Here is a 57,671-nt window from a genome sequence, read left to right on the forward strand (position 1 = left end):
CGTCGAGCTTGTCCTTGGGGCAGTGGTCGGTGTGCAGAGCGATCGTGACGTCGTACTTCTCAGCGACGACATGCGCGAACTCGGCAAGCGCGACCGCACCGGTCACCATGTCCTTGACACCGAGGCCCGAGCCGAACTCTGCGCCACCGGTCGAGAACTGGATGATGCCATCGCTACCGGCGTCCGCGAAGCCCTTGATAGCGGCATTGATGGTTTCGGACGAGGTGCAGTTGATGGCCGGGAACGCGAAGGAGTGTTCCTTGGCGCGGGCAATCATCTCGGCGTAGACCTCGGGAGTCGCGATAGGCACAGCGGCTGTCCTCCAGATGAGAGTGGATCGGCTACCCGCTCGGGTGTGGCAGGTGCTCTTTCGTCCCTGCAGTATGTCAATAGCCACGGCGTTTAGATACTCGGGCCGCTCTCCCGAGGCCGCTGCGATTCGAGCGCCCTCTGATGCGCCGGTACTCTGGGCATCGTGAATTTGCTTGAAGCCTCGGAATCCGCGACCAATTTGGCCCTGCTGCCGGGCTTCCTCGACCCGGTGAATCTGCTGAACTCGTTCGGCACCTGGATGCTCCTCGGGCTCCTGCTGGTGGTGTTCATCGAGTCCGGTCTGCTGTTTCCGCTGCTTCCCGGCGATTCGCTGCTGTTCACCGCGGGCCTGATCGCCGCATCGAAATCGACGGAGGTCGAGCCTTTCGCACCATTGTGGGTGCTGATGGTGACGATCCCGATCGCGGCGATCCTCGGTGATCAGGTGGGCTACTTCATCGGTACCAAGGGCGGCGCAAAGCTGTTCAAGAACGACGACGCGAAGCTGTTCAAGAAGAAGTACCTCGACGAATCCCACCGGTTCTTCCTGCGCCACGGTCCCGCAATGATCTTCCTCGCCCGATTCGTTCCTATCGTCCGCACCTACGCGCCGCTCGTCGCGGGTGCGGCGAAGATGCCGTATCGCGTATTCATCACCTACAACGTCATCGGCGGCATCGTGTGGGGCGCGGGCGTGACACTGCTGGGCTACCTTCTCGGACAGATCTCGTTCATCGCCGACAACGTCGACATCATCTTCCTGCTGATCGTGTTCGTCTCGGTGCTCCCGATCATCAGCGAGGTCGGCAAGCGTCTCCTCGCGTCACGCAAGAACGCCGGAGGCGAGGGCACCACTGCAGCAGAAACCGCGTCTGCAGATGAAACCGCGCCGGGGCAGGACAACTCTGCCGCTGCACTGCCCGGCACCGACCACACGCCGACCGCCCCGATCCCGACCCGGTCTGCGGCACAGACCTCGGCACCGACCACGCCGATCCCGTCGCTCGGTTCGGACCCGAACACTCGGCGATGACGTCGTAGTTCAGGGAGATGCGACAACCGCGTTTGCGGCTTCCATCAGCATCCAGCCACCGAGTTGCACCGACAGGTCGCGTTCTGCGATCGACGATGAGCGCACGGTGCCTCCGGCGAACTGCGCGACTGTGCCCGACGAGCCCGGCAGTTTCGCGGGCTGAGCCCAGTCACTGCCGAACAGCGGCAGGCCTTCGATCTGCAGGCGGTTCTCCCACGCCGCATCTGCCGAGGCGAGCACGATGCGACGTGCCGTAGCTCGCGCTCGCACGTCGTCGGAGTCCTGCACCGGCAAGGTGGTCGCGACCACCGCGAGATAGCGCGCGAGGATACCGTTGAACAAGCCGCCGTCGCCTCCCCCACCACCTGTGACGATGCTGCGTTCGGTGAGTTCCTCGTCGACCGCGTCGACGAGTGCATGGACCCGTGCGCGATGACGCGGATCGTCGCATCGGGTCGCGAGTTCGGTTTCGACTCCGAGCACTACGCCCTGGCAGTACGAGTAGACGGCGCGTTCGAGCACACCGTGGCGGATTCCGTCGAGAACGAGTCCGCTGTCCGGATCGACAAGACGCTCGTGGATCCAATCGGCCATCTCTTGCGCGCGCTCCAGCTTGCCCGAGCGCGCGAGTAGCAGCGCTGCCGGACCGTTCGCGGGGGCGTTGAAGAAGTCGTCTCCGCGGCGCCACGGGATACCACCGCCGTGCTCGGGTTGCCACGCGTCGTGCAGTTCACCGACGAGGGTCGTGATCGCAGCGCCATGGTCGACGCGCAGGTGCCGCCCGGCGCGGTCGAGGGCCAGACCGAGCCAGGCCATGTCGTCGAAATAGTTGTTGGTCCAGCCTGTGATGTTGCGAATGCGGTGGCTGCGGGTCAGCTGCACGACGCGGCGCCGGCCGCGCTGGGTACCGTCGCCGGCCTTCGCGTGCCGCTCTGCTGCATCGACAGCGAGATCGATCAGGTGCGCCTGCCACCAGTAATGCCACGATCCGAAGATGCGCTCGCGCCGCGTCGCCGGCCAGCCGACGACACCGAGTTCGGTGCCGGGTAGTCCCCAAAGTCGACGCACGTGCCTGGCCACGACGGCAGCTTCGGCTGCATCCGCCCGGCCCGTCCACATTTCTGGCATGCAGTAATCATCCTCGTCCCACGACAGCGGCGTGGCCACACGGCCCGCGCTCATACATCCGCGCAGCCCGAGTTGGTGTTACTACCAGGCCGGACGACTACCAGGCACGGTCGAGGTCGGCGTGTTGGCCGATCCAGGCGTGCATGGCGATTCCTGCCGCGACACCTGCATTGATGGAGCGGGTCGAACCGAACTGTGCGATCGACACCGTCATGGTCGCCACCTCGCGCGCCCGCTCGGTCACGCCCGGCCCTTCCTGCCCGAACAACAGCAGGCAGTTGCGGGGCAACTCTGCCGTCTCCAGTGGCACGGAACCGGGGGTGTTGTCGACTGCGACGATGGTCAGATCGTGCTCGGCCGCCCAGTCGATGAGCGCATCGACGTCGGAGTGATGGTGCAGATGCTGATAGCGATCGGTGACCATCGCCCCCCGGCGGTTCCACCGCCGTCGCCCCACGATATGGACAGCAGCGGCCGCGAACGCGTTGGCGGTGCGCACGACGGTGCCGATGTTGGCGTCGTGCGCGAAATTCTCGATCGCCACATGCAACGGATGCCTGCGGGTGTCGATGTCGGCGACGATTGCGTCGCGCGTCCAGTACCGGTAGGCGTCGACGACGTTGCGCCGGTCTCCGTGTTCGAGCAGTTCCGGGTCGTACTTCGGGTCGGTGGGCGGGGGCGTGTCGAACTCGTCGGTCCACGGCCCCATACCGTGCGGGTGCTCCCCCCACTCGGTGGGTCCGGCAACAGTGAGCGGGTCCTGCTCCTGATCCGGTCTTTCCTGAGCCGCCACCGTCAGAACGTCTCGTTCGAGTCGGATGCCACGGTGAATCCGTGCCCGGTGCTGTCGTTGGTGCAGGTCACGTCGGCCTCGGTGGTCTCGCACGTGTAACCGAGCTGCGAGAGCGGCGATCCCGCGGGCAGTACCTCCGCAGATCCCTCGACGGGCAGGTAGACAGGCCCGCCCGAGCACAGGAATTCACCGGGACCGCTGTCGACGACGCGCATCCCGTGGCCCCAGTTGACGACGCAGCTCTCGGGCTGCGGCGGCACCGGATCCGTGACGCCTTCACAACCGGCTTCGGTACGTCCGGGGAGCTGCACGATGCCGCATGCGAATGCGCCGTCGGGGGTCGTGAAGTAGTAGGACTCGCCCTGCTCGAACGCAACGGCCTCCAACGTAGGCGGCACTTCGGGAGCCGGCTCGGTCGTCGTCTCCGCAGGCGCGAGCTCGGGGGCCGGCGCTTCCGTGACGGCCTCCGTCGTGGGAGCTTCGGTCGCGGTCGGAGCAGCAGTCACGCTCGAGGTTGCGGGCGTGGTGGAGGTTTCCCGAGCTGCGGCATCCGGTTCGTCTCCGGATCCCCCGCACCCGCTCAGCACAAGTACAGCACCCAACACAACCGCAGCGGACGACACACGCACCTTCACACCGTTCCCTCCGACGAACACAGAAAGTGCCACTCTATCGATCGGCGGTCGGAGCGCAGGCACGCGCTAGTCTGGGAGACGGAGGAGCCATGAAGCACACGCGCATCCTGCGCACGGTCGCATTCATCACGACCGGATACTTGATTCTGCTCTCGCTCTGGCTGAACCTCTTCTACCCGAACTCCGCCGAAGGCACCGAAGGATTCCAGGTGATGTTCCTGGTCTGCTTGTACGGTGCGGTGCTCGGCGCGGGCATGTTGATCGCCGATCGCACCACCCGCGAAGACCGGAAGATCGAACGCGACGGCCTCGAAGGCTGGGCCACGATCCGCTCCGCCACCCCACTCGGCTCTGTGGTCGGTCATGTGCAGCGAACCGAGCTGGATTTGGATCTGATGGTGCCCGGATCCGAGCCGTACAGCGGCAAGGTGGTGTTCGAGGCCGAACACCGCGACCTGCCGCGACTGACGGCCGGCCAGGTGGTCTCGGTGCTCGTCGACCCCGACGACCGCACCAGGATCCTGATCTTCCCCTGACGGGTCACCTGCGTCGGGCGAGCGCGAGCATCCCCTCGATCAGAAGCAACTGCGCACCCGCGTAGGTGGCGAGTACGAAACCTTCCGCCGCCGCCCGTGCGGACTTGCCTCTCAGCAGGGTCCGCCGCTCGACGATGGTGCCGTCGGACAGGGTGAAGACCAGCCCGCCGAGCCCGAGCCAACTGCGCCGGTCCGCGCTCGGAAACACGAGCCCGCCGGAGATCTTCGCACCGGGCGCGAGGGACGGGTCGGCAGCAAGTGTCGCGGTGGTCGCAAGCACCGTGCCGTACGCGGTGAGCGGCACTGCCAGCGAGCGACTCCGCCATCCGAGCAGGCAGGCGGCTCCCAGCACCGCGGGCACACGCTGTAGCACCGCGGTGCGGGTCGGGCGAGCACCGTGCCGGGCGAGCACCGTCGAGTACGACATCTGCATCACCGCGAAAGAGCCTGCACCGCGCAGGATCCGGCTGTCGTCGTCGGGGTCGATCATGAACACGTCGCCCACGGTCGCGGCAGTGAGACCTGCGAGGAGCAACGCGGTGTCGGCACGGTCGAGATCGCGAGAACGCCGCAGCACCCGGACGGCAAGCGACGGCGCAAGCAGCGGCTTTGCAGCTTTCTGCACCGCTTCGTTGCCCAGCGCTCCGCCGACCACCGTCGCCGCGCTCGCGGCCACGAACACGGCGTGCTCGATGCCCCATCTGTTCCGAGTGAACCAGCCCATGCGCGCACAGTACCCGGGTTGCGCATCAACAGCGGCGCGCACCATCGGACGGTGTGGCGCGCAGGAACACCGGCGACGGAAAGTCCCGGGCCGCGGCCGCCGCAGTCACCGACATCTGGATCCTCTGCACGTCGTTGTTCTCGCACAACGCAATTGCCGATCCCCCGAAGCCTCCCCCGACCATACGCGCGCCGAGCGCACCTGCCGCAGTCGCAGCGTCTACGGCGCTGTCGAGTTCGGCGCAGCTGACCTCGAAATCGTCGCGCAGAGACCGATGCGACGCGTCGAACAGGGGGCCGAGATCGCGTACGCGACCGGAGCGCAGTGCATCCGCGGCGGTACGGACGCGTGCGATCTCGGTGACCACGTGTCGCGCGCGGCGCTGCAACATCGCGTCATCGAGTGCAGATACGGATTCCACTTCGCGCAGTGGCCTACCCAGCAATCCGGCCGCTTCCTCGACGGCGGCTCGCCGTGAACCGTACTGACCGTCGACCAGGCGGTGCCCCGTCCCGGTATCGACGACCAGCACCGTGAGGCCTGCAGCAGCGGTGTCGACGGGGATGTGTTCGACGTGCCCGTCGGTGCAGTCGAGGAGCAACGCGTGGCCCGCCCTGCCTCTCAGTGCGATCTGCTGATCCATGCCGCCGGTCGGCGCCCCCACATAGTCGTTCTCCGCACGTACACACGCACGCGCGAGGACATCGCGTCCGTCGTCGTCCACGGGAAGTCCGCACATGTCGGCGAGCGCCAGCGCCACAGCCCCCTCGAGCGCAGCGGACGACGACAGACCCGCTCCCACCGGAACTTCCGACGCGATCGCGATGTCCGCCCCGCGAAAACCGGGTGGATCGAGCGACCGGATCACACCGGCGATGTACGCGCCCCATCCGTCGACGCGGTCGCCTTGCTCCACGTCGACGACGCCGAACCCGGGGCTGTACAAACGCAACCGCCCATCGGTGCGACGGCGCACCGCAGCGGCCGTGACCTGGGGAATAGCCATCGGGAGGCACAATCCACCCGCGTAGTCGACGTGCTCACCGATCAGGTTCACGCGACCGGGTGCACACCAGATGCCGTCCGGGCCGCCACCGAACTCCGTCGCGAACGTACGCGACGCCTCGTCGCACACCGCGCCATGTGGCGACATCACGGTGCGAGCTCACGCAGTCGTTCGGCGATGAGTTCGGGGGTCGTGTCGCTGATCCACGCGCCCATGGCCGATTCCGAAGCTGCCAGGTACTTGAGCTTGTCGCGTGCACGACGCAGCGAGAAGATCTGGCAGAACAACCGCCCGTACTCGCGTCCGTCCCCGACGGGCGCCTGATGCCATGCCGCGATGTACGGAACGCAGTCGAGGCCGTCGAAGAACCGGTCGATGCGTCCGAGTAGATCGCGGTAGGCAAGGGCGAGTTCGTCGCGTTCGGCGTCGACGAGCGCGGTGAGATCGGGGACGTCACGATGCGGCGCGAGGTGTACCTCGATCGGCCATCGCGCCGCATCGGGAACGTACGCGGTCCACCATTCGCCCGACCACACGACACGAGTCCCGGCGCGTCGTTCGGTGTCGAGGATGTCGCGCTGGAGCGACCGGCCGGTTCGTTCGTGGTGGTCGCGGGCGCGGGCGAGCAGCGTCCGCGTGCGCGGCGGGAGAAACGGGTAGGCGTAGATCTGACCGTGCGGATGTTCCAGTGTCACACCGATTTCGACGCCGCGGTTCTCGAAGCAGAACACTTGGGCCACCCCCGGCAGCGACGACAACGTCGCCGTGCGCGACGCGAGGACGTCGATGACAGTGCGGGCCCGTGTCGCGGTCAAGTCCGCGAAGCGGGCATCGTGGTCTGCGGTGAAGGCGACCACTTCGCAGCGGCCGCCCGAGGAGAACGCGGGGAAGCGGTTCTCGAAGACTGCGACGTCGTAGTTGTCCGCAGGGATTTCGGTGGAGGCGCCCGGGCGGGTCGGGCAGAGTGGGCAATCCGCGACGGAGGGGAGGAATGTGCGTTCCATGCGGTGCGCGGCGAAGGTCACCGGGTCTCCGGTGAGTGGGTCGATGCGGACCTCCGACGCCGCCACGACCGTCGGGAGTTCGCGACGGTCGTGTGCGACACGGGTGGCCGATCCCCCGACGTACGGTTCGGTGTCGTCGAAGAAGATCAGTTCGCGACCGTCCGCAAGGTGCGTGACGGTCTGCCGCATCCGTTGGTTCACGGTGTCAGGAGTTGTCGAGGCCCAGGTCGGAGAGGCCGAGCAACGACCGGTATTCCACGCCTTCCGCCGCGATGACCTCGTCGGCTCCGGTGGCGCGGTCGACGACCGTTGCCACACCCACGACGATCGCGCCCGCGTCGCGCAGTGCCTTGACTGCGGTGAGCGGCGAGTTCCCGGTGGTGGTCGTGTCCTCGACGACGAGCACTCGTTTGCCCACGACGTCGGGGCCTTCGATCTGACGCTGCATGCCGTGCGCCTTGGCTGCTTTACGGACGACGAACGCGTCGATAGGACGTCCGGGCGCGTGCATGACGGCCATCGCGACCGGGTCGGCGCCCATGGTGAGCCCTCCGACCGCGTCGAAATCCCAGTCGGAGACGAGGTCGCGCAGAAGTGAGCCGATGAGCGGAGCTGCACGATGATGCAGGGTCGCCCGACGTAGATCGACGTAGTAGTCGGCTTCCTTGCCCGACGACAACGTCACCTTGCCGTGCACCACTGCCAGCTCACGTACCAGTGCACTCAGTTCGTCGCGGTCGCTCATTTGCACTTCCTCACCGTCGTCTCGTCCACCGCCGGTGGCGGAACCGGCGCGAACGAGCCTAGTCGCTGTCGGTGCGTCCTCAGGCGGCGACGGTCCCCGAGTCCTTGTCGTCGCTTTCGACAGTGGTGGACGGCCGCATGTCGGGCCGCTCCTCGGGCACCGGAACCTCGGTCGCAGTATCGGTCACCAGACCGGCCGGTACCTCGAAGACTGCGACCGGCCGCACGCCGGCCAGCGTCGCGTACAGCGATGTCGGGAAGCTCGCCACCTGGGAGTTGAGCTTGTTCGCGAGATCGTTGTGGACACGAACTGCACCTGCAATGCGCTGCTCGCGAGTGTGCAGTTCGCGGGCGACCCGGATGAACGGCCAGTGGTTGACACCGTCGAGGACTCCGATGAGTTCGTGCAACGCGGCAGAGAGCGCGTTCTCGGTGGCCGCACGTTCGGGAAGATCGAGGCGTTGATCGCGCATCGCGATGGCGAGGGAGCGTGCTCCCACCACCGGGCTGATGCGGCTGCGTTCGACACCGGCGCCCGCCGATGCCGCGATCAGCGCGGGAATCAGGTCGTAGCGATCGTCGAGTTCGTTCAGGAGCAGATTCAGGCCGTCTCGGCGTCGGGTGCGAAGCGTCCGCAACCGGCGCATCCCCAGCCGTATCCAGAGCAGCGCAACGGCCACCACTGCCACAACTATCACCAGAGCCACAGGTGTCACGGCGTGAAATGTACAGACCCCGATCAGTTCGCACGACGAAGGATCCGGCGTGTCATCCGGGGCGTGTCCGTACCGTGACCTGACGAGCGGGGACTAGCGTTGCGCGGAGGGGCGTCCCGGGTCGTGGAAGCTGCGATCGACATCATCGGGGTCGACCACGGGCGGGAGGACATGCAAGATGCCCGACAGGCGCGCCACGGTCTCGATAGCCGCATCCCATTCGCGCCCGTTGCTTCCCACCGGGATCGAACCGAGGGTCCACGGCCCCTCGCTCCACAGCATCTGGATGTGCTCAGGGATCGCCTGGGTGAACGAAACCATCCGCTGGTCGCACACGCGACGGGCGATCTCGAGGTCGGTGGAGAACACGATGCGCGGGCCGATCGACCCGAGCAGATTCATGTCGGAATCCTTGGGAGGTGGCGTCGACTTGAGCCGCAGATCGATGTCGACGTCGGATCCGACCTTGCGGCGTACCGCGACGATGGTGGCGGTTTCCTCGATGTCGAACAGGATGAAATCTTCACCCCGGCGCACCCCGCGCACGACGTCTATCGCGCCCAGGTACTCCTGCTTGGCCAATGCCGCGCGATGCCAGTTGGAAGGCAGCCGCTCGTCGGAGTCGGTGTACTTGTACCCCTGGGCACGCGCCCAGATCTCCCGCACACGCCCGGACTGTTCCCTCCGCGTGCGGTCGACGTACAGGAGCGCGAGCGCGCCGAGAAGCGCGATCGCCGCCAGACCGAACCACATGAATGTCATCGCGATCAGCCTAGCGTCTTCAGTTGCCCGGGCTGCCGAACGATGGGAGCGACGCGCTGATGACGGTTTCGGCCGTCATCTGTCCGTTCTCGACGGGACTGCCTGTCGCGACCACCGTCGCGCCGATCTCGAGCGCCTCCGGAGACGACCCCCTCAACGTGATGATCTGGGTTTCCGGCGTGAACAACACCGTGGTGAGCGACCCGCCGATACCGCTGAGAGTGATGCTCGTGCCGTCGTTGGCCGTGATCGACCCGACGACGGCGCCGGTGCTCCCGATGGCCTCACCGAGTCCGCCGGGAAGCTGATCCAGCGGTAGCGCCGGCGCTCCGTCCGGCTCGGTGGCCGGTGGCGGTGTCGTCGTCGGTGCGGGTGGCATCGTTCGGGTCGTGGTCGGGCCGGTCGCGGCGGTGTCGGGCTCGTCGTCGCCTCCGCTCAGGAGGAAGCCGACGATCCCGCCGAGCACGATGAGGACAACTGCGGCGAGAGCCACCAGCCCCCAACGCGGACCACGGGGGGACTTCTCGGGCTCGGCCTGCGGCCCGTATCCGGGCGGGGGTGCGCCGGGCGGTTGATATCCACCGCCGGGGTGACCGGCCTGTGGGTACTGCCCCTGCACATACTGCGCCTGCGAGTAGTCGGCTGTCGGGTACTGGGCCGTCGGATACTGCGCGGTCGGATACTGCGCGGTCGGGGGCCCGCCCTGCGCGTACTGCCCCAGCGGTGCACCGAGCTGCTGAGTGGGGTTCGGTGGGGGCGCCGCCGAATCGAAGCGCGGGTCGTACTGCGGATACACCAGGGTCGGGTGTGTCACCGGTTGCCCATACGCTTCCGTCGGGTCGTCGGTGTGCAGTACGCGTGTCTCGTCGTCACCCGGCTCGTCGTGCGGATAGGCACGCTCCTGCGGTGTACGCGGATCGTTCGGATTCGTCATGGCATTTTCCAAGGTACCGATACGGGGCCGGTCCCGGTGGTCGTTGCCACCGGGACCGTCCCCGCACTGGTGTCAGACGCCGAGAATCAGACCGTCGGCATTGTCGGTGACGCCGACCTTGACGGTGTCGCCGTCGCGGACCTCTCCCGCCAGCAGCTTCTTGGCGAGCTGGTCGCCGATCGCCTGCTGGATGAGCCGGCGCAGCGGACGCGCACCGTACTGCGGGTCGTAGCCGCGGACCGCGAGCCACATCCGTGCCGCTCCGTCGACGTCGAGCGTGAGCCGACGTGCCTCTAGGCGCTTCGCCAACTGGTCGATCTGGATGTCGACGATCTTCTCGAGCTGCTCTTCCGACAGCGGATCGAAGATCACGACGTCGTCGAGCCGGTTGATGAATTCCGGCTTGAACGCCATCCGCACCGCCGCCATCACCTGGTCCTTGTCGCCACCCGCACCGAGGTTCGAGGTGAGGATGAGGATGGTGTTGCGGAAGTCGACCGTGCGGCCCTGGCCGTCGGTCAGGCGCCCGTCGTCGAGCACCTGCAACAGCGTGTCGAACACGTCGGGGTGTGCCTTCTCGACCTCGTCGAACAGCACCACCGTGTACGGACGACGACGCACAGCTTCGGTGAGCTGACCGCCCGCGTCGTAGCCGACATAGCCGGGAGGTGCGCCGACCAGACGCGCAACGCTGTGCTTCTCGCTGTACTCCGACATGTCGATCCGCACCATGGCGCGTTCGTCGTCGAACAAGAAGTCTGCGAGCGCCTTGGCCAGCTCGGTCTTGCCGACGCCGGTGGGTCCGAGGAACAGGAACGATCCGGTGGGACGGTTCGGGTCGGCGACACCGGCCCTTGCGCGGCGGACCGCATCCGAGACGGCCTGCACGGCCTCGGCCTGACCGACCACGCGGTGGCCGATCTCGTCTTCCATCCGCAGAAGCTTCTCGGTCTCGCCTTCGAGCATGCGGCCGGCGGGGATGCCGGTCCATGCAGCGACGACCTCTGCGACGTCGTCCGGGCCGACTTCCTCCTTGAGCATCACATCGCCGTCGGACGCCGCCCCCGACGCCTGCGCTGCGGACTCGAGCTTCTTCTCCAGTTCGGGGATGCGGCCGTAGCGCAACTCGGCAGCCTTGCCGAGGTCGCCGTCGCGTTCGGCGCGTTCCTCTTCACCGCGCAGCGCTTCGAGTTGTTCCTTGACCTCACGGACGGAGTCGATGGCGGTCTTCTCGTTCTGCCAGCGTGCGGTGAGCTGATTGAGCTTCTCGCGTTCGTCGGCGAGTTCACCGCGCAGCTTGTCGAGTCGTTCCTTCGACGCAGCGTCGGTTTCCTTCTGCAACGCCATCTCCTCGATCTCGAGGCGACGGACGATACGTTCGACGGTGTCGATCTCCTCGGGACGCGAGTCGATCTCCATCCGCAGCCGCGACGCGGCCTCGTCGACGAGGTCGATGGCCTTGTCGGGGAGGAACCGCGACGTGATGTAGCGGTCGGACAGGGTCGCGGCGGACACAAGCGCGGAGTCGGTGATGCGCACACCGTGGTGCACCTCGTAGCGCTCCTTGAGTCCGCGCAGGATACCGACGGTGTCCTCGACGCTCGGCTCACCGACGAGCACCTGCTGGAAGCGGCGTTCGAGGGCAGCATCCTTCTCGATGTACTTGCGGTACTCGTCGAGAGTGGTGGCTCCGACCAGTCGGAGTTCACCGCGCGCGAGCATGGGCTTGATCATGTTGCCTGCGTCCATTGCGGACTCGCCGGTCGCGCCTGCGCCGACGATGGTGTGCAGTTCGTCGATGAACGTGATGATCTGCCCGGCGGATTCCTTGATCTCGTCGAGTACTGCCTTGAGTCGTTCCTCGAACTCCCCGCGGTACTTTGCGCCCGCGACCATCGAACCGAGATCGAGGGAGATGACGGTCTTGCCGCGGAGCGACTCGGGAACATCGCCCGCAACGACACGCTGGGCGAGGCCTTCGACGATGGCGGTCTTGCCTACACCTGGTTCACCGATGAGCACGGGGTTGTTCTTGGTACGACGCGACAGGACCTGAACGACACGACGGATCTCGTTGTCGCGACCGATGACCGGGTCGAGCTTGCCTTCGCGGGCACGCGCGGTCAGGTCGGTCGAGTACTTCTCGAGAGCCTGGAAGGTTCCTTCCGGGTCGGCGCTGGTGACGCGTCCGGTGCCGCGCACCGTCGTGAACGCGTCGCGCAATGCCTCCGGGGTCGCGCCCTTGCCTGTGAGGAGCCGGGCGATGTCGGAGTCGCCGCTCGCGAGGCCGACGAGAACGTGCTCGGTGGAGACGAATTCGTCGGTGAGTTCGGTCGCGAGTTTCTGCGCGACGGACAGCGCAGCGATCGCTTCGCGGCCGAGTTGTGGTGTGGTGGTCGCGCCGGTCGCGGTGGGCAGTTTGTCGACGAGGTCGTGGGCCTCGCCCCTGATCTGGGCTGGGTCGACGCCGACCGCTTTGAGCAGCGGGCCTGCGATGCCGTCGGTCTGGTCGAGCAGTGCGACGAGCAGGTGAGCGGGCCGGATGTCCGGGTTGCCCGCAGCGGATGCCGACTGCAGTGCCGCCGTCAAGGCCGCCTGGGTTTTCGTCGTGGGGTTGAACGAGTCCACTACGGGCTCCTTCCGTTCTCGAGTGGGTCTGTGTCAATTCTGTACCCGCAGACTCCGGTCCGCGGGCACTCGATCGATTCAACGACCCCAAAGTTGAGTTTGTTCCACTCAACTTTCATCAAGTGAGTGATTCACATCACAATTATGACGTCCGGCTACATGTCCGGAACTCGCATGTGGCCGACCCACGAGGAAACGACTACAGTGGCGGCGTCCGAATTGGCGCAGTACGTGGGAGGATGGCGTGGAGGCGTTCGCCATCGCCCGAGTGCAACTCAGCTTCGCATCGATCACCGCAACCCCGACGGGGCCCGAGCGGCTCGCCACGGCGTTCTACACCGCACTCTGGAGCGAGACGTCAGGGACGCGCGAACTGTTCCCCGCCGGCATGGAGAACATGCGGCAGCGGTTCACGACCGCAGTCGGGTGGGCGGTCAACAAACTCACCGACGTGGACGGCCTGGACGCTTTCCTCGGCCAACTGGCCCGTGATCACCGCAAGTACGGAGTCCGACCCGAACACTTCCGCGCCGCCGGCCACGCACTGCTCACCGCGGTGCGCGAATGCACGCCGCTGATCCTGTGGACCGCAGCGCTCGAACGCACGTGGGCCGAAGTCATCGCGCACTTCACCGAGACGATGGCTGTCGCCGCAGCCGAGGACGATCTGCCCGCAGCATGGGGCGCCACCGTCGTCGGCCACGAACGAGTTCTCGCCGACCTCGCGATCATCCGGCTCGAAACCGACACCCCCATCCCATACCACGCGGGCCAGTACATGAGCGTCCAGATTCCGCAACGTCCCCAGATGTGGCGGTACCTGTCCGCAGCGATCCCTCCGAATCCCCAGGGGCAGATCGAATTCCACGTCCGACGCGTCTCGACGGGATGGGTCAGCGGGGGTCTCGTCAGCGAGGTCTCGGTGGGTGATCGTTGGACGATCGGCCCACCGCTCGGAGGCCTGCAGGTCGACCGTGACAGCGGCCAGGACGTGCTCATGATCGCGTCGGGCACCGGCCTCGCGCCGCTCCGCGCCCAGATCATGGAGATGGCGATGCGCGGCACGAATCCGCGCACCCACTTGTTCTACGGCGGGAACTACCCGTGTGATCTCTACGATCTGGAAACGTTGTGGCACATCGCCATGACCAACCCGTGGCTCACGATCACCCCCGTCACCGAGGAGCTGGAGAACCCGTATTGGCATCCGGTCCCCGTACGCGAGACACCGCGGGGTCTGCAGGAACCGATTCAGGGGAAGCTGGGCAAGGTCGTCGCAAGTTTCGGATCGTGGTCCGATCACCAGATCCAGATCGCAGGGTCGCCGTCGATGATCCGCACGACGCTGTACGCCTTGTCTGCCGGGGGCACGCCCCGGCAGAACATCAGCTTCGACCCACTGTAGATCACGCCCGCGAGCTGACAGCGCGCGCGAAGTCCGGGTGCGCGTCGCGCACCACGAGCGCCGAACCATCTTCTGCAAGAGTCACTCCTACGCCACCTCGCCGGTGCTCGATCATCCGCAGCGCGACGTAGAGGGGGATGAAAGACACCGCGAACACCCCGAGCAGCGCGAACCCGTAGGGACGAGGCGCGCCCTGCAGCAGCGCGAAGACCAACCCCAAGAACAGCACCGCAAGCGCGGTGAAGAGTGCGGCGGCAGCGATCTGCCAGCGCAGACGTGCGGTGACACATCGTGCACAGACAGGCCACTCCACTGCCGCCACCTGCACCGTGTAGGCCGCAGCGAGTGCGGATCCCAGGCGGCTGTCACTACTGTCCGGCTGCGACCGATCCGACTTGACCGTCACCCGCACCCGGTCGGATTCCGGGTCTCCGTGTCGCGAGCAGATCGGCGGCACCGGCTCTACCGGCCGCAGTGCGCCTTCTCCACTGAACGCCGATCCGAAGAGAGCCTCGTCCGCGCTCTCCACCGGCACTCGCACTTCCACCCGCTGAGGGTCCCCGTTCGCCATGCGACGCAGTATGTCAGGCGACACCCGCCCTCGACAGATCGGGCATATCGCGCGAAATCTCGGGCCGTCCGCAACCTTCCACCCGTCGTGCGACTTTCCGTTGGTTCACGACCCGAGGAAACCCGTGCGGAATGGGGAAGCTTCCTTCACAAGGCCGACTACTCAGCTCGGCAGCCATTTGTCGGGACCGAACACCTCGTAGTGGATGTCGCGTTCCGAAACGCCGCGTTCGACCAATGTCTCTCTGACAATCTCCATGAAGGGCAACGGACCACACAGATAGACGTGCGTCCCGGGCTTGATCTCGACCTCGCTCAGATCGATCCGGCCGACTCGGGTGGTGCCTGCGGCGGGCCGCACCCCCAGGTCCTCATACCAGTGGTGGAGGCCGGCGCCCGGTAGTCGCTCGACGAGCTCGGACAACTCCCGCCGGTGGGCGTGCCGTGACGGCGCGCGGTCGGCGTGGAGCACGGTGACATATCGGTCCGACTCCGTGCGAGTGAGGTAGTGCAAGAAGCCGATGATCGGAGTACAGCCGATACCCGCGGAGATGAACAGCAGCGGAGCATCCGTGTCGTCGAGCAGGAGATCACCGTACGCCCGCGACACTCTCACCTCGTCGCCATCGAACAGATTGCGGTGCAGATAATTCGACACCTCGCCCTCCGGGACGACGCTTCCGTCCTCCGAGCGGATCTCGGGGATTGCCTTGACCGTGATTCCCCAATACTCGCGCTGCGGCGCGCGGGTCAGGCTGTACTGCCGGATCTGCTGAGCTCCGTCCGGTAATCGCACAGCCACCGAGACGTACTGACCCGGCCGCGCGAACGGCAACGTCGACCCGTCCGGCAACGCCAGTGCGAACGAGACCGTGTCGGGGGACTCCTGAGTCCGCTGCCGGACGACGAGTTGCTGCCACACCTCCCCCGGTTCGACACCGGACTCGCGATACAGTTCGCTCTCCATCGAGACGAGGGCTTTCGCCATGTCCCAGTAGACCTCGTCCCACGCTGCTCCGACCTCCGGCGTGACGGCGTCTCCGAGCACGTCGGCGATCGCCTCGAACAGGTACTTGTGGACGATGTCGTACTGGTCGGCGATGATGCCGAGCGACGCGTGTTTGTTCGCGATGCGCGACAGCAGATCGTGCGGTTCGGCGACGTTCTCCGAGACCAGAAGAGTTGCATATGCAGCTATCGCGCCGGCGAGAGCTCGCTGCTGATCGCCCTGTGCCTGGTTCCCGCGGTTGAACAGATCCCTCTCGAGTTCCGGATGCGCGGCGAACATGCGCCGGTAGAAGACGGGGGTGATATCGCCGATGGCGCCTCCGACGACGGGAAGAGTCGCGCGCACAACCTCAGCGTTCTGTGCAGACAACATGATCCAACGGTAAGCCCGCCACACTCGAGGTGACTCGACTTCGAGCGTTTCACCAGCAGAAACGAGCATGCAGGATGGTTCTCGGCGGCCTGCCGTGCGGCGTGGCCACCGAGAAACCGTCCGGGGACCCCCGGCGCTTCTGCTTACCTACCGATGTCGGCGGTCCACCCATCATGCCGCCGACGAGATCCCGATCGGACAATCCTGTGCAGGATCTACTCAGCGGATCCCGACGAGATCAGTTCCAGGATGACGCCCACGAGCACGTCGGTGAGCAGCGATGCGATGGAACCCATTTCATTCCCCCTCCGATGGTTGACGCCGTGCACCGCTGGTCGATGCACAGCGGTGATTCAGGGTGATTCGAAATCCCCGACCACCGGAAACAATGGTCACTCGAGTCGACGAACTCCGCTTGCCACGTGACCGATCTCACCCCGTCACACTGGGAAAGTCATTTCCTCGCACAACCTTTCGTGCGTTAACTATCGATACGACGCGCGCAGCGTCTTCTTGTCGAGCTTGCCGAGCGGCGTCAGAGGCAGGGCGTCGAGAAAATCCACCGACTTCGGAGCATGCACCGACCCCTTCGCTGCGCGCACCTTCTCGATCAGTTCGCCGGCCGGAACATCCTGCCCGTCGCGCAGCACGACGCACGCCTTCACGGCCTCGCCCCACTTCTGATCGGGGACACCGACAACCGCGACCGATGCGACGGCAGGGTGCGCCGAGATGACGTCCTCGATCTCGCGGGGAAACACATTGAAGCCGCCCGTGACGATCATGTCTTTCTTGCGGTCGACGATGGTGAGGAATCCGTGCTTGTCGGCGCGCGCGACGTCGCCGGTATGCAGCCACCCCCCGCGCAGGGCCTCGGCGGTCTCCTCTGGCTTGTTCCAGTAGCCCTTCATCACGAGCGGTCCCCGCACACAGATCTCCCCGAGTTCACCCTGCGGCACCTCCTGGAGGTCGTCGTCGAGCAGGCGGACATCGAGCCACGGGACCGGCCGGCCGCACGACGCGAGGCGGCCGGGATCGTCGGCGAGGTGCTCTTCTTTGCGCAGCACCGCGATGGTCATGCCGCATTCCGACTGACCGTAGAACTGGAAGAACACCTGCCCGAGACGCTCGATGCCGTCACGCAGCCGTGCAGGCGACATCGCGGAGGCCCCGTAGAAGAGGGTCTGCAAGCTGGACAGGTCACGAGTGTCGAAGTCCGGGTGGTCGAGCAGCATGTAGATCATCGTCGGGACGAGCATGGTGGCGTCGATGCGGTGCTTCTCGATCGTCTCGAGGACGAGGCCCGGTTCGAAATAGGGCAATACGTAGAGGCAACCGCCGCGCAGCAGTGTGGGAATGAAGAACGCGGCTCCCGCGTGGGAGAGAGGCGTGCAGATCAGGAAGCGAGGTTGATCCGGCCACTGCCACTCCGACATCTGGATCTGCGGAAGCGCGACACCGGATCGGAACGAGCCCATCACACCCTTGGGCTTTCCGGTGGTACCACCGGTGTAGACCATCGACGACGTGTCCTCGGCATCGACATGCGCCGCGACGAGTCGCTGCTCGGTGAAGGTCTCGGCGAGGGCGAGGATATCGGTGGCGATCTTCGACGGGCCGAGCGAGAACAGATTCTTCAGAGTCGGCACCTGCGCCTTCAGTTCTTCGGCACGCTCCTCGAAGTGCACGGGATCGAAGACGAGGGTCTCGATCTCGGCGTCGGCGGTGATGTAGAGATGGTCGTCGAGTGACCCCATGGGATTGAGGGCGCTGTTACGGCACCCGGCGATCATGGTCGCGCCCATGTTGATGAGAACTTCGGGACGGTTCTTCGACAACACTGCGACCGACGAGCCCTGCCCGACTCCGACCGATGCGAGTGCCTGCTGGTAGCGGCTGATGGCCGCGCGCATCTCCGCGCCCGTGAGGACTACGTCGCCCAGGTGCAACGCGGGGCGGTCGGCGCTGCGGTCGAGCGCGGTGATGAGCAGATCCGGGTTGTAGACGGGTCGATGCAGGTCGGCGTACTCCCCGGACTCTACGGACTTCTCAGCCATCGGCATCCTTCCGATCGTGGTGGCGGCGTCGGTGCGATGGCCGAGAGGTCGTTATGGCGACCATCACATGCTGCCCGTCACGATAACCGCTCGAGGCCAAAAACTGAAACATGTTCCATTCTGTGACCTGTCCGAATTCTCGCCTAGAGTTCATGGCAGCACCGAGCCCTCCGCACCACCGCGCGCCCACCACCCAAGAGGATTCCCACATGCAGTCGGCCACGTCGCCAGCGTCCGAAACCGAGATCGCCGTGTCGGCGACCGTCGTCGAGCACCACCGCCTCCGACACGATCTCGCCGTCATCCGACTCGAATGCACCGACAGCATGGTGCCGTTCCGTGCGGGCCAGTACGTCGACGTGACGGTTCCCCAACGCCCGAATCTGCCGCGACGCCTGTCCCCCGCGCTGCCACCATCGATGGACGGCAAGCTCGAATTCCACGTCCGTACCGTCCCCGGCGGCTGGGTCAGCGGCGCCATCGTCTCCGACACCCAGCCGGGCGACGTATGGAGCATCACCTCACCCCGCGGCGGGGATCTCCATCTCGACGACACCGGACGTATCGCCATCATGATCGCCGCAGGAACGGGCCTGGCGCCGATGCGCGCATTGATCCTCGACGCGGCCCGACGCGAGAATCCTCCTCGCACGTTCCTGTTCGTCGGCGCGCGGTCTCCCCGCGATCTGTACGCCGCCGACATGCTCTCTCTCATCAGTGAGGCGCTACCGTGGCTGACGGTGGTCCCCGTCGTCGAGTCCGTCGAAGACCCGTCGGTACCCGACCCGTGGCACCAGCGGATCCTCTCCCGCATCGGCGATATCGGCGCCGACCCCGATGAACTGCTCGAGGGCAGCCTCGACGAAATCGTCACGTCCTACGGGGCATTCGGCGATCACCAGGTGCTCGTCTGCGGACCCGGCGCGATGGTGCAGACGACGGTGCAGCGGCTCACCGAGTCGGGTACCCCCATCGAGAACATCCGCTTCGACCCGTACTGATCCTTCGGTCGCGGTGTGATCGGCTACAGGCCGATCACGCTACGATCGCCGAGTTCGCCGCGGATTCGGACGGTACGCGCCGCAAGCCGCCACCCATCAGCAGTGCGACGCCACCGGTCGTCGTAGTCGCCCATGCATTCGTAGGTGGTGCCGGTGAGGTCGCCGATCCCGGTGTGGAACGCCCGGAAACTACTGCGTACCGCGACGTCGCTTCCCGCCTGCTCGATCCGGACGTTGCCGATCAAGTGCTGGGTGGCACCGCACGCGTCGAGGCAATTCCGGACGCGTGCAACAGTTTCCGCAACACCGACAACACCGTACGACTGTGTGTCGTCGGTGAGCGATGCGGCGAGCGTCACCCAGTCCTTGTCATCGAGACAGGTCGCCAACGCGAACAGACTGTCCGCGATGGCGACCCGGTCCATGCCCATCACCTCAGCGAGCGACCTTCGCGTCGGCGGCGTCGTGTGCTGCGATGTAGCCGTACACGAGTCCTTGGCCGATCGTGGCACCTGCACCCGGGTAACGGTTTCCGAACGCGTTGGCGGCGGTGTTGCCGATCGCGTACAGGCCGTCGATTGCGGCGCCGTCCTCACGCAGCACGCGGCCATGCTCGTCTGCGCGCAGACCGCCGCAGGTGCCGAGGTCGCTGAGCGTCATCTTCACGGCGAAGTACGGGCCCTGATCGAGCGGTCGCAGGTTCGGGTTGGGCTCGATCGTCGGATCACCGTAGTAGCGATCGTAAGCGCTCCCGCCACGGGAGAACTCCGAGTCCGTGCCTGCCGCAGCGTCTTCGTTGAACCGGCGGAACTGCTCGGTGAACGCGTCGACGGGTACGCCCATCGATCCTGCAAGCTCGGCCGCCGACGCACCGCTGTGCGCGATACCGGCCTTGAACCACGAGCCCGGAATCGGCTGGCGCGGCATCAGCCCCGCCGCGAACACGTAGCTGTTGCGGTACTTCTGGTCGAACACGATCCACATCGACTCGATCGGATCCCCCGCGCGCTCTCGCTCGAGAACCAGCTGCCCGAAAGACATGTAGTCCGACGACTCGTTGGTGAAGCGGCGACCGGTCTGATCGACGATGAACGACCCCGGAAGCGAACGCTCCGCGAGCATCACCAGCGGCGGCCTGCCCTGCTTGGCCGGGGCGACGGCGGGGAACCACCACGCCTGGTCCATGAGGTCGACATCGGCGCCGATCTCCTGCGCGACCTTGATGGCGTCGCCGGTGTTGCCTTCGGCGCCGAGGCTCTCGCCCGCGACGAGCGACTCCGACTGGAACTTGTGACGCCACTCCATGTCGTGATCGAAGCCGCCTGCCGCGAGGACGACACCACGGCGTGCGGTCACCGTCACCTCACGGCCGTTCTGCTCGAGAACCGCACCGGTCACCCGATCGCCGTCCTTGACGAGCCGCACCAGCGAGGTCTCGGTCCACACCGGGATCTTCGCGTTCAGCACACCCGCGAAAAGACCGGCCGCGATCGCCTGACCACCCGCGACGTATTCGCGCTTGAGGGCGAGTCCAGCGACACCCTGCGCGAGGCGACGGAAGATCCGCGAGAAACCCTTGACGGGCATCCTCGCCATCAGGTTCATCCACTTGTAGTCGGCACCCGTGGTGGGCATCGGCAGGCCCGCGTCCATCAGACCGGGACGCAACCGGCCCCGTTCCGCACCCAGCTGGGAAAGATCGAAAGGCTTGCACTCGCAGGTGCGGCCGACCGCAGCACCACCGGGACGCTCCGGATGGTAGTCCGAGTAGCCCTCGGCCCAGAAGAACTTCATCGGCGTGGTGCGCTGCAGCATCGAGACGGTCTCGGCGCCGTTGTCGACGAATGCGTCGCCGCGCTCGACCGGCGCGGTGCCGTCGACCACTGCGCGCACATAGGTGCGGCCGCGCTCTTCCGTGTCGCCGGTGCGTGCTTGCTTCAGGACCGGGTTGGCAGGCATCCAGAACGCACCACCCGATCGGGCCGTGGAGCCACCCACGTACTCGGTCTTCTCGACGATGAGCGACGACAGGCCGCGCTCGTTCGCCGCCAGGGCCGCAGCCATGCCCGTGCCCGCGCCGATCACGAGCAGGTCGACGGTGGTGTCTCGGGCGGGAGTCAGGGGCGGTACGGCGCGTTTCGCCATCGAGAATTCTCCTTGTACCTGATTGTCACAATGTGTTGGGAGACGCTAGGCCAGCCGCTTCACCATCGGAGCGGATGATCCCGGCCACCGGGACACCTCACGGGCCGCATCCCTCGCGTCGATGGCGGCACCCGGATCACAGCGGTGCGCTCCGACCGCGACTTCGCACCGAGCCGACCGAAACCCCGGCGGATTCATACGTCGATGTTGCGGTCCGCACCGACTGGATGCGCGTCGATTCCAGGTTCGAACAATCCTGTTCGTGGTGATGACACCGCACCCCAGCGATATGTAGAGTGCATTCGCGGCAACGTGATCGATGCCATACGCATGGCTGCCACCTGCCGCCTCCGAGCTCCGCGACGAACTCGGAGATGAGTGCAGATCGCATGTCCCGCAGCCGATTCCGGGACGAGCGCCCCTCCACTCAGACAGATCGAGGTACATCGCTTCCATGAAACTCGTCATCCTCAGCGCCGGTTCCATCGCCAGCTCCGTCGCGCGAATTCTCGCGCCGTCCGGCAGCTACGACGAACTCGTCATCGCCGACCTCGACCTCGACAAGGCCAGCGCAGTCGCCGATGAGCTCGGCGCCAAGGCCGAGCAGTTCGACGCAGCGGATCCTGCCAGTATCCGAGAGGTCATCACCGGCGCCGACGTCGTGTTCAACGCGGTCGGCCCGTTCTACCGCTTCGGCATGCCGATCATCCGCGCCGCCGTCGCGTGCGGTGTCGACTACATCGACGTCTGTGACGAATTCGATGTCGCCGAACAGCTCGTCGCTGCCACCGACCTCGACGAGGAAGCCAAGGCTGCAGGGGTGAGTGTCATCTTCGGTATGGGCTATGCGCCCGGTATCACCAGCCTCATCGGTCGTTGGGCCGTCGAGTCACTCGACTCGGCGCACAGCGTGGACGTCGCGATGGCGATCCCCTACATGGTCGACATGGGGATGACCATCAACGAGCACATGCTCCACTCGATGTCCGGCGACGTCGTGCAGTACATCGATGGCGCCATGAAGCGTGTTCCTGCATGGGGCGAGCCGAAGCCGTTCTCGTTCGAGACACCGTTCAACGTCACCGCCAACGCCGGCTACATGGGCCACCCCGAGGGCATCACGCTCGGAACCTACGTGCCGGGCCTGCGCAACGCGACCGTGCGCTTCACCTGGTTCGAGCAGGAAGGCAACGAGATGTGGCAGCTCTTCGAGAGGCTCGGCCTGACCAACCCGAACAAGCTCGAAGGCCTGCCGATGTCGCCGCGCCAGTACCTTGCCCGCTTTATGACTACCCCTGAAGCGGAGCAGGGTCTCGCCGTCCGGGCGGCCGGCCTGCCTGGAACCGCGATGCAGATCATCGCCGAGGGCGAGATCGGTGGCGAGCCCGCTCGCGCCGTGTTCGAGATCCAGATCATCGACACCGGGTCCGATCCGACGCCGCACGCCGCCGCAACTGCTGTTCGCGAGGTACTCGAGGGTCGCATCACCCGCAAGGGCGTCATGTCACCCGAAGCATGCATCGATCCGGAGCCCTTCGTCCTCGCGGTGCTCGATGCCAGCGGCGTCAAGCTGAGCAAGCGGATCACAACGACCACCACCATCGGCTGACACCCGCGAGCGATCACCCACTTGCGGATACTCGAACTCGTCCGTCCGCGCGGGCAGGGCAGTACACTGCCCTGCCCCGATACACTGCCCTGCCCCGATTCGTTTCCGACGACAGTGGGCGGTTATTTTCCTCGATACGAGTAGAACGACGGCGTGTGATCGACCCGGAGCCGCGTGAGGTTCCGATAGCTGATCAACCACCTCCCGTCGACCCGGCGGTATTCCTCGTGGTAGTGACCCCAACCGTGCAGGTGCTCCTCCACGTCGCCGTTGGTCCACCACAGCACGTCCTCCATCGCCCAGATGCCGGTCGCGGTGGTGTCGGAGGTGAGCGTGATCTCGGGGTTGTGGCCGTGGTGGGCCGAGGTGACGGTGACCCCGCCGTCGAGGAATTGCTGGATCATGTTCTTGAGCGGCTCGCGGCCCACGACCGCGCCGGGACGCTCTGCGGGCGGCAGGTGACTGTGGTCGCCGCCTTCGAGGCGGAACGTCTCACTGACGACGTCCTCGGTGTGCAGCGTCGGGTAGAGCTCCCACTGTTTGTTGTCCATCACCCGGAGCCGAGCGGCGAACACCCGCTTGATCTCCTCGATGGCCATCGCCTGCTCGGCCGCGGTGAGTGTCAGTTCTGTGCCGGGCATCAGAGTTGACGCATGTCGTCGGCCGACCAGAACGCGCGCATCGAGGTGATGCGGCCCTGCTCGTCGAAGGTCATGACGTCGATCGGCTCGACCTCGTAGGTGGCCTCGCCCATCGGGGTGGTGACCCGGAAGTGGAAGGCGGCGCTCGACCCGCTGATCTTCACAGCGAGCAGTTCGGTCTTCTGCGACGTGCCGTCGAGTGCGCTGTAGAACTTCGTGATCGCCTCACGTCCGACCTTCGGCTCGGAGCCGACCGGATCCTCGAGGGTCGCGTCGTCGGCGTACAGTGCGGCGATCGTCGCCGACGTACCGGACTCGAGTGCGGCCATGTATCCGGTGATGGTGGCGCGGACAGTGTCCGCAGACGGAATGCTCTCGGTTGTTGACATGTGCGCGACGCTACGGCGGCCGGATCTCCGCGCGGATACAGTTTCCCGTTGAGCGAGAGGCCGGTATTTCACGCCGTGTCCGACCACTGATCGGGAGCCCCATCCACGCTTGTCGATCGAGTACCGGACACTGGAGGAACGACGATCTCGGAACGGAGCTGAGTATGACCGCGGAACATGCAGTGCTGGATCCACGCACGATGCGCGATGTGATGGGAAATTTCTGCACGGGAGTCACCGTGATCACTGCCCTCGACGGTGACGAGCCGCTGGGCTTCGCGTGCCAGTCCTTCACGTCGGTGTCGCTGGAACCACCGCTGGTGTCGTTCTGCCCGGCTCGCACCTCGACGACCTGGCCCCGGATCCGTGAGGTCGGCACACTCGCCATCAACGTGCTCGCCGAGAGCCAGCGCACGCTGTGCGGGGCGTTCGCGACGAGCGGCGGAAACAAGTTCCGCGGTGTCCGCTGGTCTCCGGGTGACAACGGTGCGCCCGCCATCGACGGTGCCCTCGCTCGCGTGGAGGCCGTCGTCGAATCTGAACACGACGCAGGCGACCACACCATCGTCGTCGCCCGCGTCACCGGATTGACCACCCTGGATCCGAACAGCCCGCTGCTGTTCTACCGCGGCAATTACGGCACATTCGAGCACATGTGACACACGAGGCGGAATAGCGGTCGTCGGGAACGGGTTGCACCGAAGGTGTGCCCGGCGGCCGGTGCCGGGCCCCGACGCGAAGGATCTCTCGGTGACCGTTCCCCTCTCCATTCTCGATCTGGCACACATCGGCAAGGGCGAAACTGCACGCGACAGTTTCGAGGCCAGCGTGAGGATGGCCCAGCTCGCGGAGAAGTGGGGCTACCGCCGGATCTGGTACGCGGAGCACCACAACATGCCGACGATCGCGTCGTCGGCGACCAGTGTGCTGATCGCGCACGTCGCCGCGCACACCTCGACGATCCGGCTCGGCGCGGGCGGCATCATGCTCCCCAACCATTCGCCGCTCACCATCGCCGAACAGTTCGGCACCCTCGAAACACTGCACCCGGGTCGTATCGACCTCGGTCTCGGTCGCGCACCCGGCAGCGACCAGAAGACTATGCGCGCGCTGCGCCGCGACCCGTCGTCGGCGGACAGCTTCCCGCAGGACGTGCTCGAACTTCAAGCGTATCTACGTGGTGATTCCCGCATCCCCGGCGTCGACGCGATCCCAGGTAAGGGCACCGACGTGCCGCTCTACATTCTCGGATCGTCCCTGTTCGGCGCGAAGCTCGCGGCGCTCCTCGGGTTGCCGTATGCGTTCGCGTCGCACTTCGCGCCGCAGGCCCTCGAAGAGGCGGTGCAGCTGTACCGCAGCGAGTACCAGCCGTCCGAACAGCACCCGGAGCCGCACGTCATCGCCGGTGTCGGTGTGATCGCAGCCGACAGCACCGCCGAGGCCGTCGACATGTTCGAGAAGGCCAAGCGTCAGCGCGTCGTGCAGATGGTCGGGCGCGGCCGCACCTTCACCGAGGAAGAGATCGACATGCTCCTCGACTCCCCCGCCGGGATGCAGGTGCTCACGATGCTTCGGTACACCGCCGTCGGCACCCCCGACGAGGTGCGCACGTATCTGGACGCGTTCACCGAGCGCGCGCAGGCGGACGAGTTGATCGTCGTGTCGACGGCGCCGGGTCGCGAAGCGTGGCTGCGGTCGCTCGAACTGGTTGCACAGGTCAGCGGACTGGTTCCTGCCTGACGATTGACCGAACGTCACCTTCATGCACCTCGAGTAGCCGAGGGTGACATTCGGCCGTCGGGGCCGGGCACGGGAAACGGGAAAGGAATCTCCCCGCGAAACGTACTCGCGGGTACACTTTGTCGGCCGGCCGGTCGCCGGCCGCAGGCACCCCGACAACCGCAGGAGCACAATGAAACTTCGCACCCGCGTCCTTGCCGCAGCCGTTTTCGCCACCGCGACCCTCACCGCGCCCGCGACCGCGGGTGCCGATGGACTTCCCGACGACGGTCCCACCATCGTCATGACCGTCACGAACACCAGTGACGCGCCGATGATCTACTCCGGCGACAGCAACGAGTACGGGCGGTGGGTCGACAAACCCGCCACGGTGATTGCAGCACATGCGACCGAGACGATCAGTGCTGTCGCTACGGACCGGCGCGGGCTCGGAATCCAGGTGACCTACACGATGCCGGGCGACGGGCACGTGACCTTGATGTCGAGCAACTACGGCACCGGCCCTGCGAACGCCGACGGAACGCGGATCGATGGCGGCAACCAGCACGGCTATTCCATCTCGTCGCACGTCGGCACGGGCTTCCCATTCATGAAGGTGGCATACACGGTCGCCCGGCCCTGAAACGACACCGGCCGAACGTCACTCCCCCTGTGAGGTGAGTGACGTTCGGCCGCTTGATGCTCGGTCCGCGCCCGTCAGCGGGTCGCAGCATCCTTCACGGCCAGATGCGCGAACAGCGCGCTCGCGCCGATCGGGTTGCCACCGCCGGGGTAGACGGTGCCGCTGGGCGCCGCCATCGTGTTTCCTGCCGCGTACAGCCCTGTGATCGGGTTGCCCGCAGTGTCGAGGACACGGCCGACCGTGTCGGTCTTCAGACCGCCCTTGGTGCCCAGATCGGAGATCCCGAACTGCGCGGCATGGAAGGGCCCCTTCTCGATCGGCACCAGCGCCGAACCGCCACCGGTGAACGCGAGGTCGTACGCCTCGTCACCGCGACCGAAGTCCTCGTCGACGCCCTTTGCGGTGAGCTCGTTGAACCGTGTGACGGTCGCCTCCAGCGCCTCGGCGGGAACGCCGATCTGCTCGGCGAGCCCGGCGAGCGTGTCGGCGGACTTCCACAGGCCCTTCTCGACGTACTCCTCGGTGTCCGAGAACGGAACGTTCGTCGCGGCGATCGGCGGCACCGCACCGGCACGGTCGTCGTAGATCATCCAGAACGGAAGGGTCATCTCACCGGCTTCCATGCGGGCGATGACCTCACGGCCGAGCCGGTCGTAGGGCGCGTACTCGTTCGTGAACCGCTTTCCGTCCTGATCGACGAAGATGCCGCCCGTGAAGCACAACGCGAACGCGGATCGGCCGTCCGGATGTGTCAGGCCCGGTGACCACCACGCCTCGCCCATCAGGTCGACGTCGGCGCCCGCAGCAATACCGGCCTGGTGCGCCTTGCCGAGGTTCGACCAGGGCCCCATCGAATCCTGCGCGGCCCCCGGAACCCCGTACTTCGCCCGCATCTCGTCGTTCTGATCGAAGCCGCCGGCCGCGAGAACGACGCCCTTGCGGGCGCGGATCGCGCGGCGCGAGTCACCGTTCGAGACGATCGCACCCACCACGACGCCGTCTTCGACGACGAGCTCTTCGAGCGGGGTGTTGCGGTACAAGGACACGTTCGGGTATTTGCGCAGCGCAATGAGGAATCGGCCGATGAGAGCGCGTCCGCCGATCAGTACGTCCGGCAGCGCGTCCCCGTTGCGTTCACGTCCCAGCGGACCGCGGATGGACTCGTTGAGTTCCGGATCGTCCGCGATCGGTCGCGGCTTGGGGGCGATGTGGCGTCCCTCGGCGCGGGCCTTGGGAGCTTTGCCGAAGTAGTCGGGCCACGGGTACGCCATGAACTCGATTTCGTCGTCCGACTCGAGGTAGTCGATCAGCGGCGCGCCGCCGCGCACGTAGGCATCCTGCAGCTCACGGGGGGTGCGGTCGCCGACGACGGCATGGTAGTAGGTGAGCGCGTCGTCGATGGTGTCGTCGTCGCCGACGCGCTTCAGGACGGCGTTGGTGGGGAACCAGACGCCTCCGCCCCCGGAGTAAGCGGTGGTTCCGCCGAAGTACTCGGATGCTTCGACGAGGGTGACCGACAGACCTTCACGCGCTGCCGTGTAGGCGCCGCAGCACCCTCCGGCTCCCGATCCGACGACGAGTACGTCGGTTTCTTCCGCCCAATCCACCATGCTTGATGCCTTCCGCTGATCGGTCCTGTGGAACACGCCACAGTGTGCCCGTGTGGAGGGCTTTCCGGTCGTGGGATTCCGCTGATCGGGAGGCTGACGTGGCAGCGGATACGGTCAGGAGTCGCGCTGTCCGCGCGGCTTCCACACCACCAGTGCATTGCTGCGCGGGATGGGAACAAGATCGCGCCGGGCGGAACGCAAGCGGGCGATCTCCACCGACATCTCCGATACCCGTTGCTGCAGGGCTTCGACCTGGTTGGTCAGCTCGATGATCCGCTTGATGCCTGCGAGGCTGACACCCTCGTCCTGCGAGAGTCGCTGCACTTCACGAAGCAGTTCGACGTCGCGCGGCGAATACCGGCGACCGCCACCGCTGGTGCGGTGTGGGGTCACCAATCCGAGCCGGTCGTAGTTTCGCAGGGTCTGCGCATGCATCCCTGCGAGTTCGGCCGCGACCGAGATGACATAGACACGTGCATCCGGGTCGGGCGGGTTACGGAAACCTGGTGTCTCGCTCATCGTGCACCTGCCCATCCTTCACGCGGATCGAATCCACCGGCCTCTTCGGCCTGAAGATATGTGCGCAGCGCCTCGGTCGCCTTGTCGTCGAGGTTCTGCGGGATGGCCACTTTGAGGGTCACCAGCAGATCGCCCGAGCCGCCGCCGCGCTTCGCGACACCACGGCCACGGACACGCATGACCCGACCGTCAGCGGTGCCCGGCGGAATCTTCAGCCCGACACGACCTTCCAGCGTCGGTACCGATACGGTGCCGCCCAACACGAGTTCGCCGTAGCTGACCGGCAGCACGAGGGTCAGGTCGTCGCCTTCGCGACCGAACACCTTGTCGGAGCGCACATGCACGGTGACGAACAGGTCTCCCGACGGCGCGCCGCGCAGTCCGGCCTCGCCCTGCCCGGCGAGACGGATCTTGGATCCGTCCTTCACGCCCGCGGGAACGCGGACGGTGATCGTCCGTGTGCGGTTCTGCACGCCGGATCCGTGGCAGTCGTGGCACGGATTGTCGATGATCGAGCCGCTGCCGCGGCAGTCGTCGCACGGCTCCGAGAAACCGAATGCGCCCTGGTTGCGCGAGACGATGCCACTTCCGTTGCAGCGCGGGCAGACACGCGGGCTCGTGCCCGGTTCGGCGCCGCTACCGTGACACGTGGTGCACGGCGCGGGGCTGGTCATGCGCAGCGGAACGGTGACGCCGAGCACGGCGTCACGGAAGTCGAGGGTGGTCTCGGTCTCGACATCGCTTCCGCGGCGCGGACGCGATCGGGTTGCCCCGCCTGCGCCTCCGCCGCGATTGAACATGCCTCCGAAGAGATCGCCGAGCCCACCGTCGCCTGCCGCACCTCCCCCGAACAGGTCGCCGAGGTCGAAGGTGCTGCTCCCGGAGAATCCACCGCCGCCTGGCTGGAAGCCGCCGCCACCGGGGAAGCCTCCCGAGGCGTACAGGCGACGGGTTTCGTCGTATTCCTTGCGTTTGGCAGGGTCGGACAGCACGGCATTGGCTTCGCTGACCGCCTTGAAACGCTCCTCGGCGGCGGAGTCGCCGGGGTTGGCGTCGGGATGTAGGTCCCGTGCCAGCTTGCGGTAGGCCTTCTTGATCTCGTCGGCCGATGCGGACGAGGAAACGCCCAGATCCTTGTAGAAGTCCTTCTCGATCCACTCCCGTTGGCTCACTGGGCGCCTCCTCCTTCCGCTGTTGTTGTTCTTACTCTGCGCCGGACTCGTCCGACGACTTGTCCTGCGGTGTGTCCGGCGGATCTCCATCGGTCACGGTCACCATCGCGTGTCGCAGGATCCGCTCGTTGTAGCGGTACCCCTTGCGCAGGACTGTCCCGAGAACGGGATGGTTTCCGTCGCCCTCCATCTGAACGGCTTCGTGGAGTTCAGGGTCGAAGGCGTCGCCCTCGACTCCGAATCCGGCCAGCCCGAGCGAGTCGAACACCGTGGTCAACTTGTCGGACATGGCCTTGAGCGGGCCCGACTCGAGATCTCCGTGTGCTCGCGCACGGTCGAGATCGTCGAGCACGTCGAGGAACTTCGCCGCGACCGAGGCCTTGGCTTCCTCCACCGCTGCCGTGCGCTGTGCGTCGGACCGACGCCGGTAGTTGGCGTACTCGGCCGTGACACGCTGCAGATCCGCAGTGCGCTCGGCGAGTTCGTCCGACGCCGGAGTCTCCACCGGCGCCTCGGTGGACGCTTCTGTGTCGCCCTCCGAGCCGGGAGCCGACTCGACCACATCGCCTTCGAGAGGCTCGGAATCACGAACCTCGAAGGTCTCGGGGTCGATCCGCCGCTTGTCGGTGACGGTGACCGGTTCCTGCTCGGGGGTACTCGACGTCACTTCTTCTCCGTGTCGTTGGGCTCGTCGACGACCTCGGCGTCGACGACATCGTCGGCTCCGGCGGCTGCACCGTCACCGGCTGCGCCTTCTGCGCCCTGCGCCTCGTAGATGGCCTGGCCGAGAGCCTGCGACTCGGTCGCGAGCTTTTCGACGGCAGCCTTCACCGCGGCGATGTCGGAACCGGCGAGCGCGTCGTTGGCTTCCTTGATGGCAGCCTCGACCTTCTCCTTGACGTCGGCAGGCACCTTCTCCTCGTTGTCCTTGATGAACTTCTCGGTCTGGTGCACGAGCGACTCGGCCTGGTTGCGAACCTCGGCCTCCTCGCGACGGGTCTTGTCTTCCTCGGCGTGAGCCTCGGCGTCCTTGACCATCCGGTCGATCTCCTCCTGGGACAGGCCGGAGCCGTCCTGGATCTTGATCGTGTTCTCCTTGCCGGTGCCCTTGTCGCGGGCGGTGACGTGCACGATGCCGTTGGCGTCGATGTCGAAGGTCACCTCGATCTGCGGCACACCGCGCGGAGCCGGCGCGATACCGCCGAGCTCGAACGAGCCGAGCAGCTTGTTGTGCGCTGCGATCTCGCGCTCACCCTGGAAGACCTGGATCTGCACGGACGGCTGATTGTCGTCGGCCGTGGTGAAGGTCTCCGACCGCTTGGTCGGGATCGTGGTGTTGCGTTCGATGAGCTTGGTCATCACGCCGCCCTTGGTCTCGATACCCAGCGACAGCGGGGTGACGTCGAGCAGCAGGACGTCCTTGACCTCACCCTTGAGGACGCCGGCCTGCAGGGCAGCGCCCACGGCCACGACCTCGTCGGGGTTGACACCCTTGTTGGGCTCGCGGCCACCGGTGAGCTCGCGCACCAGGTCGGTGACTGCGGGCATACGGGTGGAACCACCGACGAGCACGACGTGGTCGATGTCGCCGACAGCGATACCTGCATCCTTGACGACCTGCTGGAACGGCGCGCGGGTGCGCTCGAGGAGATCGTTGGTGATCTTCTGGAACTCCGAGCGGGTCAGCTGCTCGTCGAGGAAGAGCGGGTTCTTGTCTGCGTCGACCGTGATGTACGGCAGGTTGATGGACGTCGACTGCGAGCTCGACAGCTCGATCTTCGCCTTCTCCGCAGCCTCACGCAGACGCTGCAGGGCCATCTTGTCCTTGGTCAGGTCGACGCCGTGCTGCGACTTGAACTTGTCGACGAGCCACGTCACAACGCGTTCGTCCCAGTCGTCGCCACCGAGGTGGTTGTCGCCGGAGGTGGCGCGCACCTCGACGACGCCGTCGCCGATCTCCAGGAGGGACACGTCGAACGTGCCGCCGCCGAGGTCGAAGACGAGGATGGTCTGTTCCTTCTCGCCCTTGTCGAGACCGTATGCGAGCGCGGCCGCGGTGGGCTCGTTGACGATGCGCAGGACGTTGAGGCCTGCGATGGTGCCGGCTTCCTTCGTCGCCTGACGCTGCGAGTCGTTGAAGTACGCGGGCACGGTGATGACCGCGTCGGTGATGTCCTCACCCAGGTACGCCTCGGCGTCGCGCTTGAGCTTCATCAGCGTGCGAGCGCTGATCTCCTGCGAGGTGTACTTCTTGTCGTCGATCGCGACGGTCCAGTCGGTGCCGATGTGGCGCTTGACCGAGCGGATCGTGCGGTCGACGTTGGTGACCGCCTGGTTCTTGGCGGGCTGGCCCACCAGAACTTCGCCGTTCTTGGCAAACGCAACAACCGACGGGGTGGTGCGTGAACCTTCAGCGTTGGCGACCACGACCGGTTCGCCGCCCTCCAGAACGGAGACGACCGAGTTGGTGGTCCCGAGGTCGATACCGACCGCACGAGCCATGATTTCCTCCAAATGCTTTCGAGATGTTCCTTGCTCAACCTGAGCCTGTCCGACTCACACTGAGCGCGGTCGACTCGACTTTGCACCTGTCGGCATCTGCCTGTCAAGCAAGTTGAGTCATATGCGCTCAAGTTGTCTGATGGGTCCAACGGCAAGTAACGAGAATATGTTCCGGATGTGATGCACATCACTCTTGCTTACGGGACATGCGGACAAATACACCATTCCCGACGCGCGGTATCTGTCCGGAGGCGTTGCAATCGTGGTTGTCCACAGGCGACCGCGTTGTCCACAGATCCAGCCCTCCGGCCCCGGATTCGCCCTATCTCGTCGTAGTGGGTCGCGACGCTGACAGGCATGACCGAACCACCCCTGAAACGCCGATCCGATCTGCTTGCCTCCGGCACCACCGCCGACGAGATCCGACACGCGCTGCGCAACGGATCGCTGAAGCGCATCGCACGCGGAATCTATGTCGACGCCGCCACCGACCTCGACCCCCTCGCCGGGCACCGTGCCCGCCTGACGGCCCTCCGAGGCACCTTCTCCGACGACGAAGCGATCAGCCACGTCTCGGCTGCCGTCCTGCACGGATTCGACCTGTGGGGCGTCGATCCGAGGTGCGTCCACCTCACCCGCGACCGCGCCTCCGGCGGTAGCCGACGCGAGACCCGGCACATCCACACGGCGTCATTACGGCCCGAGGAGATCTGCCACGTCGAAGGCCTGCCCGTCACCTCCGTCGCTCGCACGATCGTCGACCTGGCGCGCGCACTACCCGTCGACCAGGCGGTGATCGCCGGAGACTCCGCGTTGCGGATGCACCCGAACGTCGCCCTGTTGTGACCCGAGATGCTTGCGGCAGGACGGGCGCGCCAAGGGATCGCGAAGGCACGTCGAACAGTGGAGTTCCTCGACGGCCGCAGCGAGAGCCCCGGCGAATCGCTGAGTCGGCTCCGGATCCACACCGCAGGCCTCCCCGCTCCCGTACTTCAGCACGAACTCCGAACCGATTCCGGAGTGTTCGTCGCCCGACCCGATTTCTTCTGGGAAGACCCCGGCGTGGTCGGAGAATTCGACGGACGCGGAAAGTACGACTCCGAGGAGCCCGGCGCGACCGCTGACACCATCCATCGCGAGAAACTTCGAGAGGACGCGATCCGAGCACTCGGCTACGAGGTCGTGCGATGGACGTGGCGAGAGCTGTTCGAGTTCGACGCGGTGCGCGCACGTCTGCTCGACGCAGCAGGCAGGGCACGTCGACGGTGATCACCACAGCAACGGACAGATACAACCTTCGCAAACTTTTGTATCTGTCCGTTGCTCCGCTTCTACGAGGACCGCGCCTCGTTTGCCTTCGTGATGAGAATCCCCTCCGCGCTGCGCGCCGCCACCGTGGCCGCCCGGGCGGTCGCCGGATCGAGCAGCGGATGCTCGGCGAACTGACGCCACCGCCGGACCGCAGCAACACCTGCTTCTCGAATCTGGGCGGGTGGGGCGTCACCGGGCAATCCGAGCCGCTGTGTCGCCTCGATCCCGAAACCCCCGATCAGGCGTTGCAGGTCTGCCAGGTCATCATCGCCCAGCGACAGACGCGCCGACCGCAGACGGCCGAGGAGCCGCAACTCGGCGAAACCGTGCCCGTCGGCCAGCTCCCGCTGCACCGCCGCACGCAACTCCCGGTCTCCGTATGTGCGCACCACCTTGTCGAGCGCGAGCAACGCCGAGTGCGCCTTGAGCTGATCTGCCCGCTGACCGAACTGCACGTCGATCACCTGGCGCAGCTCGTCCAGGCCACTGCGGGCGACGAGCTCAGCAGCGAGCGACGGCGAATCACGGATCCCGAGCTGGACGAGCGCGACGGCCATCCGGATACCGAAGAGCCCGAAACGATCTGCAAGCTGTGCGCGCATCGCAGGGTCGACGGGGAGCTCGATGTCGGGTCGTGAGAACCGGTCGGCGGAGAGCATCGCGATGTGCAGCTGCTCCCCCGGCACCTGCGCGAGTGCCTCGAACGCCGCGAACTCGGCCTGCCGGAGCGTGCGCGCAGCCAGCGCGAGGAGGCCGGCAACGGGAACGACCGCCTGACACGACCCTGTTCGCTCGAGCTCACCTGTGAGTCGCGACGCGACATCTCGTGCAGAGGCCATGGCGTCGGCGCGCCCCGCCCCCACTTCATCGGCCCGCGACACGACACCGATCACCCCGAGGGGGCCGGATTCGCCACCCACATGCCTGCCGATCCGGTCGAGGAACTCGACGTCGGCGGCACCGAGGGTGCGCATGAGATAGACCACCGCATCGGCGCCGGACGCAGCATCGTCGGGGGCCAGCAGAGCCAGGGTGCGCGCTGAGACGTCCCGCGACAGCGACGACGTGCCGGGAGTATCGACGAGCGTGGTGTGCGCGAGCGCGCTGGCAGGCCATTGCACGTCGATGTAGTCGACGCGGTCCGCCGTGAGCGAGCCGAGGTCGAATGTGAGCCTGCGATCATGCCGCTGCACCGGCACACCGCACCTGCTTCCGCCGTCGTACCAGGCGGTCACCGTCGGGGTGGGACCGTTCCGATACCACGTCACGACGCGCGTGCACTCGGTCGCGTCGGTGGGGGCAATATCTTGTCCCACAAGCGCGTTGAGCAGAGTCGACTTTCCCGCCTTCAGCGACCCTGCAAGAGCCACGCGCAGCGGTTGATCGAGCCGGCGCGCACAGGCGGAGATCGACTCGGCCACCGCTGGGTCTGCACCGTATCGTGCGCGGGCAGCGTCGACGAGACTGCGCGCGCGGTCGAGTGCCGCGCTCACGCTTCGGCCCCGGCGAATCGGGCCATGCGGTCGCGCAGGCCTGTCAGTTCGGTCACCTGGCGCTCGAGGTCCGCGACCCGCCGATGCCGTTCCTGCTGTTCGACGTTCGCGGCGTCCTGCGCAACCTTCATCGATTCCGACAACGAGCGAAGGGTCTGGTCGGCGATGTCCGTGAAGTGATCTCGCAACTGTCGTTGAATGACCCGCAACCGATCTTTCGATTCCTTGCCCACCTGGAAGCTGACGTCGTCGGTGAACTTTCGGACGGCGATCTTCGCGTCGGCCCGCCGCTTGACGACACGCGCCTGCTTGTCGTCACGATATGCCTTGGTGCCCAACACCACTCCGGCACCAACCGAGATCGGGTTGACGAGCGCCATCCCCATCAGAGTGGTCACCAGTCCGAACATGAGCACACCGCCGTACGAACCTTTCATCCCGACGAGCACCTTCTGCCCGACACCGATACGTCCCGATTCGAGATCCGACAGGTCGCCGACGGGTGCGAGCAGCCCCGACAGGTCACCGAGGCGCAGCGCCGGCAGCTGCACGTCGTCGAGAGCGAAGTGCTCGGCGACGGTGCCTGCCAGCGCCAGGGCCCGTTCGTGCGCCCACACGAAGTTGTCACCCACCGATTCGGCGACCTGCTCTCCGAGCCACTGACCGAGCCTGGGCCATTCGCGGCCGGGATCGCATTCGTCGACGGACTCCTCCGCTGCGCGAGTGACGCTCCGCAGCCGGTCGCGCAGATCGTGGTCGACGTCGGCTGCCAGGTCGGTGATGCCGTCGGCAAGCGTGATCTGCCACCGCGCGGCGCGTGTCCGCAACGTCTCGGCCGCTGTCTTGGCACGCTGCAGATCCTCGACGGCAGCGGCGCCGGCTGCCGGATCACGGAGGGCGGTGAGTTCGCTCTGGACACCGAGCGCGAGATGCTCGACCACGCGCCGCACGTCGCGCGCGACCGACACCCGAGCCGCGTCGGCATTTCGCTCGACCACGCGTTCACGCAGGAAGTCGTACACCGCTGAGAACCCCGATTCGGCCTGCAGCGACGCATCGTCGGTACGGAGGGCGTACTCGCGCAACAGCGACGACACGGGCACGAGCGGTACGTCGAGACCCGCATCCCGCAGATGTGTCCGGTCGGCGTCGAGAATCCGACGCCAGTGCGGATACAGGTCGGTCTTGGTGAGCAGCACCGCCGACGCCGGGCACAGCGTGTGCACCTGACGCAGGAACGACATCTCCGGGGCGGTGAACTCCTGACTGGCGTCGGAGACGACGAATACCGCGTCGGCACTTGCAAGCAAGGTCAATGTTGCTGCGGTGTGCGGGTTTCCATGACCACCCACACCGGGGGTGTCGACGAAGACCAGCCCGTCGGCCAGCAGTGGGCTGGGCGCGCTGACCTCGAGTCGCTGTACGGTTCGTCCGTCGGCATGCGGGGTTGCCGGAGTGACGCGGGCGAGGTCGCCTGGTGGGATCTCGATGCGCTCCGCCCCGTCCCCTGCGAGCACGAGGTCGGCGCGAGGCCGGTCGCCGTGCTGCACGAGCGTCGGGACCGCGGTGGTCTCGTCGTCTCCGACGGAGCACACATCGAGTCCCAGCAGCGCATTGACGAATCTGCTCTTGCCCTGGTTCAGCGGACCGACCACGACGACACGCAACCTCGGGTCGGCCACCCGGGTACGAGCGGCAGCGAGCCGCGCATCGAGGTCGACGCGGTCGGCGGCACGTGCCGACACAATCGTCTCGTCGATGAGATCGACAAGCGCCGCGCGGCGGGTGGCGGCATCTGCGGGTGAGAGTGACATGGCGAGGTGTCGCACCGCTTTCTGTCGTGGGGCCGGCTCCGGCCATTATGGCCGGAGCCGGAAGACGGATCAGGGCATCGGGTCGTCCAGTGCTGCCGGGTCGCCGGCCACCGTCTCTGCCGGATCGGCGCCGATGGTTCCGAACAGGCCACCGCCGAGGCCGCTGTCGGCCATGAAGTCGCCGGAACCGAACAGACCACCGGCGCCTTCGGCCGCACCGAACACGTCGCCGTCCAGCGACGACCAACCACTCACAGCCCCGTCGACAGCGCCACCGAGCGTCCCGGTCGCGGTGCCGTCGAGGTCGGTGACCGACTCGAGTCCGCCCGACAGGTCGGCACCGAGATCTGCGCCGACATCGCCTGCGCTCTCGACCGCGGTACCGAGCCCACTGCTCAGACCTGCACCAAGACCACCACCGAGGTCGGCACCGGCACCGAAGGTCCCCTCGACCGCGGTACCGAGCCCACCTGCCAGATCTGTTCCCGGACCCACGCCTGCCCCGAGCCCCCCGTCGATTCCGGTCGCGATGTCACCACCGACGCCGGCGACGAGACCTGCACCCGCATCGAGCGCTCCGTCGAGGGCGTAACCGAGCTGGCCCGTCGCGTCGGCTCCCGCTCCGAGTCCGGTGCCGATCGTGGTGGCGATCCCGGTCGCGAGGTCACCGCCCGCTTCGAGCGACCCACCTCCGGTCTCGAGTGCACCGCCGAGCTGCGCACCGAGGTGGGCACCGGCTTCTCCGCCTGCGGAGAATGCCGAACCGAGCACCGCCGACAGGTCCCCGCCTGCGGTCGCACCGAGGTCTGCGCCTGCGCCCACCCCGGCGTCGAGCGCACCGCCCAGTGCCGCGGACAGCTCCGTCGTCGCCGTTGTGTCCAGCCCGAGCGCGCCGCCGAGTACGCCACCGACGACCGTGCCGAGATCGAGGTCCGTCTCCCCCGAGCCCGAGAGGAGGCCACCGAGATCGATGCCGCCCACGAACCCGCCGTCGGCACCGCTTTCGATTACGGTTCCGAGTGCAGCGCCCAGGTCTCCTGCGGTCTCACCTCCGGCGCCGAGCAATGCGGACAGCGACGCACTCAGGCCTGCCACGAGGCCGATGCCCGCGTCGGCTTCGAGCCCGGTTCCGAGTACCGATTCCACGGCACCGCCGAGTGCGCCGCTGAGTTCGGCACCGGCGCCGAGCGCGCCACCAAGGCCGACGCCGAGTGCCGTACCCAGCTCCGCTCCGCCGGCGAGTGCCCCGTCGAGCGCCGCAGAGAATTCGCCGCCTGCGCTGATCGCGTTGTCGAGGAGACCGCCGAATGCCACGCCGAGATCGGCACCGAGCGCACCGCCCACACCGAACGCAACCTCTAGGGTGGCGCCGAGGTCGGCCCCGAGTCCGCCGACCGCAGCGACGGCAGCATCGAGGGTCGCGCCGAAGCCTGCGGCGGCACCAGCGCCGAGGCCGAGTCCGGTCGTGATCGCCGTTGCGACGTCGAGTCCGAGATCCGCCCCGAGATCGAGTCCTGCACCTGCACTGAGAGCACCGCCGAGTGCGGCGCCGAGGTTCGCGCCGAGGTCACCACCGATTTCGAGCGCGGCGCCGAGCGAGCTCGACAGGTCAACGTCGAGACCTGCACTTGCGCCCGCCCCGGCTGTGACGCTCCCGGCGTGTCCGGCACCGAGGCTCGCGCCGAGGCCGAGTCCGGCAGCTCCGCCGAGTCCGAGTGCACCGCTCCCCGCAAGGCCCGCTGAACTCGCCAGCGCGCCCCCAGCACCTGCGGCACCGTTCAGTACGGCGGTCAGGTCCGCCGTGGATCCTGCGAACAGGCCGGTATCGGCGACAAGCGGCGCGACGGCAACGATGTCGGCGTGGCAGACATCGTTCAGTCCTGCCTCGGCGAGCACGGCCTCCGGGTTCGCGCAGTAGCGAGCAAGTTCGTTCTCATCGCGGAACAGATCGAGGATGAAGTCGAGCACTGCATTGGACATCGCGTCTCTCCTGGGTTGTCGAATCTGCCTTCGACGCTACGAACCCCGACCCCAGCGCCCAAGGGGTCCACGCCCCCTACCTACGGCGCCCGGCCGGTTGGGGGATCGCGGCGCGTTAGGGGATTCGCCCCACTCCGGGTGGGCGCCGCTAACAACACGGCCGCGGCGAACGACATAGGAGCCGAGATACGTGCAGGTTCCCTGCACCCACGTCGGAGAGGCCTCCGACCGGATCAGGAGTATGCGCATGGCATCAGGACTCGGCGTCACGGTGGGGTCGGCGAACGCGGTGGCGCTCACCGTGCACGAGCCGGCCGGCCATCGGGCACCGGCTGTGCTGGTCCGCGCGACGGAGCTGCATCTGCCCACCGACGGCGCCCCGTATCTCGATCACCTCACCGGTCCGGGGCCGCGGGCCCTGACCGGGTTCACGGCACGCGTCGGCGATCCCGTCGGCATCCTCACGGAAGACGGCGAGGCATACCTGGGCGAAGACCTCACCGCGACCGCCGTCGCGTGCCTGCTGCGCGACGCGGTGGATCCGGCTGCACCGACGCCGGCGACCACGCTGACGTATCCGGCCGCGTGGTCGGAGCACTCGGTCGCTTCCTTGGAGGCCGCGCTCGACCGCGCGGGAGTGAGCGCAACCCTCGTTGCCGAGCCGGTAGCGGCCGTGCGGTGGCTCGACGGCGTGCGGGAGGCACTCGCCGATGACGATGTCACCGTCGTGTACGACCTCGGGGCTCGAACCCTCGACGTTGCGGTGCTCCGCGGTGGCAATGCTCCCGCGATCCTGGGACGGCCGGTGGTGAACGTCGAGGTCTCCGGCGACCTGCTCGATCACGCACTCACCACGCACGTGCTCGACCAGGTACGCGACGCACTACCCGACACCGACCTGCTCGCACCTGCGATGGTGCCCTTTCTGCGCGATCTGCGCTGGAACTGCCGCGCCGCGAAGGAAGCGCTCTCGTCCGACACCGAAACCACCGTCACGATCGACCTACCCGGCGTCCGGCAGAGCGTGCGGGTGGTACGCGACGAATTCGAGGAGCTCACGCGCGGACCACTGGAGGCCTCGATCGAGACGGTGCACGACGCTCTGCGTGCCGCCGGCATCGATGTCTCCGACGTGGGCCGGGTGTTGCTCACCGGCGGCGGAGCGTCGATACCCCTTGTTGCCGAATTGGTTTCGTCTCGATTCGGCCTTCCGGTCGTCGCATCCCCGCAGCCCACGTTCACCGCTGCGCACGGCGCAGCGCTCTTCGCTGCAGACTCGACCCCGGTCCCGATGCCGACACCTGCACCCATGACGAACGACGATGCCGAGACCGTCGTGCTCGCCGCAGTGTCCGGAGTGCACCGTCCCGCCGTGCTCGATCCGGCGCCCAACGAACCGATACGCACCCGCGCCCGCAGGGCCACGATCATCAGCAGCGCCGCTGCCGCGATCGTCCTGCTCGCAGGCGGCGGCCTCGCCATCGGCACCCTCGGGAGCAGCGGAGACAGCGGAACGAACAACATGGTGCGGGAGGCAGCGACGACCAGCACCACCGATACCCCCTCGTCCGGGTCGGCCCCGGCACTCGACCCGTCGTCTGGCGTCACCATCAGCGACGCCGGGCGATCCGCGACGGCAGTGCCGGCGGGGGCCACCCACGCAGCCACGACCGGGAACGGTGTCGCCACTCCGGACGCACCGGCCGGAACCGGCATGCCCGCGGACGGCGCCGATGGTGCACCGGCACCCGCGCCGACCGACGCAGTACCGGTCCCCGTTCCCACTGCAGCTCCGGTGGTGCCGGCGGCTCCCGCGCCCCAACCTGCGCCCCAACCCGCGCCGCAGCCCGCACCACAACCCGACGGCAGCGGAGTCGGTGACGCATTGCAAGGCGCCGGTGAAGGCACTGGCGCTGTCGTGGACGGCGTCGGTAGCGGAGTCGGCAAGGTCCTGGACGGCACGGGCAATGTGGTCGGCGGCGTTCTCGACGGCACCGGAAACGTCGTCGGTGGTCTCCTCGGAAACTGATCACACCTCGATGTCGTCTCTTCTCGGGCGTCCGCGCCCCGTGCCGCGCGCGGTCACGCGTGCGCTCTCAGCCGAACCGCCGCTGCTGTTGCTCGTCGGTGGGGCGGGGACCGGCAAGTCCGAGATACTCGCCGCCCTGCGCGACACCGATATTGCCGGACCCACGCGGATCGTCGATGACGCCCACACGCTGACCGCTGACGTCGTCGAAGACCTCGCCCTCCTCGCGCGGAGCGGCACTCACGCGCTCGTCGTCGCGACCGAACCGCGGGCGCACCGCGTCGATCTGCGTGCGCTGGCTTCGGCGTTCAGTGCCCGTTCGGCACTCGTCGAACTGCGGCCGTGGACTCCTCGTGAAATCGCCGGTCGCGCCTCCGCACTCGGCCAGGACCGGTCGCCTGAGAGCATCCAGGCGGTGCACCGTCTCACCGGTGGCGTGCCCGACCTCGCCGAGGCGGCGTTGTCGGCGTTACTCTCAGGCGCCGATCCGCGGCAGGCGGTCGCGGCCCGGGTCCGTGAACGTGTCGCGGCCGACCGGGCACTCGCCTCAGTGCTCGCGCTCGCCGACCTCGGAATTGCACTCGACGCCACCGAACTCGCCGCCGTCCTCGCGGCCGGCCCCGAGCAGGCGCGCGACACCATCGACGCGGCACATGCCAGCGGTCTTCTCCTCGGTGACGCTCTCCTTCCCGGAGCTGCCGGAGTGCCCGCCGCGCTGCTGGGAGCTCACGCAGTACGCGCACTGGCCCGGGCACTGCTTGCGGTACGCGCACGCGAAGGCACGCTCACCATCGATCTCGCCGTGCGACTGGCCGCCACCGGCATCACCGAACCAGGACTTTCCGAATATCTGGTCGCGCAATCGGATTCAGCAGACTCCACCGTTGCTGCAATGCTGCTCGATACCGCAGTCGAGACCGGCGCGGACGCAGACACCCTCGCCACCCGGCGTGCCGAGGCCGCGATCGCCGCCGGCGATCTCGCGACCGCCGAACGACTGACCGACCGCATCCTCGAAGACGCGGCGTCACGACCCGTCGTCGACGTGCGCACCGCGGTCCGCATCGCCGCGACCGCCGCCGCGCAGCAGGGCATGCTCGGTCGCAGTGCCGATCTGTACGAATGGCTCGGCCCAGGCCGGGCGGGCCCCGACGCACCGATCGGCGCGGCAGTTCTCCTCGCGGCCGGGCGCCCCGACGCGGCCGCCCTGCTACGTTCCGCCGAGCCGGGTGCGCCCACATCGTCGGCAGCGGCCGCGCAACTGTTCGAGGCGGGGCTCCGCGAATCGGTGGGCGGCGACGGACGGATCGCGATGAACCGTCTCACCCGCGCCCTCGCCACCCGGGGCGCACAGCCGGGGCGCATGCAACCCGACAGTATCGAGGCGGTCACCGCGCTGTTGTGTCTGCACGCGGGCGAACTGTCCCATGCCCGGACCGTCCTCGCCCACCACTCCAGCGTGCGTCACCGGCTTCTCACAGCGTGGGCGTCACTACTGGGAGGAGACATGGCTGCCGCGGCGGCCGAGGTGGCAGCAGTGTCACCGGAAGTCGTACGCGCACGCGACCGACTGTTCCTGCATGGACTGCGCGTCGGACTCGCGCGCCGTACGGGCGACCTCGGTTCGTTGCTCACCGAATGGGCTGCTGCTCAGGAGGTGGTCGCCGGATACTCCGTCGACCTGTTCGGCCTGCTACCACTCGGCGAGTTGTGGCTTGCAGGGGTGCGCGCCGGAGATTCCGACCGGATCGCGCACTTGGTGACGCAGGCGCACGATCTGCTCGCCGCACTCGGCGAGCCCCCGCTGTGGGGCGCTGCTCTGCACTGGTACGGGGTCCAGGCCGCGATCACGGCCGACCACCCCGCCGACCTCGTCCCCCATGCACGAGCCCTTGCCACCGCCGCGGAGTCCTCTTCTTATGCAGCGGCGCTCGCCCGCGCCGGACACGCATGGCTCACCGTGCTCAAGGGGGACGTCGACGCCACACGGATACGAGACGCCGCGCAAGCGCTGGCCACGATCGGGCTGCCGTGGGACGGCGCACGGCTCGCGAGCGAAGGCGCGCTCCGGGCATCCGACACCTCGACAGCGACGGCGCTCCTGCAACTCGCGCGCACCGTCCGGCAAACCTCCGGTGCGACGCCGTCACCACCCGATTCTGCTCCCGACGCGGCCTCGGAAAGAGACACATCGAGCGACCGGCCGGCCTGCGGACCGTTGTCGGATCGCGAGACAGAGGTTGCCGACCTCGTAGTTTCGGGCCTCACCTACCGCGAGGTAGGGAATCGCCTGTACATTTCCGCGAAGACCGTGGAACATCATGTCGCCCGGATCCGTCGCCGCCTCGGCGCCGGAAGCCGCTCCGAGCTACTGTCCATGCTCCGCGCAATGGGCTACGGCGTCGATGTTCGACGACGTGACACGACCTACCAGAATGGGGGAACTTCGGCATGTCCATAGGCGTAGGCCTGAGGGTCGGCACCACCGTGTCGTCGGTTGCCGTTACTTCCCCCTCTCCCGGACGGCCGGACCCGGACCCCATCGAGCGGCGCACCGCGGTGCATCTGCACTCCGACGGCACCGCCACGCTAGGCGAACACCATGTCGCCGATGGCAACACCAGTTCGTTCACCGACTTCGTCGACCGGCTGGGTCGCTCCAATGGGGTCCGGGCCAACGACGGCGCCCTGTCCCGTGCCGAAGACCTCGTCGCAACGGCAATGGAATGCCTCATCGCCGATGCCGGGACGATGATCGGCGATGCGAACTACACTGTCGTGGCTTCCCACCCCACCGACTGGCCGCCCTCGACCGTCGCGCTGCTCCGCAACGCCCTCGACTATGTGGGCCTGCGTCACGTGTCCTTGATCTCCGACGCCGAGGCCGCCGCCGCGTGGTTCGAGTCGCAGGTGGCGCACCAGACGGGAAGGCTCGTCGCGGTCTACCACATCGACCCTCACGGTTCGACCGTCACGCTCGTCCGTTCCGGTGTCGTCGCGGGTAAGGCCTTCCGTTTCGCCGAAGGCGATGCCCCGTCGGTCTCCGCACAGTTGTCGACGGCACTCGGAGCGTTCGGCTGGCTCGTGACCAATCTCGATGCGATCGTCGTGACCCTCGACGAAACGGTCGATACGAGCGCCGCGCAGATCGTCACTCAGTCCATCAAGGCCGGTCTCGGCGTGCGCTGTGCGCTTGCACCCGATCCTCACCAGACGATGGTTCGCGGTGCGGCACTCGCTGCTGCCGCAGGGTCGGTGGATCTCCTCGGATCCACACAGGTGCTTCCTGCCACTCGCCCGAGCGGCCCGAAGCGCGCCGACCTGGATCCCGAGACCACCGCGGTGATCGCCAAGATCACGCCCACCGCTCCCCCCGCTGCCACACCCGCAGACGCAGGCAGAAGCGCCGGCGTCGCGAGCGCGGGGTCGCCCACCCGGGTGACTCCCGTCAAGTCCACCGATGCGGCAGGTTCGGAAGCCGACATCGATGATCCCGAGAAGAAGTCGAAGTTCGGGGTCTGGGCCGCGGCCGCTGCAGTCGCATTGATAGTCGGCGTCGGCGTCCTCGTCTTCACGCTGCGCGACACGTCCACTGCAAACGCGAACCCTCCGACCTCGACCGTGCCGAGCGCGATCGTCCCGACGGGCACACAGCCCCAGCCGCGATCGACATCGGCGACGCCCACGCCCTCGCCGACCACCGCAACCTCGACGACCGCGGAAGCCGGACAGGTCGAGTACACAGCGCCCGGATATGTGGCCACGAACATCCCGCAGACGCCGGACGAGACCGGAGGCTCGAACGCCGGTCCTTCGTCGTCCGCGGAAGAGAAGACGTCGACGACCACTGCGCCGACGAGCAGCAGCACGGGATGGTCGCGTCGCAATCCGCCGAACGAGCCGAGCATCGGGTCGGGGGGAAGCTCCGGTGGTAGCACCAGTACGCCGTCACAATCCTCCCCGGAGCCGACGACCCCCACCGAGCCTTCCCCCGAGCCGACCGAGCAACCCGAGCCGACCGAGACGACGGCAGCACCCTCCGGAGAGGCCACAACTACCACAGCGTCCCCGCAGATATAGGCGAATCGGCCCTTCGACCCTTTCAAGATCAATACCCGGTGCCGTACGCTGTCCCAGGGCCGTTCGGACCCAACGACGAAGTTCACAAAACAGCTGTTCACGTACAAGATCGACCAACTACGAAGGGCCTTCATGCGTCACTCGTCGGCGTCGCGCGCCGCAGTCCGTACCACCATCCGTCGTGCCGCAACGGTTGCGGCGTCAGCGGTGCTGCTGATCGGACCGCTGACCGCAACCGCGAACGCCGCTCCCGCGGACCAGACGCCCGAACTTCCGGCGGAACTCGTCGAGGCCGTGCAGCGAGATCTCGGGCTCACACCTGAGCAGTACCTCGAGCGCGCAGCCCGCGCCCAGGAGCTGAACACCTACGCGCGCGACTTCCGCGCTGAACGACCCTCCGACTTCGCAGGCGCATGGATGAATGCCGACGGCAACCCCGTCGTCGCCGTCACCAACCGGGACGCAGCGCGCCAGGCCGAGCAGGACGGCTACCACGCCACGGTCGCACCCATCTCGGCCGATGGCCTCGAGCGGGCCCTCGAAGAACTCAACCGGTGGGTCGCTGCACTGCCGCGTGAGGTGTCGTCGCAGATCAACAACACCTCCATCGATGTGCTGAACAACCAGATCGTCGTCGACGTCGTCAACTCCCCTCTCGGCCGAGCCCTCAACCTGCCCTCACTCATCGCGAACATCCAGGTGCAGCTGTCGCCCGGCATGCCGCCCAACGATCCGGCTCCGCTCGGCGGCGACACCTACGTCACCGCCGATGGCGACGTGCGCGACACACCGCTCGAGCGCATCGGCATCTGCTCGTTCGGGTTCAACGGTGTCGACGCGAACGGCGATGCCGTCAACATCACGGCAGGTCACTGCGACGCGGTGGCCCGTGAAGACGGCGGGTCCACGGTGTACTTGCCCAACCGCGGGAACATCGACGAAAGCGTGCAGATCGGTTCGTTCACAGACTCGACGGCGGGCACCGAGAGCACCCTCGACTACGGCATCATCTCGCTCAACGATGCGGGCGTCGACGCAGGTCTCGACCGCCCGACGGTACGTGGTGGAAACGGTTCGACACTGACGGTCACCGGAACCGCACGTCCCGTGGTGGGCGCCCCCGTGTGCAAGTCCGGGCAGTCGTCGTCGTTCACGTGCGGTGTGGTTGCCGCCGACCATGTCGAAACCCAGCTCGTGTACGCCAACGGCACCGCCAGCACTGTTCGCGGCTTCGCGACCACCGCATGCACCCTTTCGGGCGACAGCGGCGGCGCGATCGTCACGGGCACCCTGGCGCTCGGCGTGATCTCGGGCTCGAACAGTGCAGGCGCCCCCGACTGCGTCGAGGCCAACCTCGTGCTCGCCACCACGGGTGGGACGTCGAGCCTCGGGATTGCGGTCGGCGACATCACGGACGCCACCGGAACTCGGGTGCGCACAGCATCCGCGCCCGAATAATCACACAAGTCACATGCGACACACTGGCAACCGGCGATCCGCGCCGGTTGCCGCCCTCAGCCCATAGAATCGTGTCGCCGATCCGCTCCGATCGGCCTCTCCACGTCACGCGTGGAGGTCACTGAGAAAGGTATCCATGCGACGCTCCTTCGCACGTCGGGCGGCCGTCCTCGGCTCGGCTGCTGCACTGTTCATCGGACCTGCTGCGCTGGTAGCCCAGGCCGACCCGGCTCCCGCTCAGACCGCGGACCTGCCCGCCGAACTCGTCGAAGCGTTGGATCGAGATCTTCAGATCAGCCCTGAGCGATTCCTGCAGGACGCCGCGCGCAGCCAGGACCTCGCACGGTTCGCAGAGACGGCACGCGAGCAGTTCGCGGCCGTGTTCGCCGGTGTGTGGCTCGACGACCACGGCACGCCCACCGTCGGGCTCGCAGACGGCGAGCAGTTCGATGAGGCGCGCACCTCCGCCGAGGACGCCGGGTTCGCCGTGCAGCGCACCGAAGACAGCGAGAACGCCCTCAACGACGAACTGAAGGCCCTCAACGACTGGCTCGAAACGCAGCCGCCTGCCATCGCCGATGTGGTTCGCGGTGTTGCCATCGACGTCATCAACAACGACGTCATCGTGCGCGCCGAGAACGTCGCCGGGCTGGAACTGCCGGAGTTCCTCTCGGGTGTGCGGGTGCTGTTCGCTCCGGCCGACCTCACCCCGCAGCCTGCCGCAGACCTGCATCCCGTGGCAGGCACGGCCGCACCCGACGCGCTGCTCGGCGGCGACGCGTACGCCTCGCTCGGACAGGGAACGGGCCTGCGTTGCTCGCTCGGTTTCAACGCTGAGGACCGCCGCGGTCCCGTCAACATCACCGCGGGTCACTGCGATCCCAACCGTGCTCAGGCAGGCACCCAGTGGGCGTCCGATGTGTACCAGCTCAACGGTGAGGCGCTCGGTCAGCACCTCGGCAAGTTCGAGAAGACCAGCCTGGACGACAGCGATTACGCGATCATCCGCCCGACCGGAGAGGCAGAAGGCCGGTTCGAGAACAACGGCGTCCGCGTGCCCGGTGCGGCTCCCCTGCCGATCACCGGCACCGCCGACCCGATCGTCGGCACACCCGTCTGCAAGTCCGGTCTGCGTACCGGCTACAGCTGCGGCCTCGTGACCGCGACGAGCCAGAACGTCGAGATCGGCCATCGCATCCTGCAGAACGGCTTCTCGACGAACCTGTGCGCACTCCAGGGCGACAGCGGCGGCACCCTCGTCACCGGCACCCTCGCCATGGGTATCTCGAGCGCCTCGAACGTCGGCCAGTACGGCATGTGCGAGATCGCGACCATCGTCAGCGGTCTGCTGGGAGAAACCCCCGAACTGTTCGCGACGCCGATCAACTCGATCCTCGCCGAGAACCCGGGACTGACGCTCCGCACCAGCTAGTCCCTCACGTAACCGCGTAAGCATCAGTGCCCGCCTTCCACACGGAAGGCGGGCACCGATGTTTTCTGACGCCGCTTTCCGCCTGCATATTCGCTCGGCCAGACGGGGATGCGGGTGGGGCCGGGACGTCGGGGTGACGGGTGCGGAGTGTCGACGCGGCATCAAGATCGAACCGGGTTACGCTCGGAAATCTCGTTCGGCCGCAAAACGAACGATGGGGATGTTCCCGCATCGGCGGCGGATCATAGGGAGGACGCGTAAATGTTCGGATCACTCACGGGAAGCGTTGAGGTGCTGACGGGGAGCCCTCAGTTCTGGTGGAATCTGATTGCGGCGCTTGTTCTGAGTTGACGTCCCTTCAGCAATGACTTCGGCCCCACCACCCATTCCGGGTAGCGGGGCCGAAGTGTAAAGCTAGCTGTCAGTTAGCCCACTGTGTGGTGCCAGGAGCTGCCGTGAGATCCTGCACCAGTCCGATTCCCGCAATAACTGCGGCCGGTCCGCCGGTCACGAACGCTCCGATCGTGCCACCGGTCGCAGCACCTGCGCCGCAACCCAGGATGGTGCCAGCACCGGGAACAATCGAGCCCGGGATCGCACCCACAATGCAACCGATAATCGCGCCTGCAACAGTACCGATTGCGGTGGCGACACCGAGCTGCGAGACGAAGTTCTGCTGAGCCTTGAGGTTCTCCTCGGGCGATGCAACGTCCGTCACCTTGAGCGCAACCGGCGTAATACCCGTAGCGACCTTGTCCTCGGGAGCAACCGGGGTTGCCTGCGTCAGATCAGTGGTCGGGGTCAGGGTGAGAGTCTTGCCGTCCTCGCTGATCTCACGCTCGAAGGGCAGCTGCAGATCACCGAGCTGAATAGCGAGCGGCAGGCTCATGACCGTGTTGCCGTCGTCATCCTTGAGCTCAACACTCGTGCCGTCGCCCGAGACCTGGAAGGCGCCGGCGTCGATAACGGTCACGACCGAGTCGTCCTCGCCGCGCACCTCGTAGTTGATCTTGTCTTCACCCTGGGCCGCCGGGGCCGCGTAGGAGGTTCCGGCCGTGATTCCCATAGCGGCGATGGTCATCGTCGCTACGGCGGCAAGCTTCCTGAGCTTCATGTGTTTCCGTTCTGTGACATGGCGCACGCCCCGAGGACGCCCCCAATTTTCCCTGTAAGCGTGAGACTTTCGAACCCCCGACGTTCGTTCTTTTTGTCCGAAAGTCACGTCCGGATCGAAATCATAACCGACGCCATGACAATTTGTTATCCCGGTAACGCCTGATAGATGCCGAATCGTGCCCTGAAGCGTTCCCGCGCCGTATATCGAGCGTGGCGCGGTAAGGGCAGCCTGGCTCGTTTTGACGAATTACTCGTCTATACGGTGACTGCCGCACAGGCTCTCAGCACCGCAACGCCTAGTTACTCACGAGTAGACTCGCTCTAGTTACCAGCGGGTAACTTAGCGTGCGTTACGATGCGGAGGCTTATACCAGGCGGGCTGTCCGCCCCCGACACGAAAGGCCACGTATGAATGCCCTGACGATCACGTTGGGCACGATCGGCGTGCTGCTCAGCCTCGTGTGTTGGTTCGCGTTCATCAGCGGTGCGTGGAAGATGGTCAGCGCGATCCGGATCGGCCAACCGGCCCCGGATCGCTGGCGTCCGTTCTTCCCGCGTTTCAAGCAGATGCTCGTCGAGTTCATCGCGCACACGAAGATGACCAAGTTCCGTACCGTCGGCTGGGCGCACTGGCTGGTCATGGTCGGCTTCATGCTCGGCGCAATCGTTTGGTTCGAGGCCTACGGCCAGACGTTCAACCCCGAGTTCCACTGGCCGATCATCGGCAACACCGCCGTCTACCACTTCATGGACGAGGTGCTCGGCCTCGGCACAGTGATCGGCATCGTCGTGTTGATCATCATCCGCCAGTTGAACCATCCGCGTCAGCCCGGACGGATGTCCCGGTTCAGCGGCTCGGATTTCAAGGCCGCTTACTTCGTCGAAGCGGTCGTCCTCATCGAGGGCCTCGGCATGATCTTCGTGAAGGCAGGCAAGATCGCCACCTACGGCGGTGGCCACATGTCGACCGACTTCTTCACGATGAATCTTGCGAAGCTTCTGCCTGCAAGCCCCGAAATGGTGTCGGTCTTCGCGTTCATCAAGTTGATGTCCGGCATGGTGTGGCTCTACATCGTCGGCCGCAACATCACGTGGGGCGTTGCGTGGCACCGTTTCGCCGCGTTCTTCAACATCTACTTCAAGCGTGAGGACGACGGCGGCGTGGCCCTCGGTGCCGCGAAGCCCATGATGAGCAAGGGCAAGGCCCTCACCATGGAGAACGTCGACCCCGACACCGACACGCTAGGCGCCGGACGCATCGAGGACTTCTCGTGGAAGGGCTGGCTGGACTTCAGCACCTGCACCGAATGTGGCCGCTGCCAGTCGCAGTGCCCCGCCTGGAACACCGGTAAGCCGCTGTCGCCGAAGCTGCTCATCATGTCGCTGCGCGACCACGGCAACGCCAAGGCCCCGTACCTGCTGGCCGGTGGCCGCACGGACATGGGCGGCGACGAGGTCGGTCTCGTCGACAGCGAAGGCAATGTCAACGAAGCTGCACTCGCAAAGATCCCCGAAGCGGCGCGCGCCGAAGCGGGCCGCAAGCTCGTCGGCGAATCGGCCGAGCTCGTCGAGGCCGGCGAACTCGCCCCCGTCATCGACACCGAGACGTTGTGGAGCTGCACGAACTGTGGCGCGTGCGTCGAGCAGTGCCCCGTGGATATCGAGCACGTCGACCACATCATCGACATGCGTCGCTACCAGGTGCTCATCGAATCGGACTTCCCGTCCGAGCTCGCAGGTCTGTTCAAGAACCTCGAGAACAAGGGCAACCCCTGGGGTCAGAATTCCAAGGACCGTCTCAACTGGATCAACGAGATGGACTTCGAGATCCCGGTCTTCGGTCAGGACGCCGACAGCTTCGACGGCTACGAGTACCTCTTCTGGGTCGGCTGCGCCGGCGCCTACGAGGACCGCGCCAAGAAGACGACGAAGGCCGTCGCCGAACTGCTCGCCACCGCGGGAACCAAGTTCATGGTCCTCGGCGCAGACGAGACCTGCACCGGCGACTCGGCTCGCCGTGCGGGTAACGAGTTCCTGTTCCAGCAGCTCGCGCAGCAGAACATCGAGGTCCTCGACGGCGTGTTCGAGGGTGTCGAGCCGAGTAAGCGCAAGATCGTCGTGACCTGCGCTCACTGCTTCAACGCGCTGAACAACGAGTACCCCGAGGTCGGTGGCAACTACGAGGTCGTCCACCACACTCAGCTGCTCAACCGCCTGGTGCGGGCGAAGAAGCTGGTCCAGGTCGCGCCTGTCAGCGAGGACGTCACCTACCACGACCCGTGCTTCCTCGGTCGTCACAACAAGGTGTACAACGCTCCACGTGAGCTCATGGCGGCGTCGGGCGCAAAACTCGTCGAGATGCCTCGCCACGGTGAGCGGTCGATGTGCTGTGGCGCCGGCGGTGCCCGCATGTGGATGGAAGAGCGGATCGGTAAGCGCATCAACGTCGACCGTGTCGACGAAGCACTGAGCACCGATCCCAAGAAGATCGCAACCGGCTGCCCGTTCTGCCGCGTGATGCTCACGGACGGTGTCACCGCGCGTCAGGAAGAGGGCAAGGGCGAGGGTGTCGAGGTCGTCGACGTCGCGCAGCTGATGCTCGAGTCGATCTCACGCATCGAGGCGGACAAGCTCACGGAAAACCTGAAGGTGATCCAAGAGCCGAAGACCCCGGTCGAGGCCGAGGCCGTCGCCGAAGCCGTCGAGGAAGAGCGCGTCGAAGAAGTCGTGGAAGCTGCGGCGACCCCCGCGGCGCCCAAGACGACGGGCGCACCGAAGGCCGGCGGTCTGCAGATGAAGGGCGGACTCAAGGGCCCCGGCGCCAAGAAGGCCGCGGCGCCTGCCGCCGCTGCTCCTGCCGAAGCCGCTGAGGCTCCGAAGGCCAAGCCCGGCGGCTTGCAGATGAAGGGTGGACTCAAGGGCCCCGGCGCCAAGAAGACGGCCGCTGCTCCGGCAGCACCTGCCGCTGCTGCTCCCGCTGCCGAGTCTGCGTCGGCCGAAGCCCCTGCCGTCCCGAAGGCCAAGCCCGGCGGACTGCAGATGAAGGGTGGACTCAAGGGACCGGGCGCCAAGAAGGCAGCTGCGCCCGCAGCAGCCGCGCCCGCAGCTGAGCCTGCCGAGGCGTCTGCACCTGCCACCGAGTCGGCACCTCCGACCGCCAAGCCCGGTGGTCTGCAGCTCAAGAGCGGGCTCAAGGGCCCCGGCGCCAAGAAGGCAGCTGCTCCGGCAGCAGCGCCTGCACCCGAGGCTGCTCCTGAAGCTGCGGTTTCAGAGGCTCCTGCCGAAGCGCCGAAGGAGACCGCGATCCCGAAGGCGAAGCCCGGTGGATTGCAGCTCAAGAGCGGGCTCAAGGGCCCCGGCCCGAAGAAGGCCGCACCGGCAGCAGCACCGGCGACGGAGTCGGCTCCTGCTCCGGAGGCTGCGCCTGAGCCCTCCGCCGAGCCCGAGGCGAAGCCCGTATCGGAGGCACCGGCTCCGCCGAAGGCGAAGCCCGGCGGACTGCAGATCAAGGGTGGACCCAAGCCACCCGGCCGTAAGTAGGTAAGCAACCAAGAAGTGAGGCTCGCAACGCTGGTGGTCAACCATCGGCGTTGCGAGCCTCACTTCTGTGTTGTGAGCCTTCGAACCTTGAACGTTCCCGTCGGCCCGCTCCCCCGCTGCGCCAACGCGATCGCCCCGCGAATCTTCGCCGCGACCGCACCGGGCGTTTCGACGTCGCCCCATGTCCACCGCACCACGACCCAGCCTGCGTGACGGAGTCGGTCCTCGCGCAACTTTTCTCGATAGACGACATCCTCGGCGTCAGTTGTGGCCACGCCGTCGCGTCGGTACTTGATCCGCCCGCCGAACTCACCGATCACGCCGTGGTCCGGGAGCAGGAAGTCGACGCGAGCCAACCAACGACCGGTCGCGTCGAACACGTCGACTTGTTCCAGGGGTATCGGCAATTGTTCACCGATCATCAACACACGACTGCGCGACTCACCCACGCTGTCGCTTCGGTCGCTCATAAGACGCACTGCCCGCAACATGCGAGGACGGCCAGAACGACTTCCCATCTTTCCGACCTCACGCTCCAGTTCGCCGATCTCCGTGAGTCTCTGACGCAAGGCCTGGTCGCCGAGCGCCACCACATGCTCCAGTGGCTCCGACGCCGCAAGATCGAGGATGCTGCGCGACACGGCCAGAACCCGTACGCCGTGGCTCTCCCTCACCTCACGCTCATCCACCCTTGCCGCGTGCATCACGCGCCTGTCAGAAGTCCTGCTTCCACTCGCCCGGTCACGGGTCAGGTGAACGGCGGCGAGCGAGATGCGCCAAGGACGCAACCCGTGCAGCACTGCAGCCGATACGTGGCTGAGGGCGGCGTCCGGTGCTGCCATCTGCGCCACGGCACGTGCATGAAATGCATGGCGGCCGTATTCGTCGGCGGCGTCGTAGTCTTGGCGGGGAAGGAAGACCCCGGCAGTCAACCGCACCCACCGTCCACTCGAGACGAAGCCGCGTATCTCTCCCGGGGTGTAGCCGAGCGCGAGGGCGTCGCTGCGTCGGATGAGTGGCACATATCCCATGCGAACAGCGTCGCGTACCGATAGAGCCGGGTACCGCGAATGCCCCGTGCCGGAACACATCTGTGGATGAATCGATTGCCTGTGGATGAAGAACTGCGAAGCGAGAGCAGCCCGAACGTAGGTTGACAGCCCTCCTGCTGGGCCAGCCGTAGGAGGTTCCGCTGCGTTCTACAACTCCATCGACTCCGCCAGCTGCGGCCAGGAACGCTGAAGCTCGTCCTCCCAGTACCCCCACGAGTGCGTACCGTCGGGCCGGAAGTGGAAGGTCGCGGGGATGTCGAGTTCCTCCAACCGTTCCTGGAGTCGATGCGTGCAGATATTCGTGGCGGCCTCGATCACGCCGCCGACCACGACCTGGTCGAGCAGCGGCGGCGACTGCGGCGTCCGCGGTAGTTCCGGATTCTCGTACGGGCCGGGCAGACCCGTTCCGTTCGAGATGTAGAGCGAGAGGCCGCGTAGGCCTTCCGCGTTGACGGTCGGGTCGTGCGCGACCCAGCCTTCTCCGTCGTACGGCCCCCACATGTTCGTCGCGTCGGTCTCCCCCATCCCCTCGATCACCGACCGCAGATAGGTCTGCCCAAGCGGGTCGCTGGTCTGCGCGCACCCGCTGTACGATGCCACGCCGCGGTAGAGATCCGGAGCATGGATCGCCAGCGAGAGCACCGACGTTGCGGCCATCGACAGGCCCGCGATCGCGTTCACACCCGTGGTGCCCAGAGCGTCGTCGATCACCGGGGGCAACTCCTCCGTCAGGAACGTCTGCCACTTGGCCACTCCGACGACCGGATCTTCTTCGATCCAGTCGGTGTAGTAAGTGAACATTCCCTCGGCCGGGATCACGACGTTGACATTCTTATCTGCGAGGAAGTCGAGGATCTCGGTCTGGTTGAGCCAGTTCGCGCCATCCTCGCCGCCGCCGGCACCGTTCAGCAGGTACAGCGTCGGGCGCGGAACAGAAGTATCTGCAGGCTTGATGACCTGCAGAGGAATGTTCCTGCCCATCGACGGCGAGTACACATACATGTCCGAGTTGCGGTCGTCGACCTGCTCGATGCGATCCACGTGAGGCGCGGGGGCCGCGACGGCGGGCATGGCAGGCACCGCGAAGGTGAACACGACCGCGGCGCACAACGCGGCTCCACGCAGGACGTATTTGGTCATGTGGCGGTTCCGGCCCTGTCAGTTGTCGGTGGTCGGTGACGGTTCTATGACTCTACGCACCGTCGGGCCGACCACCGCAAGAGCCTCGGGTGAAGTCATGTGCCAATGTGTCACGGGCACTGAATGATCATGGATTTCGCCCGTGACGACGTCGGTCCAGTCGGTGACTCCGCTTCGACCGTCGGCAGAGGCCGTAAAGTACACGACGTCGCCGTCGAACACTCCCGGACGGTGCCTGCTGAGCAGCGTCGAGTTGTGCTCTGCGGTGGCGATCAGTCGCTGCACCATCGCTTCGGTGTCGTCGACCGAATTGCCGGTCAGCTCTGCGACGGCCGAGACGAGCCCGGCGACGTCCTCCAGCTCGTCTCCGTCGAAGCCGAATCCCGCGAGCAGATCATCCATGGACACCGCTGCCCGTTCACCGGTCGGAGGCTCGGACGACCCGTTCACGAAGCTGTCGAGCATCATGAGATGGCCCACCGATTCGCCTGCGGCCTGCAGCTGCACCGCCATCGCGTGGGCGATCACACCGCCCAGCGACCAGCCGAGCAAGCGGTACGGTCCGTGCGGCTGAACGCGGCGAAGTTCCTCGACGTACCGCGCGGCGAGTTCGTCGAGGGTGGCAGGCGCGAAGTCGGCTTCGGTCCCGGCCGGCGTCTGCAGCCCGTAGACATCAGTGGCGAGCTGCTGCGACAGGCCGGTGTAGCACCACGACAACCCGACGATCGGATGCACGCAGAACAACGGTGTGCCGGAGCCCTGCGTGCGCAGCTGCAGCACCGGGCGGAGAGCGTCCGACATGCTCGTACCGGAACCTTCGGCGATCAAACGGGCGAAGCCTTCGACGGTCGACTCCTGGAACAACCACTGCAAGGGCACCTGAGTGTCCAGCTCCGCGCGCAGACGTGAGACGAGTTTCGTCGCGACGAGGGACGTACCGCCGAGCGCGAAGAAATCGTCGTCCAGGCCGACCTGATCGACACCCAACACCTCACCGAACACCGACGCCACAGCCTGCTCGGCCCGTGTGATCGGAGCACGGAACTCACGCACCTCGAACACCGGCTCCGGCAACGTCTTCCGATCCAACTTTCCGGACGCGTTGAGCGGCAACGACTCGAGGACGACGAACTGCGACGGCACCATATACGCCGGCAGCACCGCACCCATCGCACCCCGCAGATCCGAAGCATCCCGATCACCCGACAAAACGACATAGCCGACCAACTGATCCGACCACACCGCAACCGCACCCGCGACCACACCGCCGAGACCACGCAACACAGCCTCGATCTCACCGAGCTCGATACGCTGACCACGCAGCTTCACCTGCTGATCATTACGACCCACATACTCGAGCTCACCGGCACGACTCCACCGCACCAGATCACCCGTGCGATACATCCGCTCACCCGCACCGCCGAACGGATTCGCCACGAACCGATCGGCCGTCAGCTGCGGACGACCTTCATATCCCTGTGCAAGCTGAACGCCCGAAAGATACAGCTCGCCGACCAGACCGGACGGCAGCGGCCGCATCCGTGCGTCGAGTACCCACGCGTCGGTATTCCACACGGTCCTACCGATCGGCACCTGAAGGCCGGCCACGTCATCGGCAGCACGGTGTGTCGCCTGCATCGTCGCTTCCGTCGGCCCGTACAGGTTGTGCACCTGCGCGCCGAGCATCCCACGAGTCCGTTCGGCCGTCGCACCGGACAACGCCTCGCCGCCGACGAACACCAACCGCAATGCATCGGTGGTCTGGTCTACGACGTCGAGCACGGCATCGAGTACCGACGGCACGAACTGCGCGATCGTCACCTCACCCGAAGTCAACACCCCGGCCAGATACCCCGGATCACGATGACCTTCCGGCCCGGCGACCACCATCCGAGCACCCGATACGAACGGCAACAACAATTCCCACACCGACGCATCGAAAGTCGACGGGGTCTTCAAGAACACCGAATCCGACGCATCGACACCGAACTTCGACTGCATCCACAACAGCTGGTTCACCACCGCGCCGTGGGACACCGTCACGCCCTTCGGCCGACCGGTCGAGCCCGACGTGAACAACACATACGCGGCATTTTCGGGACGCAGCGGCGCACGGCGATCGGCATCGGACACAACTTCGGTCGAGTGCTCGGACACGTCGAGAGTGTCGGTACACACCACAGCGCGATCGGTGTCGATGGCCTCATTCGACGAACTCAGCACGAGTAGTGGGTCTGCGATGTCGAGTACGTACGCGATGCGGTCGTGCGGCTGTTCCGGATCGATCGGCACATACGCACCACCGGCAGCGAGCACCGCATGGATCGCAACGACCATCTCCACGGAGCGGCTCATCGCCACCGCCACGCGAGTATCAGGGCCGACACCCCACGAAATCAGATGACGCGCAAGACCTGCCACCCGGCCGCCGAATTCACCGTACGTCAGTGCCGAGTCGACGCCGACAATCGCCATCGCGTCGGGCGAACCCTCGACACGTTGTCCGACGAGATCTGGAACAGCGTATCCGGACGCCGGGACATCCTCACCGCTCCCGGAATCCAGCGATCGAGCACGTTCGTCTGCGGTCAGAACGTCGACATCACCGACCACCACGTAAGGGTCTTCGACTACGGCTGTCAATACCCGGGTGAAACGCTCGGCAGCCGACACGATCGTCGATTCGTCGAACAAGTCCGTCGCATAGGTGAACGACACAGCGAATCCGCCGTCGGGTAGCTCCGACATCGTGACCTGCAGATCGAACTTCGCAAGATGAGCATCGGCCTCGACGGCAGCCAACGTCAGCCCTGGCAACTCGAAACTCGTCGGTGCGAAGTTCTGGAACGTGAGCATCACCTGGAACAACGGATTCCATGCGGTCGACCGAACCGGATCCAGCACCTCC

General features: G+C 66.5%; 47 protein-coding genes (2 of these 47 cut by a window edge). 16 read left to right on the plus strand and 31 right to left on the minus strand.

The window, feature by feature from the left end:
- Positions 1-310, minus strand: the start of a protein-coding gene (fbaA, locus tag ACSYG9_RS04060) for a class II fructose-bisphosphate aldolase (RefSeq protein ID WP_440125932.1). 728 nt of this gene lie to the left of the window's left edge; only the first 310 of its 1,038 coding nucleotides appear in the window; it begins with the start codon at positions 308-310; its stop codon lies off the left edge, out of view.
- Between the two features lie 156 nt (positions 311-466).
- Here fbaA and ACSYG9_RS04065 point away from each other — a divergent pair, with 156 nt between their 5' ends.
- The gene (locus ACSYG9_RS04065; RefSeq protein ID WP_440127528.1) at positions 467-1,345 is read left to right on the plus strand and encodes a VTT domain-containing protein; all 879 of its coding nucleotides are present in this window, start codon (positions 467-469) and stop codon (positions 1,343-1,345) included.
- A 9-nt stretch (positions 1,346-1,354) separates the two neighbouring features.
- Here the strand turns inward: ACSYG9_RS04065 and ACSYG9_RS04070 are convergent, their stop codons facing one another.
- From ACSYG9_RS04070 to ACSYG9_RS04080, 3 genes are all read right to left on the minus strand, one after another.
- Positions 1,355-2,473, minus strand: a complete 1,119-nt coding sequence (locus tag ACSYG9_RS04070) for a glycoside hydrolase family 76 protein (RefSeq protein WP_440125933.1) — start codon at positions 2,471-2,473, stop codon at positions 1,355-1,357.
- A gap of 97 nt (positions 2,474-2,570) precedes the next feature.
- Complete coding sequence (locus ACSYG9_RS04075) at positions 2,571-3,182, minus strand: TrmH family RNA methyltransferase (RefSeq protein WP_440127529.1); 612 nt, start codon at positions 3,180-3,182, stop codon at positions 2,571-2,573.
- A gap of 86 nt (positions 3,183-3,268) precedes the next feature.
- Positions 3,269-3,895, minus strand: coding sequence for a hypothetical protein (locus ACSYG9_RS04080; protein ID WP_454841257.1), 627 nt, complete (start codon positions 3,893-3,895; stop codon positions 3,269-3,271).
- Between the two features lie 95 nt (positions 3,896-3,990).
- Between ACSYG9_RS04080 and ACSYG9_RS04085 the strand changes: the two genes are divergently transcribed.
- Positions 3,991-4,437: a hypothetical protein gene (locus ACSYG9_RS04085; protein WP_440125935.1), complete on the plus strand. Its 447-nt coding sequence runs from the start codon at positions 3,991-3,993 to the stop codon at positions 4,435-4,437.
- A gap of 4 nt (positions 4,438-4,441) precedes the next feature.
- Here ACSYG9_RS04085 and ACSYG9_RS04090 read toward each other — a convergent pair whose 3' ends face one another.
- The 8 genes from ACSYG9_RS04090 to clpB all read right to left on the minus strand — a co-directional run bounded on the left by ACSYG9_RS04090 (position 4,442) and on the right by clpB (position 12,955).
- A complete protein-coding gene (locus ACSYG9_RS04090) occupies positions 4,442-5,161 on the minus strand; it encodes a lysoplasmalogenase family protein (protein WP_454841259.1) in 720 nt (239 codons plus the stop codon).
- Between the two features lie 25 nt (positions 5,162-5,186).
- Positions 5,187-6,314, minus strand: coding sequence for a galactokinase (gene galK, locus ACSYG9_RS04095; protein WP_454842869.1), 1,128 nt, complete (start codon positions 6,312-6,314; stop codon positions 5,187-5,189).
- On the minus strand, positions 6,314-7,360 hold the full coding sequence (gene galT, locus ACSYG9_RS04100) for a galactose-1-phosphate uridylyltransferase (RefSeq protein WP_454842871.1): 1,047 nt from the start codon (positions 7,358-7,360) through the stop codon (positions 6,314-6,316). The genes galK and galT overlap by 1 nt, the downstream gene beginning before the upstream one ends.
- 16 nt (positions 7,361-7,376) lie before the next feature.
- Positions 7,377-7,916 carry an orotate phosphoribosyltransferase gene (gene pyrE / locus ACSYG9_RS04105; protein WP_169687058.1) on the minus strand — a complete coding sequence of 180 codons (540 nt, stop codon included), beginning with the start codon at positions 7,914-7,916 and terminating at the stop codon, positions 7,377-7,379.
- Between the two features lie 79 nt (positions 7,917-7,995).
- Positions 7,996-8,631: a LemA family protein gene (locus ACSYG9_RS04110; RefSeq protein WP_454841261.1), complete on the minus strand. Its 636-nt coding sequence runs from the start codon at positions 8,629-8,631 to the stop codon at positions 7,996-7,998.
- A 93-nt stretch (positions 8,632-8,724) separates the two neighbouring features.
- Positions 8,725-9,384 (minus strand): hypothetical protein, encoded by a 660-nt coding sequence (locus ACSYG9_RS04115; RefSeq protein ID WP_454842873.1) that lies wholly within the window; start codon positions 9,382-9,384, stop codon positions 8,725-8,727.
- A 28-nt stretch (positions 9,385-9,412) separates the two neighbouring features.
- Positions 9,413-10,327, minus strand: coding sequence for a DUF5666 domain-containing protein (locus tag ACSYG9_RS04120; protein WP_454841262.1), 915 nt, complete (start codon positions 10,325-10,327; stop codon positions 9,413-9,415).
- Between the two features lie 72 nt (positions 10,328-10,399).
- Positions 10,400-12,955 (minus strand): ATP-dependent chaperone ClpB, encoded by a 2,556-nt coding sequence (gene clpB, locus ACSYG9_RS04125; protein ID WP_454841263.1) that lies wholly within the window; start codon positions 12,953-12,955, stop codon positions 10,400-10,402.
- Between the two features lie 244 nt (positions 12,956-13,199).
- Here clpB and ACSYG9_RS04130 point away from each other — a divergent pair, with 244 nt between their 5' ends.
- Positions 13,200-14,360, plus strand: a complete 1,161-nt coding sequence (locus ACSYG9_RS04130) for an FAD-binding oxidoreductase (protein WP_454841264.1) — start codon at positions 13,200-13,202, stop codon at positions 14,358-14,360.
- Between the two features lies 1 nt (position 14,361).
- Here ACSYG9_RS04130 and ACSYG9_RS04135 read toward each other — a convergent pair whose 3' ends face one another.
- From ACSYG9_RS04135 to ACSYG9_RS04145, 3 genes are all read right to left on the minus strand, one after another.
- A complete protein-coding gene (locus ACSYG9_RS04135) occupies positions 14,362-14,931 on the minus strand; it encodes a hypothetical protein (protein WP_454841266.1) in 570 nt (189 codons plus the stop codon).
- Positions 14,932-15,093: 162 nt separating this feature from the next.
- Positions 15,094-16,311, minus strand: coding sequence for a globin domain-containing protein (locus ACSYG9_RS04140; RefSeq protein WP_454841267.1), 1,218 nt, complete (start codon positions 16,309-16,311; stop codon positions 15,094-15,096).
- A gap of 485 nt (positions 16,312-16,796) precedes the next feature.
- Complete coding sequence (locus ACSYG9_RS04145) at positions 16,797-18,368, minus strand: AMP-binding protein (protein ID WP_440125943.1); 1,572 nt, start codon at positions 18,366-18,368, stop codon at positions 16,797-16,799.
- Positions 18,369-18,577: 209 nt separating this feature from the next.
- Here ACSYG9_RS04145 and ACSYG9_RS04150 point away from each other — a divergent pair, with 209 nt between their 5' ends.
- Positions 18,578-19,369, plus strand: coding sequence for an FAD-binding oxidoreductase (locus ACSYG9_RS04150; RefSeq protein WP_440127532.1), 792 nt, complete (start codon positions 18,578-18,580; stop codon positions 19,367-19,369).
- Positions 19,370-19,392: 23 nt separating this feature from the next.
- Here the strand turns inward: ACSYG9_RS04150 and ACSYG9_RS04155 are convergent, their stop codons facing one another.
- Positions 19,393-19,794 (minus strand): nuclear transport factor 2 family protein, encoded by a 402-nt coding sequence (locus tag ACSYG9_RS04155; RefSeq protein ID WP_440125944.1) that lies wholly within the window; start codon positions 19,792-19,794, stop codon positions 19,393-19,395.
- Positions 19,795-19,804: 10 nt separating this feature from the next.
- On the minus strand, positions 19,805-21,514 hold the full coding sequence (locus tag ACSYG9_RS04160; protein ID WP_440125945.1) for a 3-ketosteroid-delta-1-dehydrogenase: 1,710 nt from the start codon (positions 21,512-21,514) through the stop codon (positions 19,805-19,807).
- Positions 21,515-21,968: 454 nt separating this feature from the next.
- Between ACSYG9_RS04160 and ACSYG9_RS04165 the strand changes: the two genes are divergently transcribed.
- Positions 21,969-23,123, plus strand: a complete 1,155-nt coding sequence (locus ACSYG9_RS04165; RefSeq protein WP_454841269.1) for a saccharopine dehydrogenase family protein — start codon at positions 21,969-21,971, stop codon at positions 23,121-23,123.
- 122 nt (positions 23,124-23,245) lie between these two features.
- On the opposite strand, the gene ACSYG9_RS04170 is transcribed toward ACSYG9_RS04165, so the two are convergent.
- Both ACSYG9_RS04170 and ACSYG9_RS04175 read right to left on the minus strand, forming a co-directional pair.
- Positions 23,246-23,764, minus strand: coding sequence for a nuclear transport factor 2 family protein (locus tag ACSYG9_RS04170; protein ID WP_454841271.1), 519 nt, complete (start codon positions 23,762-23,764; stop codon positions 23,246-23,248).
- Entirely contained in the window at positions 23,764-24,153 is a 390-nt protein-coding gene (locus tag ACSYG9_RS04175) for a nuclear transport factor 2 family protein (RefSeq protein ID WP_440125948.1), read from the minus strand. The genes ACSYG9_RS04170 and ACSYG9_RS04175 overlap by 1 nt, the downstream gene beginning before the upstream one ends.
- 164 nt (positions 24,154-24,317) lie before the next feature.
- Between ACSYG9_RS04175 and ACSYG9_RS04180 the strand changes: the two genes are divergently transcribed.
- From ACSYG9_RS04180 to ACSYG9_RS04190, 3 genes are all read left to right on the plus strand, one after another.
- Positions 24,318-24,812, plus strand: coding sequence for a flavin reductase (locus ACSYG9_RS04180; protein ID WP_440125949.1), 495 nt, complete (start codon positions 24,318-24,320; stop codon positions 24,810-24,812).
- Between the two features lie 91 nt (positions 24,813-24,903).
- Complete coding sequence (locus ACSYG9_RS04185) at positions 24,904-25,893, plus strand: MsnO8 family LLM class oxidoreductase (protein WP_440125950.1); 990 nt, start codon at positions 24,904-24,906, stop codon at positions 25,891-25,893.
- Between the two features lie 172 nt (positions 25,894-26,065).
- Complete coding sequence (locus tag ACSYG9_RS04190) at positions 26,066-26,515, plus strand: hypothetical protein (RefSeq protein ID WP_454841273.1); 450 nt, start codon at positions 26,066-26,068, stop codon at positions 26,513-26,515.
- A gap of 74 nt (positions 26,516-26,589) precedes the next feature.
- Here the strand turns inward: ACSYG9_RS04190 and ACSYG9_RS04195 are convergent, their stop codons facing one another.
- From ACSYG9_RS04195 to dnaK, 5 genes are all read right to left on the minus strand, one after another.
- Positions 26,590-28,125: an FAD-binding protein gene (locus ACSYG9_RS04195; protein WP_454841274.1), complete on the minus strand. Its 1,536-nt coding sequence runs from the start codon at positions 28,123-28,125 to the stop codon at positions 26,590-26,592.
- 114 nt (positions 28,126-28,239) lie between these two features.
- On the minus strand, positions 28,240-28,644 hold the full coding sequence (locus ACSYG9_RS04200; protein WP_440125953.1) for a heat shock protein transcriptional repressor HspR: 405 nt from the start codon (positions 28,642-28,644) through the stop codon (positions 28,240-28,242).
- Entirely contained in the window at positions 28,641-29,816 is a 1,176-nt protein-coding gene (gene dnaJ / locus ACSYG9_RS04205) for a molecular chaperone DnaJ (protein ID WP_440125954.1), read from the minus strand. The genes ACSYG9_RS04200 and dnaJ overlap by 4 nt, the downstream gene beginning before the upstream one ends.
- 31 nt (positions 29,817-29,847) lie before the next feature.
- The gene (gene grpE / locus ACSYG9_RS04210; RefSeq protein ID WP_454841275.1) at positions 29,848-30,483 is read right to left on the minus strand and encodes a nucleotide exchange factor GrpE; all 636 of its coding nucleotides are present in this window, start codon (positions 30,481-30,483) and stop codon (positions 29,848-29,850) included.
- Positions 30,480-32,318 (minus strand): molecular chaperone DnaK, encoded by a 1,839-nt coding sequence (gene dnaK / locus ACSYG9_RS04215; protein WP_440125956.1) that lies wholly within the window; start codon positions 32,316-32,318, stop codon positions 30,480-30,482. Before dnaK ends, grpE begins: the two co-directional genes overlap by 4 nt.
- Before the next feature lie 357 nt (positions 32,319-32,675).
- On the opposite strand from dnaK, the gene ACSYG9_RS04220 reads away from it, so the two are divergent.
- Both ACSYG9_RS04220 and ACSYG9_RS04225 read left to right on the plus strand, forming a co-directional pair.
- Positions 32,676-33,164 carry a hypothetical protein gene (locus ACSYG9_RS04220; RefSeq protein WP_454841276.1) on the plus strand — a complete coding sequence of 163 codons (489 nt, stop codon included), beginning with the start codon at positions 32,676-32,678 and terminating at the stop codon, positions 33,162-33,164.
- Between the two features lie 6 nt (positions 33,165-33,170).
- Positions 33,171-33,587, plus strand: coding sequence for a hypothetical protein (locus tag ACSYG9_RS04225; protein ID WP_454841278.1), 417 nt, complete (start codon positions 33,171-33,173; stop codon positions 33,585-33,587).
- A gap of 62 nt (positions 33,588-33,649) precedes the next feature.
- On the opposite strand, the gene ACSYG9_RS04230 is transcribed toward ACSYG9_RS04225, so the two are convergent.
- The 3 genes from ACSYG9_RS04230 to ACSYG9_RS04240 form a co-directional block, all read right to left on the minus strand.
- Positions 33,650-35,122 (minus strand): dynamin family protein, encoded by a 1,473-nt coding sequence (locus ACSYG9_RS04230; RefSeq protein ID WP_454841280.1) that lies wholly within the window; start codon positions 35,120-35,122, stop codon positions 33,650-33,652.
- Positions 35,119-36,936 carry a dynamin family protein gene (locus tag ACSYG9_RS04235; RefSeq protein WP_454841282.1) on the minus strand — a complete coding sequence of 606 codons (1,818 nt, stop codon included), beginning with the start codon at positions 36,934-36,936 and terminating at the stop codon, positions 35,119-35,121. Before ACSYG9_RS04235 ends, ACSYG9_RS04230 begins: the two co-directional genes overlap by 4 nt.
- Before the next feature lie 69 nt (positions 36,937-37,005).
- On the minus strand, positions 37,006-38,916 hold the full coding sequence (locus tag ACSYG9_RS04240) for an IniB N-terminal domain-containing protein (RefSeq protein WP_454841284.1): 1,911 nt from the start codon (positions 38,914-38,916) through the stop codon (positions 37,006-37,008).
- Positions 38,917-39,163: 247 nt separating this feature from the next.
- On the opposite strand from ACSYG9_RS04240, the gene ACSYG9_RS04245 reads away from it, so the two are divergent.
- The 5 genes from ACSYG9_RS04245 to ACSYG9_RS04265 all read left to right on the plus strand — a co-directional run bounded on the left by ACSYG9_RS04245 (position 39,164) and on the right by ACSYG9_RS04265 (position 47,915).
- Positions 39,164-40,945, plus strand: coding sequence for an Hsp70 family protein (locus tag ACSYG9_RS04245; RefSeq protein WP_454841286.1), 1,782 nt, complete (start codon positions 39,164-39,166; stop codon positions 40,943-40,945).
- Between the two features lie 10 nt (positions 40,946-40,955).
- A complete protein-coding gene (locus ACSYG9_RS04250; protein WP_454841287.1) occupies positions 40,956-43,406 on the plus strand; it encodes a LuxR C-terminal-related transcriptional regulator in 2,451 nt (816 codons plus the stop codon).
- Entirely contained in the window at positions 43,397-45,025 is a 1,629-nt protein-coding gene (locus ACSYG9_RS04255) for a hypothetical protein (RefSeq protein ID WP_454841289.1), read from the plus strand. Before ACSYG9_RS04250 ends, ACSYG9_RS04255 begins: the two co-directional genes overlap by 10 nt.
- 132 nt (positions 45,026-45,157) lie before the next feature.
- Positions 45,158-46,483, plus strand: coding sequence for a S1 family peptidase (locus ACSYG9_RS04260; protein ID WP_440125964.1), 1,326 nt, complete (start codon positions 45,158-45,160; stop codon positions 46,481-46,483).
- Between the two features lie 136 nt (positions 46,484-46,619).
- Positions 46,620-47,915 carry a trypsin-like serine protease gene (locus ACSYG9_RS04265; RefSeq protein WP_440125965.1) on the plus strand — a complete coding sequence of 432 codons (1,296 nt, stop codon included), beginning with the start codon at positions 46,620-46,622 and terminating at the stop codon, positions 47,913-47,915.
- A gap of 421 nt (positions 47,916-48,336) precedes the next feature.
- Here ACSYG9_RS04265 and ACSYG9_RS04270 read toward each other — a convergent pair whose 3' ends face one another.
- Positions 48,337-49,029, minus strand: coding sequence for an ammonium transporter (locus ACSYG9_RS04270; RefSeq protein ID WP_440125966.1), 693 nt, complete (start codon positions 49,027-49,029; stop codon positions 48,337-48,339).
- A gap of 410 nt (positions 49,030-49,439) precedes the next feature.
- Between ACSYG9_RS04270 and ACSYG9_RS04275 the strand changes: the two genes are divergently transcribed.
- A complete protein-coding gene (locus ACSYG9_RS04275; RefSeq protein WP_454841291.1) occupies positions 49,440-52,571 on the plus strand; it encodes a (Fe-S)-binding protein in 3,132 nt (1,043 codons plus the stop codon).
- Between the two features lie 59 nt (positions 52,572-52,630).
- On the opposite strand, the gene ACSYG9_RS04280 is transcribed toward ACSYG9_RS04275, so the two are convergent.
- The 3 genes from ACSYG9_RS04280 to ACSYG9_RS04290 form a co-directional block, all read right to left on the minus strand.
- Positions 52,631-53,602 (minus strand): hypothetical protein, encoded by a 972-nt coding sequence (locus ACSYG9_RS04280; protein ID WP_454841292.1) that lies wholly within the window; start codon positions 53,600-53,602, stop codon positions 52,631-52,633.
- Positions 53,603-53,770: 168 nt separating this feature from the next.
- Positions 53,771-54,763: an alpha/beta hydrolase gene (locus tag ACSYG9_RS04285; protein ID WP_454841293.1), complete on the minus strand. Its 993-nt coding sequence runs from the start codon at positions 54,761-54,763 to the stop codon at positions 53,771-53,773.
- 18 nt (positions 54,764-54,781) lie between these two features.
- A protein-coding gene (locus ACSYG9_RS04290; protein WP_454841295.1) for a non-ribosomal peptide synthase/polyketide synthase crosses the window boundary here: on the minus strand, positions 54,782-57,671 show its 3' portion. Its footprint extends 27,377 nt past the window's final position; the window shows 2,890 of its 30,267 coding nt (coding positions 27,378-30,267); the start codon falls outside the window, past its right edge; its stop codon occupies positions 54,782-54,784.

It is taken from the genome of Rhodococcus sp. SJ-2, assembly GCF_053750035.1.

Coding starts and splice junctions, on each gene's coding strand:
- ACSYG9_RS04225 (WP_454841278.1), top strand. CDS start 33,171: ATGCTTGCGGCAGGACGGGCGCGCCAAGGGATCGCGAAGGCACGTCGA.
- ACSYG9_RS04190 (WP_454841273.1), top strand. CDS start 26,066: ATGAAACTTCGCACCCGCGTCCTTGCCGCAGCCGTTTTCGCCACCGCG.
- ACSYG9_RS04165 (WP_454841269.1), top strand. CDS start 21,969: ATGAAACTCGTCATCCTCAGCGCCGGTTCCATCGCCAGCTCCGTCGCG.
- ACSYG9_RS04285 (WP_454841293.1), bottom strand. CDS start 54,763: ATGACCAAATACGTCCTGCGTGGAGCCGCGTTGTGCGCCGCGGTCGTG.
- ACSYG9_RS04280 (WP_454841292.1), bottom strand. CDS start 53,602: ATGGGATATGTGCCACTCATCCGACGCAGCGACGCCCTCGCGCTCGGC.
- ACSYG9_RS04085 (WP_440125935.1), top strand. CDS start 3,991: ATGAAGCACACGCGCATCCTGCGCACGGTCGCATTCATCACGACCGGA.
- ACSYG9_RS04240 (WP_454841284.1), bottom strand. CDS start 38,916: ATGTCCAATGCAGTGCTCGACTTCATCCTCGATCTGTTCCGCGATGAG.
- ACSYG9_RS04150 (WP_440127532.1), top strand. CDS start 18,578: ATGCAGTCGGCCACGTCGCCAGCGTCCGAAACCGAGATCGCCGTGTCG.
- ACSYG9_RS04120 (WP_454841262.1), bottom strand. CDS start 10,327: ATGACGAATCCGAACGATCCGCGTACACCGCAGGAGCGTGCCTATCCG.
- pyrE (WP_169687058.1), bottom strand. CDS start 7,916: ATGAGCGACCGCGACGAACTGAGTGCACTGGTACGTGAGCTGGCAGTG.
- ACSYG9_RS04265 (WP_440125965.1), top strand. CDS start 46,620: ATGCGACGCTCCTTCGCACGTCGGGCGGCCGTCCTCGGCTCGGCTGCT.
- ACSYG9_RS04135 (WP_454841266.1), bottom strand. CDS start 14,931: ATGGCGAACGGGGACCCTCAGCGGGTGGAAGTGCGAGTGCCGGTGGAG.
- dnaK (WP_440125956.1), bottom strand. CDS start 32,318: ATGGCTCGTGCGGTCGGTATCGACCTCGGGACCACCAACTCGGTCGTC.
- ACSYG9_RS04160 (WP_440125945.1), bottom strand. CDS start 21,514: ATGGCGAAACGCGCCGTACCGCCCCTGACTCCCGCCCGAGACACCACC.
- ACSYG9_RS04155 (WP_440125944.1), bottom strand. CDS start 19,794: ATGGACCGGGTCGCCATCGCGGACAGTCTGTTCGCGTTGGCGACCTGT.
- ACSYG9_RS04260 (WP_440125964.1), top strand. CDS start 45,158: ATGCGTCACTCGTCGGCGTCGCGCGCCGCAGTCCGTACCACCATCCGT.
- ACSYG9_RS04145 (WP_440125943.1), bottom strand. CDS start 18,368: ATGGCTGAGAAGTCCGTAGAGTCCGGGGAGTACGCCGACCTGCATCGA.
- ACSYG9_RS04250 (WP_454841287.1), top strand. CDS start 40,956: ATGTCGTCTCTTCTCGGGCGTCCGCGCCCCGTGCCGCGCGCGGTCACG.
- ACSYG9_RS04275 (WP_454841291.1), top strand. CDS start 49,440: ATGAATGCCCTGACGATCACGTTGGGCACGATCGGCGTGCTGCTCAGC.
- ACSYG9_RS04235 (WP_454841282.1), bottom strand. CDS start 36,936: ATGTCACTCTCACCCGCAGATGCCGCCACCCGCCGCGCGGCGCTTGTC.
- ACSYG9_RS04200 (WP_440125953.1), bottom strand. CDS start 28,644: ATGAGCGAGACACCAGGTTTCCGTAACCCGCCCGACCCGGATGCACGT.
- galK (WP_454842869.1), bottom strand. CDS start 6,314: ATGTCGCCACATGGCGCGGTGTGCGACGAGGCGTCGCGTACGTTCGCG.
- ACSYG9_RS04075 (WP_440127529.1), bottom strand. CDS start 3,182: ATGGGGCCGTGGACCGACGAGTTCGACACGCCCCCGCCCACCGACCCG.
- ACSYG9_RS04220 (WP_454841276.1), top strand. CDS start 32,676: ATGACCGAACCACCCCTGAAACGCCGATCCGATCTGCTTGCCTCCGGC.
- ACSYG9_RS04170 (WP_454841271.1), bottom strand. CDS start 23,764: ATGCCCGGCACAGAACTGACACTCACCGCGGCCGAGCAGGCGATGGCC.
- ACSYG9_RS04070 (WP_440125933.1), bottom strand. CDS start 2,473: ATGCCAGAAATGTGGACGGGCCGGGCGGATGCAGCCGAAGCTGCCGTC.
- ACSYG9_RS04140 (WP_454841267.1), bottom strand. CDS start 16,311: ATGTTGTCTGCACAGAACGCTGAGGTTGTGCGCGCGACTCTTCCCGTC.
- ACSYG9_RS04255 (WP_454841289.1), top strand. CDS start 43,397: ATGTCCATAGGCGTAGGCCTGAGGGTCGGCACCACCGTGTCGTCGGTT.
- ACSYG9_RS04175 (WP_440125948.1), bottom strand. CDS start 24,153: ATGTCAACAACCGAGAGCATTCCGTCTGCGGACACTGTCCGCGCCACC.
- ACSYG9_RS04245 (WP_454841286.1), top strand. CDS start 39,164: ATGGCATCAGGACTCGGCGTCACGGTGGGGTCGGCGAACGCGGTGGCG.
- ACSYG9_RS04115 (WP_454842873.1), bottom strand. CDS start 9,384: ATGTGGTTCGGTCTGGCGGCGATCGCGCTTCTCGGCGCGCTCGCGCTC.
- ACSYG9_RS04180 (WP_440125949.1), top strand. CDS start 24,318: ATGACCGCGGAACATGCAGTGCTGGATCCACGCACGATGCGCGATGTG.
- ACSYG9_RS04270 (WP_440125966.1), bottom strand. CDS start 49,029: ATGAAGCTCAGGAAGCTTGCCGCCGTAGCGACGATGACCATCGCCGCT.
- ACSYG9_RS04090 (WP_454841259.1), bottom strand. CDS start 5,161: ATGGGCTGGTTCACTCGGAACAGATGGGGCATCGAGCACGCCGTGTTC.
- galT (WP_454842871.1), bottom strand. CDS start 7,360: ATGCGGCAGACCGTCACGCACCTTGCGGACGGTCGCGAACTGATCTTC.
- ACSYG9_RS04195 (WP_454841274.1), bottom strand. CDS start 28,125: ATGGTGGATTGGGCGGAAGAAACCGACGTACTCGTCGTCGGATCGGGA.